Source organism: Nitrospirillum guanabarense (assembly GCF_034653355.1).
GTDB lineage: Bacteria > Pseudomonadota > Alphaproteobacteria > Azospirillales > Azospirillaceae > Nitrospirillum.
Window position 1 is genome coordinate 1833903 of the sequence record NZ_JAYEER010000004.1, and the last position, 56973, is coordinate 1890875.

48 protein-coding genes, 1 tRNA gene, 1 other RNA gene and 1 pseudogene (2 of these 51 running past the window's edge) are annotated in these 56973 nt (G+C 67.6%); 27 read left to right on the plus strand and 24 right to left on the minus strand.

Going from position 1 to position 56973, the window contains the following annotated elements:
• Window positions 1-311: pseudogene (gene hemF / locus UAA55_RS26520) on the plus strand (oxygen-dependent coproporphyrinogen oxidase) (it extends 624 nt beyond the left edge of the window).
• A 252-nt stretch (window positions 312-563) separates the two neighbouring features.
• On the opposite strand, the gene UAA55_RS26525 reads toward hemF, so the two are convergent.
• Window positions 564-1163 carry an EF-hand domain-containing protein gene (locus tag UAA55_RS26525; protein WP_322956539.1) on the minus strand — a complete coding sequence of 200 codons (600 nt, stop codon included), beginning with the start codon at window positions 1161-1163 and terminating at the stop codon, window positions 564-566.
• Between the two features lie 441 nt (window positions 1164-1604).
• On the opposite strand from UAA55_RS26525, the gene UAA55_RS26530 reads away from it, so the two are divergent.
• Together UAA55_RS26530 and UAA55_RS26535 are read left to right on the plus strand one after the other, a co-directional pair.
• Window positions 1605-3176 (plus strand): NAD(P)/FAD-dependent oxidoreductase, encoded by a 1572-nt coding sequence (locus tag UAA55_RS26530; protein ID WP_322956541.1) that lies wholly within the window; start codon window positions 1605-1607, stop codon window positions 3174-3176.
• Window positions 3177-3201: 25 nt separating this feature from the next.
• The gene (locus UAA55_RS26535) at window positions 3202-3642 is read left to right on the plus strand and encodes a c-type cytochrome (protein ID WP_322956543.1); all 441 of its coding nucleotides are present in this window, start codon (window positions 3202-3204) and stop codon (window positions 3640-3642) included.
• A 59-nt stretch (window positions 3643-3701) separates the two neighbouring features.
• On the opposite strand, the gene UAA55_RS26540 is transcribed toward UAA55_RS26535, so the two are convergent.
• The 3 genes from UAA55_RS26540 to UAA55_RS26550 all read right to left on the minus strand — a co-directional run bounded on the left by UAA55_RS26540 (window position 3702) and on the right by UAA55_RS26550 (window position 6329).
• Window positions 3702-4958: a CCA tRNA nucleotidyltransferase gene (locus UAA55_RS26540; RefSeq protein WP_322956545.1), complete on the minus strand. Its 1257-nt coding sequence runs from the start codon at window positions 4956-4958 to the stop codon at window positions 3702-3704.
• 85 nt (window positions 4959-5043) lie between these two features.
• Entirely contained in the window at window positions 5044-5700 is a 657-nt protein-coding gene (locus UAA55_RS26545) for a CoA pyrophosphatase (RefSeq protein ID WP_322956546.1), read from the minus strand.
• On the minus strand, window positions 5697-6329 hold the full coding sequence (locus UAA55_RS26550; protein ID WP_322956548.1) for a DUF1285 domain-containing protein: 633 nt from the start codon (window positions 6327-6329) through the stop codon (window positions 5697-5699). Before UAA55_RS26550 ends, UAA55_RS26545 begins: the two co-directional genes overlap by 4 nt.
• Window positions 6330-6505: 176 nt before the next feature.
• Between UAA55_RS26550 and UAA55_RS26555 the strand changes: the two genes are divergently transcribed.
• From UAA55_RS26555 to UAA55_RS26575, 5 genes are read left to right on the plus strand one after another with little or no spacing between them, the layout of a single operon-like run.
• Window positions 6506-7522, plus strand: coding sequence for an AAA family ATPase (locus UAA55_RS26555; RefSeq protein WP_416235228.1), 1017 nt, complete (start codon window positions 6506-6508; stop codon window positions 7520-7522).
• Window positions 7522-8496, plus strand: coding sequence for a DUF58 domain-containing protein (locus UAA55_RS26560; protein ID WP_322956550.1), 975 nt, complete (start codon window positions 7522-7524; stop codon window positions 8494-8496). Before UAA55_RS26555 ends, UAA55_RS26560 begins: the two co-directional genes overlap by 1 nt.
• Window positions 8496-8930, plus strand: a complete 435-nt coding sequence (locus tag UAA55_RS26565) for a BatA domain-containing protein (protein ID WP_322956552.1) — start codon at window positions 8496-8498, stop codon at window positions 8928-8930. Before UAA55_RS26560 ends, UAA55_RS26565 begins: the two co-directional genes overlap by 1 nt.
• Window positions 8927-11266 carry a DUF4159 domain-containing protein gene (locus UAA55_RS26570; RefSeq protein ID WP_322956554.1) on the plus strand — a complete coding sequence of 780 codons (2340 nt, stop codon included), beginning with the start codon at window positions 8927-8929 and terminating at the stop codon, window positions 11264-11266. The genes UAA55_RS26565 and UAA55_RS26570 overlap by 4 nt, the downstream gene beginning before the upstream one ends.
• A complete protein-coding gene (locus tag UAA55_RS26575; RefSeq protein WP_322956556.1) occupies window positions 11263-13389 on the plus strand; it encodes a hypothetical protein in 2127 nt (708 codons plus the stop codon). The genes UAA55_RS26570 and UAA55_RS26575 overlap by 4 nt, the downstream gene beginning before the upstream one ends.
• A 56-nt stretch (window positions 13390-13445) precedes the next feature.
• On the opposite strand, the gene UAA55_RS26580 is transcribed toward UAA55_RS26575, so the two are convergent.
• The 3 genes from UAA55_RS26580 to UAA55_RS26590 all read right to left on the minus strand — a co-directional run bounded on the left by UAA55_RS26580 (window position 13446) and on the right by UAA55_RS26590 (window position 16594).
• Window positions 13446-13841, minus strand: a complete 396-nt coding sequence (locus tag UAA55_RS26580; protein ID WP_322956558.1) for a hypothetical protein — start codon at window positions 13839-13841, stop codon at window positions 13446-13448.
• Between the two features lie 918 nt (window positions 13842-14759).
• Window positions 14760-15980, minus strand: a complete 1221-nt coding sequence (locus UAA55_RS26585; protein ID WP_322956560.1) for a hypothetical protein — start codon at window positions 15978-15980, stop codon at window positions 14760-14762.
• A 539-nt stretch (window positions 15981-16519) separates the two neighbouring features.
• Window positions 16520-16594 (minus strand) — tRNA-Gln (locus UAA55_RS26590).
• Window positions 16595-16760: 166 nt separating this feature from the next.
• Between UAA55_RS26590 and UAA55_RS26595 the strand changes: the two genes are divergently transcribed.
• The gene (locus UAA55_RS26595) at window positions 16761-17702 is read left to right on the plus strand and encodes an SEL1-like repeat protein (RefSeq protein WP_322956562.1); all 942 of its coding nucleotides are present in this window, start codon (window positions 16761-16763) and stop codon (window positions 17700-17702) included.
• A gap of 3 nt (window positions 17703-17705) precedes the next feature.
• Here the strand turns inward: UAA55_RS26595 and UAA55_RS26600 are convergent, their stop codons facing one another.
• The 4 genes from UAA55_RS26600 to UAA55_RS26615 all read right to left on the minus strand — a co-directional run bounded on the left by UAA55_RS26600 (window position 17706) and on the right by UAA55_RS26615 (window position 22172).
• Complete coding sequence (locus tag UAA55_RS26600; protein ID WP_322956564.1) at window positions 17706-18605, minus strand: 4-(cytidine 5'-diphospho)-2-C-methyl-D-erythritol kinase; 900 nt, start codon at window positions 18603-18605, stop codon at window positions 17706-17708.
• A 38-nt stretch (window positions 18606-18643) separates the two neighbouring features.
• Window positions 18644-19216 carry a tetratricopeptide repeat protein gene (locus tag UAA55_RS26605; protein ID WP_322956566.1) on the minus strand — a complete coding sequence of 191 codons (573 nt, stop codon included), beginning with the start codon at window positions 19214-19216 and terminating at the stop codon, window positions 18644-18646.
• On the minus strand, window positions 19182-20348 hold the full coding sequence (locus UAA55_RS26610; RefSeq protein ID WP_322956568.1) for a tetratricopeptide repeat protein: 1167 nt from the start codon (window positions 20346-20348) through the stop codon (window positions 19182-19184). Before UAA55_RS26610 ends, UAA55_RS26605 begins: the two co-directional genes overlap by 35 nt.
• A 162-nt stretch (window positions 20349-20510) precedes the next feature.
• Window positions 20511-22172 carry an electron transfer flavoprotein-ubiquinone oxidoreductase gene (locus tag UAA55_RS26615; RefSeq protein ID WP_322956570.1) on the minus strand — a complete coding sequence of 554 codons (1662 nt, stop codon included), beginning with the start codon at window positions 22170-22172 and terminating at the stop codon, window positions 20511-20513.
• 147 nt (window positions 22173-22319) lie between these two features.
• Between UAA55_RS26615 and UAA55_RS26620 the strand changes: the two genes are divergently transcribed.
• Window positions 22320-23222, plus strand: coding sequence for a uracil-DNA glycosylase (locus UAA55_RS26620; protein WP_322956572.1), 903 nt, complete (start codon window positions 22320-22322; stop codon window positions 23220-23222).
• Between the two features lie 121 nt (window positions 23223-23343).
• Window positions 23344-24030 carry an MT-A70 family methyltransferase gene (locus UAA55_RS26625; RefSeq protein ID WP_322956574.1) on the plus strand — a complete coding sequence of 229 codons (687 nt, stop codon included), beginning with the start codon at window positions 23344-23346 and terminating at the stop codon, window positions 24028-24030.
• A 143-nt stretch (window positions 24031-24173) separates the two neighbouring features.
• Here UAA55_RS26625 and UAA55_RS26630 read toward each other — a convergent pair whose 3' ends face one another.
• From UAA55_RS26630 to thyA, 8 genes are all read right to left on the minus strand, one after another.
• Window positions 24174-24380: a hypothetical protein gene (locus tag UAA55_RS26630; RefSeq protein WP_322956576.1), complete on the minus strand. Its 207-nt coding sequence runs from the start codon at window positions 24378-24380 to the stop codon at window positions 24174-24176.
• A gap of 125 nt (window positions 24381-24505) precedes the next feature.
• On the minus strand, window positions 24506-25699 hold the full coding sequence (locus UAA55_RS26635) for a cystathionine gamma-synthase (RefSeq protein ID WP_322956578.1): 1194 nt from the start codon (window positions 25697-25699) through the stop codon (window positions 24506-24508).
• Between the two features lie 48 nt (window positions 25700-25747).
• Window positions 25748-27181: a pyridoxal-phosphate dependent enzyme gene (locus tag UAA55_RS26640; protein ID WP_322956580.1), complete on the minus strand. Its 1434-nt coding sequence runs from the start codon at window positions 27179-27181 to the stop codon at window positions 25748-25750.
• Between the two features lie 146 nt (window positions 27182-27327).
• Complete coding sequence (locus UAA55_RS26645; RefSeq protein ID WP_322956582.1) at window positions 27328-27975, minus strand: hypothetical protein; 648 nt, start codon at window positions 27973-27975, stop codon at window positions 27328-27330.
• Window positions 27972-28505, minus strand: coding sequence for a dihydrofolate reductase (locus UAA55_RS26650; protein WP_322956584.1), 534 nt, complete (start codon window positions 28503-28505; stop codon window positions 27972-27974). The genes UAA55_RS26645 and UAA55_RS26650 overlap by 4 nt, the downstream gene beginning before the upstream one ends.
• A gap of 147 nt (window positions 28506-28652) precedes the next feature.
• Window positions 28653-29726: a hypothetical protein gene (locus UAA55_RS26655; RefSeq protein ID WP_322956586.1), complete on the minus strand. Its 1074-nt coding sequence runs from the start codon at window positions 29724-29726 to the stop codon at window positions 28653-28655.
• A gap of 165 nt (window positions 29727-29891) precedes the next feature.
• Complete coding sequence (locus UAA55_RS26660) at window positions 29892-31394, minus strand: serine hydrolase (RefSeq protein WP_322956588.1); 1503 nt, start codon at window positions 31392-31394, stop codon at window positions 29892-29894.
• Window positions 31395-31493: 99 nt separating this feature from the next.
• Window positions 31494-32384 (minus strand): thymidylate synthase, encoded by an 891-nt coding sequence (gene thyA, locus UAA55_RS26665; protein ID WP_322956589.1) that lies wholly within the window; start codon window positions 32382-32384, stop codon window positions 31494-31496.
• Between the two features lie 182 nt (window positions 32385-32566).
• Here thyA and ssrA point away from each other — a divergent pair.
• The 3 genes from ssrA (at window position 32567) to UAA55_RS26680 (ending at window position 33952) form a co-directional block, all read left to right on the plus strand.
• Window positions 32567-32890, plus strand: a transfer-messenger RNA (tmRNA) gene (gene ssrA / locus UAA55_RS26670).
• A 150-nt stretch (window positions 32891-33040) separates the two neighbouring features.
• Complete coding sequence (locus UAA55_RS26675) at window positions 33041-33526, plus strand: SspB family protein (protein ID WP_088871921.1); 486 nt, start codon at window positions 33041-33043, stop codon at window positions 33524-33526.
• A 27-nt stretch (window positions 33527-33553) separates the two neighbouring features.
• Window positions 33554-33952: a TfoX/Sxy family protein gene (locus UAA55_RS26680; RefSeq protein WP_322956592.1), complete on the plus strand. Its 399-nt coding sequence runs from the start codon at window positions 33554-33556 to the stop codon at window positions 33950-33952.
• A 94-nt stretch (window positions 33953-34046) separates the two neighbouring features.
• Here UAA55_RS26680 and rpoD read toward each other — a convergent pair whose 3' ends face one another.
• From rpoD to UAA55_RS26695, 3 genes are all read right to left on the minus strand, one after another.
• On the minus strand, window positions 34047-36038 hold the full coding sequence (rpoD, locus tag UAA55_RS26685; protein WP_322956594.1) for an RNA polymerase sigma factor RpoD: 1992 nt from the start codon (window positions 36036-36038) through the stop codon (window positions 34047-34049).
• A 453-nt stretch (window positions 36039-36491) separates the two neighbouring features.
• On the minus strand, window positions 36492-38369 hold the full coding sequence (gene dnaG / locus UAA55_RS26690) for a DNA primase (protein WP_322956596.1): 1878 nt from the start codon (window positions 38367-38369) through the stop codon (window positions 36492-36494).
• 80 nt (window positions 38370-38449) lie between these two features.
• Window positions 38450-38908, minus strand: coding sequence for a GatB/YqeY domain-containing protein (locus UAA55_RS26695; RefSeq protein ID WP_145611377.1), 459 nt, complete (start codon window positions 38906-38908; stop codon window positions 38450-38452).
• A gap of 376 nt (window positions 38909-39284) precedes the next feature.
• Between UAA55_RS26695 and carA the strand changes: the two genes are divergently transcribed.
• The 5 genes from carA (at window position 39285) to greA (ending at window position 45841) form a co-directional block, all read left to right on the plus strand.
• On the plus strand, window positions 39285-40454 hold the full coding sequence (carA, locus tag UAA55_RS26700) for a glutamine-hydrolyzing carbamoyl-phosphate synthase small subunit (protein ID WP_322956600.1): 1170 nt from the start codon (window positions 39285-39287) through the stop codon (window positions 40452-40454).
• Between the two features lie 155 nt (window positions 40455-40609).
• On the plus strand, window positions 40610-40942 hold the full coding sequence (locus UAA55_RS26705; protein WP_040849171.1) for a hypothetical protein: 333 nt from the start codon (window positions 40610-40612) through the stop codon (window positions 40940-40942).
• 116 nt (window positions 40943-41058) lie between these two features.
• Window positions 41059-41715 carry a hypothetical protein gene (locus tag UAA55_RS26710; RefSeq protein WP_322956602.1) on the plus strand — a complete coding sequence of 219 codons (657 nt, stop codon included), beginning with the start codon at window positions 41059-41061 and terminating at the stop codon, window positions 41713-41715.
• Window positions 41716-41927: 212 nt separating this feature from the next.
• Window positions 41928-45209, plus strand: coding sequence for a carbamoyl-phosphate synthase large subunit (gene carB / locus UAA55_RS26715; protein WP_322956604.1), 3282 nt, complete (start codon window positions 41928-41930; stop codon window positions 45207-45209).
• 158 nt (window positions 45210-45367) lie between these two features.
• A complete protein-coding gene (greA, locus tag UAA55_RS26720; protein WP_322915986.1) occupies window positions 45368-45841 on the plus strand; it encodes a transcription elongation factor GreA in 474 nt (157 codons plus the stop codon).
• Window positions 45842-45935: 94 nt separating this feature from the next.
• On the opposite strand, the gene UAA55_RS26725 is transcribed toward greA, so the two are convergent.
• Window positions 45936-46451 carry an Lrp/AsnC family transcriptional regulator gene (locus tag UAA55_RS26725; RefSeq protein WP_145617111.1) on the minus strand — a complete coding sequence of 172 codons (516 nt, stop codon included), beginning with the start codon at window positions 46449-46451 and terminating at the stop codon, window positions 45936-45938.
• 230 nt (window positions 46452-46681) lie between these two features.
• Between UAA55_RS26725 and UAA55_RS26730 the strand changes: the two genes are divergently transcribed.
• From UAA55_RS26730 to UAA55_RS26750, 5 genes are all read left to right on the plus strand, one after another.
• Complete coding sequence (locus UAA55_RS26730; protein ID WP_322956607.1) at window positions 46682-47623, plus strand: mitochondrial fission ELM1 family protein; 942 nt, start codon at window positions 46682-46684, stop codon at window positions 47621-47623.
• A gap of 214 nt (window positions 47624-47837) precedes the next feature.
• The gene (locus UAA55_RS26735) at window positions 47838-48518 is read left to right on the plus strand and encodes a 2OG-Fe(II) oxygenase family protein (protein WP_322956609.1); all 681 of its coding nucleotides are present in this window, start codon (window positions 47838-47840) and stop codon (window positions 48516-48518) included.
• Window positions 48519-48610: 92 nt separating this feature from the next.
• Entirely contained in the window at window positions 48611-50542 is a 1932-nt protein-coding gene (locus tag UAA55_RS26740) for a hypothetical protein (RefSeq protein WP_322956611.1), read from the plus strand.
• Window positions 50543-50632: 90 nt separating this feature from the next.
• Window positions 50633-50908 carry a type II toxin-antitoxin system TacA family antitoxin gene (locus tag UAA55_RS26745; protein WP_145617103.1) on the plus strand — a complete coding sequence of 92 codons (276 nt, stop codon included), beginning with the start codon at window positions 50633-50635 and terminating at the stop codon, window positions 50906-50908.
• Window positions 50905-51444, plus strand: a complete 540-nt coding sequence (locus UAA55_RS26750; RefSeq protein WP_322956614.1) for a GNAT family N-acetyltransferase — start codon at window positions 50905-50907, stop codon at window positions 51442-51444. The genes UAA55_RS26745 and UAA55_RS26750 overlap by 4 nt, the downstream gene beginning before the upstream one ends.
• 46 nt (window positions 51445-51490) lie before the next feature.
• Here the strand turns inward: UAA55_RS26750 and UAA55_RS26755 are convergent, their stop codons facing one another.
• On the minus strand, window positions 51491-53653 hold the full coding sequence (locus UAA55_RS26755) for a protein-disulfide reductase DsbD family protein (protein WP_322956616.1): 2163 nt from the start codon (window positions 53651-53653) through the stop codon (window positions 51491-51493).
• A gap of 274 nt (window positions 53654-53927) precedes the next feature.
• On the opposite strand from UAA55_RS26755, the gene trxB reads away from it, so the two are divergent.
• The 3 genes from trxB to UAA55_RS26770 all read left to right on the plus strand — a co-directional run.
• Window positions 53928-54896: a thioredoxin-disulfide reductase gene (trxB, locus tag UAA55_RS26760; protein WP_322956619.1), complete on the plus strand. Its 969-nt coding sequence runs from the start codon at window positions 53928-53930 to the stop codon at window positions 54894-54896.
• A 297-nt stretch (window positions 54897-55193) separates the two neighbouring features.
• Window positions 55194-56108 carry a LysR family transcriptional regulator gene (locus tag UAA55_RS26765; protein ID WP_088871934.1) on the plus strand — a complete coding sequence of 305 codons (915 nt, stop codon included), beginning with the start codon at window positions 55194-55196 and terminating at the stop codon, window positions 56106-56108.
• Between the two features lie 731 nt (window positions 56109-56839).
• A protein-coding gene (locus UAA55_RS26770) for a hypothetical protein (RefSeq protein WP_322956621.1) crosses the window boundary here: on the plus strand, window positions 56840-56973 show its 5' portion. It continues 52 nt past the right edge of the window; only the first 134 of its 186 coding nucleotides appear in the window; the start codon lies at window positions 56840-56842; its stop codon lies off the right edge, out of view.

Sequence of the window (56973 nt, forward strand, 5' to 3'; positions counted from 1 at the left end):
TGCCCCATCGCAACGAGCCGCGCGGCGTGGGCGGCATCTTCTACGACCGGCACGACACGGGCGACTGGGAGGCCGACTTCGCCTTCACCCGCGCCGTGGGCCAGGCCTTCCTGGAGGTCTATCCCCTGATCGTGCGCCGGCGTCTGGGCCTGCCCTGGACGGATGAACAGCGCCATCACCAGCTGGTGCGCCGGGGCCGCTACGTCGAGTTCAACCTGCTGCACGACCGCGGCACCCTGTTCGGCCTGAAGACCGGCGGCAACATCGAAGCCATCCTGATGAGCCTGCCACCGGAAGTTAAATGGCCTTGATGCGGGCCCCCAGGCGCCGGGGGCCGTGGTCGCGGCCTAGGAACTCACTTTCGACAAAAACAAGGGGCCCCGGGAGAAGGTATCCCGGGGCCCGATAAAAAGAGCCGGTCGACGGAAGGGGAAAGGAGGCCGCCATTCCGCCCGTCGCGCCACACGACTAGCACGCCGCCGACCGGCTGTACGGTGCCCTTTTCTGACGGGGACGAGGGCTCCGCATCGCCCAGGCCCCAGGCACCGATAGGAACTCGAAACTCAGGGCGCCCTGCCGGCCTCGGCCGTCTTGTCGGACTGGGCCTTGTTCGGCAGGGGCTTGAAGGCCGCGGCCAGGGCCACGTCGGCCTGGTCCACCTTCTGGTCGCCGTTCTTGTCGTGGAAGCCGAACATGCGCCAGCCGGACGCCATGAACTCTTCCCGCGACATCTTCTGATCGCCGTCCAGGTCGATGGCGACGAAGCGGATGTGGGTCTGCTTCAGTTGCTGGGCCTTGCGCTCCGGTGCCACATTCTCCTTGTTCAGCCGCGCCTCGAACTCGGCGATGTATTCCGCCTCGCTCACCCAGCCGTCGCCGTTGGTGTCCAGCGTCTTGAACTGCTGGTCGCGCACCGCCTGGTATTCCTGGGCGGTGACCACGCCGTCGCCGTTCTGGTCATGCCCCTTGATGAAGCTGGCGATGTCATGCGACGCGGCCCGAGCGACACCCGTGGCCAGGAGGGCCGCGCCAACCAGGGCGGTCGCGGCGAAACGAACCGGACTACGGGTTAAAGCGCTCCGGGGGTGGGCCTGCGCCCCCTGCCCCGCCAGCATCCCCACCACCGACGCCAGGCCAGCGGCATCTTTCCGTCCCGATCCCATCACCACTTGATCCCCAAGCCGCGTTCGTCAGCGTGTGAATTCATTAGTAATGATAGTCATTCGCATTTGCAAGCGGAAAATGGCTTGAACATCCGGGGAGCGGCCCGCTGTCGTTATGCCGCCACCCTGGCCGGGTGACGGAATCCGCCATCGGATTGACAGCCCCGCCGGCCCATGCAACGCTGATTTTCGCCGTTGGAACGCGTTTCACCGGGCCGGCGGCGCCATAGAGAAGCAATGCGCAGAACAGTTGGAATCGGACAATTTCTTAAACAAGTCAACGGATTGATCCGGCACTTTCCCTTGGGCCCGCGCGCGCGGCCGCGCAGGGTGGCCCGGATTTCGCGCACCGGCGCCATGACGCCGCCGGAACGATAAGATGGGGAGACTCGCCGCCCTTCAAAAAATAATGGAGGCGGAACGGGCATGGGTTTTAGGGACATGAAAAGGCGCGACCTGCTGACCCTGATCGGCACGGTGGCGGGCAGCGCCGTGATGTATCAGGCGGCCACCAGCCTGGGGCTGGCGGCGGAGACCACCTACAAGGGCCCCATCAAGCTGGACGGCGACGCCAAGGGCGCGTCCATCCTGATCCTGGGCGCCGGCGTCGCCGGACTGGTGGCGGCCATCGAGCTGCGCAAGGCGGGCTACAAGGTCCAGGTGCTGGAGTATCGGGAGAAAGCCGGCGGCCGCAGCTGGTCCCTGCGCGGCGGCGATACCTACACCGAGCTGGGCGGCTTCAAGCAGACGGTCGGCTTCGACCCGGGGCTGTACATCAACCCCGGCCCCTGGCGCATCCCTTACCACCACCGCGCCGTGCTGGATTACTGCCACCGCTACGGCGTGGCGCTGGAGCCGTTCAACCAGGTCAACTACAACGCCTACCTGCATTCCGCCAAAGCCTACGGCGGCAAGCCGCAGCGCTTCCGCGAGATCCAGGCCGACTATCACGGCCATGTGGCGGAGTTGCTGGCCAAGCTGACCCAGCGGAAGGCGCTGGACGGCACGGTCACCAAGGAGGACCAGGAAAAGCTGCTGGAGTCGCTGCGCGCCTGGGGCGGCCTGGACAAGAATTACGCCTATACCGCCAGCCTGGAATTGTCCAACGTGCGCGGGTACGAGAAGGCGCCCGGCGGCGGCGTGAACGGCGCGCCGGTGCCCTCCACCCCCGCCGGCCTCAGCGACGTCATGCAGGGCGGCCTGTGGCGCTTCCTGGGCATGGGCCTGCGGGATGAGTTCCAGTCCACCATCTTTCAGCCCGTGGGCGGCATGGACCAGTTCCCCACCGCCCTGGCGCGGGAGGTGAAGGACCTGATCCGCTTCAACACCAAGGTGACGGAGATCCACCAGGACGACCGCGGCGTCACCGTCACCTATACCGACACCGTGAAGGGCGGGGCGCCGCAGACGGCCAAGGCCGATTGGTGCCTGTGCACCATTCCCCTGTCGGTGCTGAGCCAGATCAAGCTGAACGTGGGGCCGAAGATGGCCAACGCCATCAGCGCCGTGCCTTATGAGGCGGCGGCCAAGGTGGGCCTGCAGTTCAAGCGCCGCTTCTGGGAGCAGGACGAGGCCATCTACGGCGGCATCAGCTTCACCGACCTGCCCATCGCCATGATCGGCTACCCCAACAGCGGCTATGGCAGCCCGGGCAAGGGCGTCCTGCTGGGCACCTACGTCTTCGGCGCCTACGCCATGGAATACACCGCCATGCCGCCGGAGGAGCGGATCAAGCGCGCCCTGGCCTATGGCGCCCAGATCCATCCGCAATACACCAAGGAATTCGATACCGGCGTGGCCGTGGGCTGGCACCGCGTGCCCTGGACCCTGGGCTGCCACGCCGCGTGGACCGAGGAGACGCGGGCCGCGCACTATCAGGATTTGTGCGCGGTGGACGGGCGCATCGCCCTGGCGGGCGAGCATGCCAGCTACATCACCGGCTGGCAGGAGGGGGCCATCCTGTCCTCCCTCGACGCCATCAGCCGCCTGCACCAGCGGGTCGTGACGGCCTGACGCCCCTTATCCCGAGAGACACGCCATGACGATCTTCAAGTCTTTCACGGTGAAGGCGGCCGGCCTGACGGCGCTGCTGACCGGCCTTTATGTGGCGGCGGGCAGCCTGCCCCACACCGCCCATGCCCAGGCGTCGGACGCCAGTTCCGCCGCCTTCGCCAGCCCCCATCATTTCGGCCAGAAGGACGGGGCCGCCCTGTACCAGGCCATCTGCCAGGGCTGCCACATGCCGGACGCCAAGGGCGCCACCGGCGCCGGCACCTACCCCGCCCTGGCCGGCAACCCCAACCTGGAGGCGGCGGGCTATCCCGTCGCCATGGTGGTGCACGGCCAAAGGGCCATGCCCCCCATCGGGGAGTTTCTGGACGATGACCAGGTGGCGGCGGTGGTGAACTATGTCCGCACCCACTTCGGCAACCACTACACCGACGCGGTCACGGCGGCCGATGTGAAGGCCGCCCGGTGAGGTTATGGGGACGGGATCAGGCCGTTGGTTCGATCCCGCCTCCTATTGTTCCCCGGCCCCTACTGTTCCCCGGTGGAGGCGGACGCCAACCGCCGCTCCAGCTCCGCCAGGCAGGCGTCGCGGTCGGGCTGGAAGTCATGAGCGATCCACCAGCGTTCCAGCTCACCCATCAGGCGGCCGACCTCCGGCCCCGGGGCCAACCCCCGGTCCAGGATGTCCTGGCCGCGCAGGGGGAAGGGGATTTCCTGCCAGGCCGACGCCTCGGCCAGGGGCTCGAACAGCTCGAAGGCCGGCGTGCCCATGGCCGCCGCCGACAGCAGCAGCACGGCCCGGTAGATCTCCGGCCCCAGGCGGTGCAGGGCGATGCGCCGCGACTTGAAGGGCAGCTCGGGGTGCACGTCCACCACCGGGGCGGCGATGGCCGACAGCCGGTCGCGCTGGAAGTTGGAGAAGCGCAGCCGGTCGGCCACCGCCTCGGCGGCGCTGTGGGCCAGGGGGCCGGCGGGCAGCAGGGCCGCCAGCCGGGCCAGCGGCTCCGTCTCCCCCACCATCCATTCCAGCCGGTCCAGCGCCGCCAGGCGGTCCACCGCCACGGCCTGGGGCAGCACATGCTCCATGATCCCCCGGTCGACCATGATACGCCAGACGTCGGCGGCGCGGTCGGTGGCCAGCAGCTTCAGCACCTCTTCCCGCACGCGCTCGCCCGACAGGCCGCTGACCAGGGGCGCCAGGCGGGTGCAGGCGTCCAGCGCCGCCGCGTCCGGCGGGCCCTTGCCCAAGCGGGCGTAGAAGCGGAAGAAGCGCAGCAGACGCAGCACGTCCTCGCGGATGCGGGCCTCGGCATCGCCGATGAAGCGCACGCGCCCCGCCGTCAGATCGGTCACGCCGCCGAAGGGGTCATAAAGTTCCCCATCCACGGTCAGCGACATGGCGTTGAAGGTGAAGTCGCGCCGGGCGGCGTCGGCCAGCCAATCGTCGGTGAAGGCCACCCGGGCGCTGCGGCCGAAAGTCTCCACATCCTGGCGAAGGGTGGTGATCTCGAACGTCTCGTTGCCGATGATGGCGGTGACGGTGCCATGTTTCAGGCCGGTGGGCACGACGCGGATGCCGTCGGCCTTCAGCCGGCGCATCACCTCCTCCGGCGGCAGGGGGGTGGCGATGTCGATGTCGGCCGCCTGGATCTCCAGCAGGCAATCGCGCACGCAGCCGCCGACGAATCGCGCCTCCTGCCCCGTGCGCATGAGGGATTGCAGGACGCGACGGCTGGCCACGGAGGCCAACGGGCCCGTGGGCACCAGGGAACGGACGGAGGTCATGACGCCTTAAGGTTGTATTTTATAGCAATTTTATCAAGGACCCACGCCTGGAGCAACGACCGCCCCTTGTCCCGTTTGGCGCGCGTCAACCGGGCAATCCCAGCACGTCGCACAGGTTCACCAGCATCCCGGCCGTGGCGCCCCAGATGTAGCGATCGTCATAGGGGAAGACCCAGAAGTGCCTGAGGGCGCCCTTGTACTCGCGGGACTGCCGCTGGCGGCTGCCGGGGTCCAGGATGAAGCTCAGCGGCACCTCGAACACCTCCTGCACCTCGAACGGGTCGGGCTGCAGGAAGAAGGGCGGGTTGACCAAGCCCACCACCGGCACCACGCGGAAGCCGGTGCGGGTGTAGTAAGTGTCCAGCCGCCCCACCACCTCGACCTGGGTGGGGGCTAGGCCCACCTCCTCCTCCGTCTCGCGCAGGGCGGTGGCCACGGCGTCGGTGTCCTCCGGCTCGACCCGCCCGCCGGGGAAGCTGATCTGGCCGCCGTGGGCCGCCAGGTGGGCGCTGCGCTGGGTCAGCAGCACGGTCATGCCCTCGGGCCTATCGACCAGGGGCACCAGCACGGCGGCGTCGCGCACGGTCGCGGGCGGGTCGAACACGCCGCCCAAATCCACCTCGTTGCCGTCGCGATCGCCCCGGGCGTTGATGCCCGGCCCCTCGAACGCGAAGGCCCCGTCATGCCGGCCCCCTGGGCGCCCATTGGCAAACGCGCGGCGGATCGCCGCCGCCGCCGTCACGCCGCCTCCAGTCGGAAGAACATGCCCTGGCTCCACACCCCGGCCGGGCCGTCGCCGTCCTCGGCCAGGGCGATATCCGCCAGCTCATAGAACACCGGGCGGTTCAGCCGTGCCTCCAGCCCACGGCCGATGTCACCGCGCACATGGATATAGGGGCTGGGTTCCCCGGTCGCCGGGTCGACCGCCACGCGAATCGGATGCTCGGCCCCGGCCGTGACCCAGTGGTCCAGGTTGGTGCGGAAGGACAGGGCCTGGCCCCTTCCCTCACCCTCGCGCCTCATCTCCACCGCCACGAAGGGCGCGTCGTCCACGCGGATGCGGCCCCGTTCCGCCGGGGTGATCAGCCAGAAATCGCCCACTTCGTCCCGCCGCAGGACGGTGGAGAACAGCTTGACCAGCGGCAGCCGGCTGATGGGGCTGCCATGGTAAAACCAAGTGCCGTCACGGGCGATGCGGATGTCGTAGCCCTCGTCGGGCCGGGTGTCGTGCATGTCACCACCCCTTGCACCTTGCGGGGCGCGCGCCGCCCGCAGACCGGCCAGATCGGCGGGACCTTCCGGGGCGGTGGCGGGTTTGTCCGCGGCGGGCCTGCCGGTTCCAGAACCGGCATCGGGCTTGCTTTCCGTCATGACGCAATTAACCATCAAGCCAAAAGGTCCGTCCTATCAGCCTATCGGCCGATGCGGGGGGACCGGAAATTTTTCCGATTTCGGCCACAAAGCTAGCATAAAGGGGGCTGGCATAAAGGCCCGGAGCCGGCGTTTTTGGCATTGCTGGTGAACCATTGCACCTGGGAGACCCCGCGTTGAGCATCACCGACCTGCCCCGTGACCAGGTTTACCCGGACGCGAGCCTGGCCTTGGACATCGAGAACACCGGCCTGAAGCTGGCCGGCGTGCGCGCCATGATCGGCCAGGCCATCTTCGGTCAGGAAGAGGTGATCGACCTCAGCCTCGTCACCCTGCTGGCCGGCGGCCACCTGCTGCTGGTGGGCGTGCCGGGCCTGGCCAAGACCCGCCTGGTGGAAACGCTGGGCATCGTGCTGGGGCTGGACGAACGCCGGGTGCAGTGCACCCCCGACCTGATGCCGGCCGACATCCTGGGCTCGGAAGTGCTGGAAGAGGGGGAGCACGGCCGCCGCGCCTTCCGCTTCATTCCCGGTCCCGTCTTCGCCCAGCTGCTGATGGCGGATGAGATCAACCGCGCCAGCCCGCGCACCCAGTCGGCCCTGCTGCAGGCCATGCAGGAAGGCCGGGTTTCCGTTGCCGGACAATACCATCCCCTGCCCCGCCCCTTCCACGTGCTGGCGACCCAGAATCCGCTGGAGCAGGAAGGGACCTACCCCTTGCCGGAGGCGCAGCTGGACCGCTTCCTGCTGCAGGTCGACGTGACCTATCCCGAACGTGACGCCGAGCGGCTGATGATGATCGCCACCACCGGCGCCACGTCCGCCGCCGTGCGCCCCGTGCTGACGGCGGCGGAATTGCAGGCGGCGCAGGAGCTGGTGCGCCGGGTGCCGGTGGGCGACAGCGTGGTCGACGGCATCCTGGACCTGGTGCGCAGCGGCCGCCCCGAGACCAGCGACGTGGCGGAGGTGCGCCGTCACGTCGCCTGGGGTCCCGGTCCCCGCGCCGCCCAGGCGCTGATGCTGGCCAGCCGCGCCCGGGCCTTGATGGACGGGCGCTACACCCCGTCGCTGGACGACGTGGTGGCCCTGGCCAAGCCGGTGCTGCGCCACCGCATGGCGTTGAACTTCAGCGCGCGGGCCGAAGGTGTCACGCTGGACACCGTCATCGACCGCCTGTGCGCGCCGCTGGCCTGATGTCCGCCACCACCCCAAAGGCCCCCCAGAATCCCGCGGCGGCGGCCAGCCGCCTGCGCGACCGCGCCGACGCCCTGGCCCAGCGCCTGCCGCCCCTGCTGGTGGCGGCGGAACGGGTGGCCGCCGCGGTGACGCCCGGCCTGCACGGCCGCCGCCGCGTGGGGACCGGCGAAGCCTTCTGGCAGTTCCGCCGTTATCAGCAGGGTGACGACACCGACCAGATCGACTGGCGCCAATCGGCCAAGGGCGACCATGTCTACGTGCGCGAGAACGAGTGGGAGGCGGCGCAGACCGTCTGGCTGTGGCGCGACGCCGGCCCATCCATGGACTGGCGGTCGGACCGTGAGCTGCCGCTGAAGCGGGAGCGCGCCGACCTCTTGGCCCTGGCGCTGGCGTGCCTGCTGGTGCGGGGCGGCGAGCGTGTGGGCCTGATGGGCGGCCCCCGCCCCCTGCCCGGCCGCCCCGCGCTGGAGCCGCTGGCCTTGGCGCTGACCCAGGCCCCCTCCGCGCCACCCCCGGCGGTGCCGCCGGCGCAACCCCTGGCCCGCCACGCGCGACTGGCGATGATGGGCGATCTGCTGGCACCCCTGGACGACATCCAGGCCGCCGTCGCCTTCCACGCCGGCCATGGCGTGCGCGGCCATCTGCTGCAGATCCTGGACCCGGCGGAAGAGACTCTGCCCTATGAAGGGCGCGTCGAATTCCGGGCTGTGGACGGGGCGACGGGGGGTGAACAGCGCCTGCTGGTGCCGCGGGTGGACGGCCTGCGCGACGCCTATCAGGAGCGTTTGGCCGCCCACCGCGCCGGCCTGGCCCAGATCGCGCGGGCTAGCGGCTGGTCCTTCTCCCTGCACCACACCGACAAGCCGCCGCAGGCGGCCCTGCTGGGCCTGTGGGGCGCCCTGTCGCAGGAAAGCGTGAGGAGCGCGGCCGCCCATGCCGGCGTGGCCCACATGAACAAGGGGGGCGCCTGATGGCCTTCGCCAGCCCGCTGGTGCTGTGGGCCCTGGTCCTGCTGCCGGGCCTGTGGTGGCTGTTGCGCCTGACGCCGCCCGCGCCCAAGCGCGTCACCTTTCCCGCCCTGCGCCTGCTGCTGGGCCTGACCGCGAAGGAGGAGACGCCGGCGCGCACGCCCTGGTGGCTGCTGGTGCTGCGTCTGGCCCTCTGTGCGTTGCTGATCGTCGGCCTGGCCCGGCCGCTGCTGCACCCGGACGCGGCGCCGGCTCCCGGCAGCGCCCCCATGCTGCTGGTGGTCGACACCGGCTGGGCGGCTGGCCGCGACTGGCCGGAGCGGCAGCAGGCGCTGGACCGGCTGGTGACCCAGGCCGAACGTCAGGACCGCCCCGTGCTGCTGCTGGCCACCGCATCCAGCGCCGGGGGGAGGCGCCGCAGGTGCAGGGGCCGATGAGCGCCACGGCCGCCCGACGCCTGGTGCAGGCCCTCGCGCCGCAACCCTGGGCCAGTGATCGCGCGGCGGCCCTGGCCGCGCTGGACGCGGCGCAGAAGACCGGCCCCTTGGCGGGCGTCGCCGCCGACAGCTACTGGCTGGCCGATGGCCTGAACGACGGCAGCGTCGGGCAACTGGCCGACCGGCTGCGCGCCCTGGGCCGCGTCACGGTGATGACGGCCGGCGCCGACCACGGCCCCCTGCTGCTGCGGGCCCCCAACAGCGATGCCGGTGCCCTGATGGTCCCCGTGGAGCGGGCGGAGGGCGCCCAGGCGCAACCCATCGCCGTGGAGGCGCTGGGCGAGGACGGCCGCGCCCTGGGTCGAGCGGAGGGCATCTTCGCCCCCGGCCAGCGCCAGTTGGCCCTGCCCCTAACCCTGCCCGGAGAGCTGCGCAACGCCGCCGTCCGCCTGCATCTGGAGGAACGCACGGGCGTGGGCGCCAGCCTGCTGCTGGACGACCGCTGGCGCCGCCGCCCCGTGGGTCTGGCCACCGCCGGCCCCGGCGGCGACAACCAGCCCCTGCTGTCCAGCCTGTATTACCTGGACCGCGCCCTGGCGCCCTACGCCGAGGTGCGGCGCGGCACCATTTCCGCCCTGCTGGACGGCGGCGTGTCCATCCTGGTGCTGCCCGACAGCGGCGCCCTGACCGACAGCGACACCGCCCGCCTGGCCCGCTGGATCGACCAGGGTGGCGTGCTGGTGCGTTTCGGCGGCGCCCGCCTGGCCCGTGAGGCGGAGCCCGTCGGCGCCGAGACCCTGTTGCCCGTGCGCCTGCGCGGCGGCGATCGCTCCCTGGGCGGCGCCCTGTCCTGGACCACGCCCGCGCATCTGGCGCCCTTCGATGACAAGAGCCCCTTCGCCGGATTGGCGGTCCCGCCCGACGTGACCGTCAGCCGCCAGGTGCTGGCGGAACCGGGCCCGGACATGGGCGACAAGGTTTGGGCGCGGCTGGAGGATGGCACGCCCCTGGTGACGGGGGAGCGGCGGGGCAAGGGCTGGCTGGCGCTGGTGCACACCAGCGCCGACCCCGCCTGGTCCAACCTGGCTCTGTCGGGCCTGTACGTCGATATGCTGCGCCGCCTGGTGGGCCTCAGCGACGGACTGCCCGGCGGCATCGGCGGCAACGCCGGCGGCGCCCTGCCCCCCTTGTCACTGCTGGACGGCCAGGGCCGGCTGGCCGCCCCTTCCGCCGTGGCCCAGCCGCTGGAACCCGAGGGCAAGGATGGCGTGGAGGCCACCCAGGTGGGGCCGCTGCACCCGCCGGGCTATTACGGCGTGGGCGACCGGCGCCGTGCCTTGAACCTGGCCGGCTCCGTGGCGCCACTGGTGCCCATGGAACCGCTGGCCGGGGTCGCCTATCAGGGCTTCGGTGGCACGCGGGAGACGGATTTGCGCCCCTGGTTCCTAGGCCTGGCGGCGGCCCTGTGGGTGGCCGACCTGTTCCTGTCCCTGCTGGTGCGCGGCCTGCTGCCCACGTCGCCATGGCCTAAGTCAGGAAACCCAGGGGGGCGCTGGCGCCGGGGTACCGCCGCCGCGGCGCTGGCCCTGGCGGCGATCCTGGCCGCCCCGCGCGGCCATGCCGCCACGCCGGACAATGAGATCGTGAAGGCCACCACCGCCAACTGGCTGGCCTATGTCGAGACGGGCGACCGCGCCACCGACGCCACCACCAAGGCCGGCCTGCTGGGCCTGGGCGAGCAGTTGAACCGCCGCACGGCGGTGGAGGTGGCGGGCGCCATGAGCGTCAACCTGGAGAAGGACGACCTGGCCCTATTCCCCCTGCTCTATTGGGTGGTGACGCCGGGCCAGGCCGCCCCCTCCGACGCGGCGGTGGCCAAGCTGAACCAGTACCTGCGCGCCGGGGGCATGATCCTGTTCGACACCCGTGACCAGGGCGCCCCCGATGCCGGCGTCCAGGCCCGCCTGCGGGAGCTGACCCACGGCCTGGACATCCCGCCCCTGGCCCCGGTCGGCCCGGAACATGTGCTGGGCCGCACCTTCTTCCTGATGCAGGACTTCCCCGGGCGCCAGGCGGGCGGGCAGGTGTGGGCGGAGGCGTCGGAGGGCCGGGTGAACGACGGCGTGTCGCCCGTGCTGGTGGGCGGTAACGACTGGGCCGGCGCCTGGGCCATCGACGGGCAGGGGCGGCCGCTGAACGCCGTGGTGCCGGGCGGGGAGCGCCAGCGCGAAATGGCCTACCGCTTCGGCATCAACCTGGTGATGTACGCCCTGACCGGCAACTACAAGGCCGACCAGGTGCATGTGCCGGCCATCCTGGAGCGGCTGGGCCAATGATGAACCTGTTCGCCGGCCTCAGCATCAGTTTCGAACCGCTGCTGCCCCCCTGGCTGCTGATCCTGCTGGGCGCGCTGTCGCTGCTGGGCCTGGCGCTCATGGCCTGGCGCCGGGCGCGCGGCCTGACCTGGCGCTTGGCCACCCTGGCGGCGCTGGCCCTGATGCTGCTGGACCCGGCCCTGGTGCGGGAGGACCGCCACCCGCTGAAGGACGTTGCCGTGGTGGTCGTCGACACCTCCGCCAGCCAGAACGTGGGCCACCGCAAGGAGCGCACGGACGCCGCCCTGGCCGCCCTGAAGGCCAAGTTGTCCCAGGTGCCCGACCTGGACCTGCGGGTGGTGGAGACCGGCACCTCCACCGCCGGCGGCAAGGGGGAGGAGACGCGGGCCATCGACGCCCTGACCCAGGCCGTGGCCGACGTGCCCCGCCGCCGTCTGGCCGGCGCCATCCTGCTGACCGACGGCCAGGTGCACGACGTGCCGGAAAAGCCGGAGAGCCTGGCCGACCTGGGGCCCGTGCATACCCTGCTGACCGGCGAGCATGGCGAGGGCGACCGCCGCCTGGTGCTGGTGCGCGGTCCCAGCTATGGCATCGTCGGCAAGACCGTGACGGCCATGGTGCGGGTGGAGGATTTGCCAGCCGGGAAGACGCCCGCCGACGGCGCCCTGCTGACCATCCGCCAGGACGGGCAGCCGGAACGCCAGGTGCCGGTGCCGGTGGGGGAGGACGTGCCCCTGACCATCACCGTGGGCCATGGCGGGCCCAACCTTCTGGAGTTGTCGGTCAACGCCGGCCCGGCCGAGCTGTCCATGGCCAACAACCGCACCGCCTTCATCGTCAACGGCGTGCGTGATCGCCTGCGCGTGCTGCTGGTGTCGGGCGAGCCGCATGCGGGTGAACGCACGTGGCGCGACCTTTTGAAGGCCGACCCGGCGGTGGATTTGGTGCACTTCACCATCCTGCGCTCGCAGGAGAAGTCCGACAGCACGCCCATCCGCGAGCTGTCGCTGATCCAGTTCCCCATCCGCGAGCTGTTCGAGGTGAAGCTGAACGACTTCGACCTCGTCATCTTCGACCGCTATCGCCAGCGCAACGTCCTACCCATGGGCTATCTCGCCAACATCGCGGAATATGTGCGCAACGGCGGCGCCTTCCTGGAGGCCAGCGGCCCCGCCTACGCCACGCCCTTGTCGCTGTACCGCACGCCGCTGGGCGACATCCTGCCGGGCGAACCCACGGGCACGGTGACGGAACAACCCTACACCCCCACCCTGACCGAGGCCGGCCGGCGCCATCCCGTCACGGCCGGCCTGGACGGTTATGGCGAGGTGGCGCCGGCTCAGGGGAACCCGCCGAAGGCCCCCTGGGGACGTTGGTTCCGCCAGATCGACATCGTGCCGCGCCAGGGCACGGTGGTCATGAATGGCGCCAACAACCAGCCGCTGGTCGTGCTGGACCGCGTGGGCAAGGGCCGCGTGGCCCAGATCGCATCCGACCATATGTGGCTGTGGTCGCGCGGCTTCGAGGGCGGCGGCCCGGCGGCGGAACTGCTGCGCCGGCTGGCCCACTGGCTGATGAAGGAGCCGGCGCTGGAGGAGGACGACCTCAAGGCGCGCGTCGACGGCGACCACCTGGTGGTGGAACGCCGCTCGTTGAAGCCGGACGCCGACCCTGTGGAGGTACGGTCCCCCAGCGATGCCGTCACCAGCCTGCCCCTGGTGGATAGCCCCGACGGCGTGGCGCGCGGCAGCCTGGAGGCGACGGAGCCCGGCCTGTGGCGGGTGAAGGACGGCGACCGCACGGCCCTGGCCGTGGTGGGCGCCCTGAACCCGCCCGAACTGGCCGACATGCGCACCACCCCCGACCGCCTGGCCCCGCTGGCCAAGGCCACGGGCGGCGGCGTCTTCTGGCTGGTGGATGGGTCCGGCGGCAACGGCGGTCTGCCCGATCTGCGCCGCGTGCGCCCCGGCCAGAGCGCCGCCGGCGGCGGCTGGCTGGGCCTGCGCGCCAACGGCGACTACACCGTCACCGGCGTGGCCCGCGTGCCCCTGTTCCCGGCCTGGCTGGCCCTGCTGGTCCTGGCCGTCCTGCTGGTCCTGGGCTGGCGCCGCGAGGGTCGCTGAAGCGGTTTATCAGCGCGTTGACCGACATAACGCAACGGGCACATTGTTCCCGTCGCTCACGCCCCCCGCTGCCAAACCTTGGTCACCAGGAAGTGCTGGGCCAGGAACTGGTAGGTCTTCTTCAAGCGGGCCTCCAGTTCGGGCCCGCGCTCCATGGGCTCGCCGTCCCAGGCGTAGATGAGGTCGTCCCACAGCATGAGGCGGGTGTGCAGTTCGTCGCGCATGCGGCGGATGAAGGCCACCTGGCTGTCGTAGGACTTCAGCACCGCCATGATCTCGCTGGTCTGGGCATCCAGCTGGCCGAAAATGTCCTCGAAATCCAGGATGGGCTGCTTGACCAAGGCCATCATGCGCGTCAAGTCGGCCTGCAGCTGGCGGTCGGTCTTGTAGATGCGGCCGGCCTGGGACAGGCCCGCGATGATCTGCTGCACCTGGCCGTAGCGGTCGCGCAACGCCTCGATATAGGACAGTTCGCGGGCGATCGAAATCGACCTTGTCCACGATCTCCTGCTTGCGGTCGTCGGGCAGGCCGAAGCGGCGGGCCAGTTCGCTGAAAGCCTGCTGGGCGCGCTGCTTGGTCTGCGGATCCTCCACCACTTGTTCCAGTTGGCCGCGATCAGTGATCAAGGTTTCCTTGCCCGTGATCCACGACACCAGCTGCACGGTGATTCGGCCGCGCGCGATCTGCAGGTGGCTGTCCTCCACCCGCCAGGACGCGCTGCCGTCCAGCAATTCGCGTGGAATGCTGTCGCCGGGACGGATGGTCTTCACATATTTCAGGCCGCGATCGACCACGCCCAGCAGGGTGGCGTCGGCGCTGTTGTCGTCGATGCCGAAAGCCTCCCGCAGAGTGCGGAAGGGGATCTTGCCCCACACGTCGCCCAACTGCACATTGTAGACGGCCTCATTGGTGTCGCGCGTGAAGGAGAAGAAGGCCCCGGGAACCGCGAACACCTTGTTCTCGAAGATGAAATGCGTGCTGCGACTGGCCTCCGCCTCATCGGAGGCGGCGCGGGAGGCCTCGGCGGCGGCGGCCATGGCGGCACCGTCGCCAGCGCCTTCCTCGGCCCCGGCCGCCTGCACCGGATAGTCACGTCCCAATATCGTCTCCGGTCAGTTCCGCCCCACATGCCATCCTGGCACCCGCTTTCAAGGGAACGACCACGCGTTCCCCCGGCCGCGACCGGATGGTCCCCTGGCAGAAGGTGACACAGATTTGCCGGCCCGGCGATAACCTCATTTTAATGAGGCAAGCTTACCCGTTGGTTAAGCCGGCGGCGTTACACGGTCGGCATCTGATCGTGACCGCTCAAATGCCCTCGCTGGCTTGGCTTCCTGGCCATTGGCCCTGGCCGGTCGGGATCCGGCCATCAGTCGTCGTTCATCACCTGCGCCGTCTTCAGCGCGTCCCGCACCAGGACGCTCTTGCGCAGGATGTTGTCGATGACGCGGCCCTGCACCAGGCCGATGCCCATCTTTTCCGCCCAGATGAGGCCGGAGACGGTGCCGCAGCGGGCCAGGATGTAGCGGCAGTTTTCCTGCTGCCGCACCTTTTCCTGCAGCGCCTCGATCTCCTCCTCCGTCATGCTTTCCATGTCGGGGGACCAGATGATCTTGGCGTAGTCACAGGCCATGTATTCCAGGTCCATGTGCGTGACCCAGAAGTCGTTCAGCCCGTCGATGCAGATCTTGTAGCCGCGGGTGGCGGCGAAATCGACGACCTCCTTGTACATCGAGACGTTCTCGATCAGGTCGGTCTTGTTGATTTCCAGCACGACGTTGCCGCGCAGGTCGGTCGTCAGCCGCTCGTCGAACTTCACGAAGCTGGCCGACAGGATGGTGGCCAGGTTCAGGTTCAGGCCCAGACGCTTGCCGCGCAGGAAGTCGACGCCGTAGTTCAGCGCGCGCAGGACCGACAGGTCCAACTGCGAGGTGAAATAGCTGAACAGCCAGCGGTTGGCGGTGATGTCATACTCGGGCGACAACCGCTCTTCCAGCGCCTTGATGGCGATGTACAGCTCGAAATACTCGTACTCGTTCTCGGTGGGGTTCTGGATGTTCACCACCGGCTGGTTCAGCATGAAGGGCGACAGGTCGAACATCTGCACGGCGCGTTCGATCTTGCCCAGCTCCTCCAGCGTGATGGGGGGCTTGGTCTGCTCCACCGGGGCGTCGCCGCCCTCGCCCTTCTGCAGGCCCTCGATGAAGCGGATGACGTTCACGAAGTTGAGCGACAGCTCCATGATCGAATAGAGGCTGTCTTCCCGATAGGGATTCTGCTTCGTCATCGTCGTGCGCGACAGCAGCAGCTTTTCGATCTTGGAGCAGACGTCGCTGATCAGGGAGAACTTGATGCCCTTGTACAGGACGATGACGTCGTCGTTGGACAGGTTGAAGACCTGCAGGTACGACGAATTGTCCGCCGTTTCCTGCATCGCGCGCTTGATGGAGATCAGGTCGAGGTTGCTCTTGTCCTTCAGCAGGGACAGATGCAGGTGGATGAGACGCAGGCCCTGCAGTTCCCGCTTGGCGGACTGCAGCAGGGTCAACAGCTTCTGATCGTCGTATTCCGGTTTTTCAGGCAACGCCACCGGACGTTCGCCGGGCTTTACCCGGACCCAATCCCGTTTCGGCGCATTCGGACAATTCATCTCATCTCCGCAACCGGATGCTCCCAAGGCCCCGGGCAACAACTAGGACGCGCGTCTCTTCCACTGTGGACCGGGCCCACGCCCCGGAGCCCGAAACAACCCGAAACCTTGCCTGTCCGCTGGCGCCGCCAGGGGCCGGGCCGCACCGCCGCCCATCCCCCCCGTCGTTCGCGCACAACCTTCACTACCAGGATATCATGGCCGATACTTTGGCCAATTCAATATCCCGCTATCCCTCAGGATGGCGCTCCCGATAGGCAAACCTATCCTTGCGGGAATAATACTTTGGAAGAGGCGCAGGCGATACCTAAAATTTGACAAATCCTGACATCGTGCGCCGCGCGCACCGCTTCGCCCAAGAAACACGTAGTAATGGCATCCCCCGCGCCAGACACGCGGTGCGCCTGGCCAGTAATGCCACCCAAGGTGGGCCGACGTCTCTAGGCTCGGCCCGGAATTGCGAGAGTATCAGGGAGAGATGGCTGGGGCGGGAGGGATCGAACCTCCGCATGGCGGAATCAAAATCCGCTGCCTTACCGCTTGGCGACGCCCCATCACCGGGCCTCCCGTCGGGGAGGGCGGCACCATAATCAGAAAGCCCGGCGGACGCAACGCCCCAAATCGCACGGACCTTTCCCGCGAAACACTGGTTCCGCGAAACACTGGCGCCGTCCCCCAGCCATGGCACTATGGCGGCACGATCTCCCGCCCGGCCGTTCCATGCCCCACCTGCCGTATATCTGCGCCCTGGCCATCCTGTTCCTCGCCGGCGCCGCCCTGGCCGCCCCCGGCACCATGCCGGAGCGCCCGCCCGCCGGAGCCGACGCCGCCCTGCTGGCGCTGGACGCCCAGGCGCGCGCCGGTGATGCCCAGGCGCGGCTGGATCTGGCCGACGCCTATGGCGACATCCCCTTCGACCGCCCCGCCGACGTGGCGCGGGCCAGCGCCTGGTACCGGCTGGCGGCCGCCACGCCGGACCCCGCCATCCGCCGGCAGGCTTGCGCCGCCCTGGGCGCGCTGGAGGCCGGCGGCATGGGCTGGCCGGAAAACGTCCCGGCCGCCCTGCCCTGGTACCGCTGCGCCGCCGATTTGGGCGACATTCAATCCCAGTTCAACCTGGGCCTGCTGTATGACGAGGGCGTGGACGTGCCGGCGGACGCGGCCCGGGCGAAGGCCTGGTACCGCCGCGCCGCCGAGGGCGGCCTCGTGCTGGCGCTGGAGAGGCTGGGGGCGCTGGCCGAACGCGCTCATGACCGGGACGTCGCCGCGCGCCTGTACGGTGAAGCGGCGGCCAAAGGCGACCTGGCGGCGGCCCAGGCCTTGGCCCGTCTCGAGCGCGGCGGGCCATCGCCGCAGGTGGTGGGCATCGGCTTGGCGGCGCAGTCGCAGGACCCGGCCACGGTCAAGCCGCCGCCCAAGCCCGTCCCCGGCCAGCCGCGCACGCCGCCGGCCGCCGTCGGCGCGGATGGACTGCGCCTGATCCAGCAGCGCCTGCGCGACCTGGGATACCTGCTGGGGCCGGCGGACGGCCGCCTGGGGGCCCGCACGGCCAACGCCATCCTGGCCTATGAGGCGGCGCACCCGGTAATCTGGGATGAGACGGCGCCACCGCCGGACGGCTGGCCGAGCCGCGACCTGCTGGCGCGCCTCTCCCGGCCCTGAGTCTCAGGCGTCCGCGACCACCTCGGCCGCCGGCACCTCGGGCAGCAGGGCGGTGGCCTTGACCCACCAGGTGGGACGCACGCGGTTGATCAGGGCGGCCGCCGAGGCCGCCGCCGCGACGTCGGCATAGAGGCCGATGCAGGTGGCCCCGCTGCCCGACATGCGGGCCAGCAGGCAGCCCGGCGTCGCATCCAGGGCGGCCAGCACGTCGGTGATGGCGGGCGACAGGCGTTCGGCCGCGGCTCCCAAGTCATTGCCCCGCGCCCGCAGCAGCTGGGCGAAGTCGGCCACGTCCACGGGGTCGCGCTCCAACCGGCCGGCGGCGGACCAGGCTCCGGTACGGGCGGCGAAGACGTCCTTGGTCGGCATGTGCACGCCGGGGTTCACCAGCAGCAGGGCGGCCGGCGGCAGGGTGGGGCCCGCCACCACCCGCTCCCCAGCACCACCGAAATAGGCGGTACGGCCGAACAGGCACACGGGCACGTCGGCACCCAGCGCGGGCGCAAGCTCCACCAGGCGAGGGTCGTCCTGCGCGACGCCCCACAGCTCGGCCAGCGCCTTCAGCGTGGCGGCGGCATCAGCCGAACCGCCGCCGATGCCGGACGCCACCGGCAGGTTCTTGGTCAGGCGGATGGCGACATGCGGATCGCGACCCAGCACATCGGCCAGGGCGTGGGCGGCGCGCGACACCAGGTTGCGGCCGGTGCCCTCGGCCACCAGGGTGCTGCCGAAGGGCCCGTCGATGGCCAGGCTGAAGCCCGGCGCCTCGGTCACGGTGATCAGGTCGTGGGCGGTGGCGAACACCACCAGGCTGTCCAGCTCATGATAGCCGTCGGGCCGCTTGCCCAGCACATGCAGGTACAGGTTCAGCTTGGCGGCGGCGGCGGCGCTTACCGTGGTCACGGGAATAGGTCCTTCAACAAATCTCAGGTGTCAGAAGTTCACTGCGCGGCGGCGGGGTCGCGCTTCAGCTTTTCATCCAGCGCGGCCTTCAGGCTGTCCTCCGGGTTCTCGCGCGCGGCGCGCTGCCACTGGTAATGCGCCTCCAGCCGGCGGCCGGTGGCCCAGTAGGCGTCGCCCAGATGGTCGTTGATGGCCGGGTCGCGGGACTTCAGCTCCGCCGCGCGCTCCAGCAGGTCCACGGCGCCGGGGATGTCGCCGGCGCGGTACTTGGCCCAGCCCAGGCTGTCGATGATGGCGCCATCGTTGGGGCGCAGCTTCACCGCTTGTTCCAACAGCTGGCGGGCCTGGTCCAGCTTCACGCCGCGTTCCGACCAGGCGTAGCCCAGATAGTTCAGCACACCCGGCTGGTTGGGTTGCAGCTGAAGGGCGCGCAGCAGGTCGGACTCCGCCTCCGGCCAATGGCCCATCTGGTCCTGCACGGCGGCGCGGGCATAGTAGAGGAACCAGTCGCCGCCATTCGGGCGGCCGCCCAGGCGTTCGATGGCTTGGTTATAGGCGGTCAGGGCCTCGGGGAGCTTATGGTCGGCGCGTAGCAGATCGCCCAGGCGCACCAGGGCGTCGCTGCGGTCCCGGCCTCTCGGACGCCATGGCCCGCAGGATGCCGGCCGCCTCCTGTGTCTTGTTCAGGCGGGCCAGGGCGTCCGCCTGGCGCAGGCGCGCCGCCCACAGCAGGCCCACGTCCGCCTTCTCCCCCATCTTCATGCCCAGGTCGGCGACCACGGCGGCGTATTCGGCCGCCGCCTCCTGGTCCCGGTTCATTTCCGTCAGCGTTTCGCCCGCCAGCATGCGGGCGGGGGCCAGCGACGGGTCCAGGTGCAGGGCCAGGCGGGTGTAGAGCAGCGCCACCTCCGCCACCTTTTCCTGGTTGATGGCGGCGGCCACGTCGAACAGCGCTTCCGCCAGGCCCTCGTTCGCGTTGGCCACCATGCGGGCGGGATGGGGGCGGGACAGCAGGGCGCGGGCGGCGTCGCCCATGGGGCCCTTGGGATCAGCCTGCAGGATGGCCGCCACCGCCGCCTGCGCCAAGTCGGCGTGGCCCATGCGCATTTCGAAATTGGCGCGCAGCATGGCGACGCGCAGCACCTGGCCACTGTCCGAGGCCTGGGCGTACCAGCCGCGGGCGGCATCCTCGTGGCCCGCCAGATCCTCGATCAGCGCGGCATGCAGGGCCGCCATGGCGCGGAAGGACTGCTGCGCCTCCAGCGGTTCCAGCGCCGTCTTGGCGGCGGCCCAATCGCCCTTGCGCGCCTTGACCCAGGCGGTCACCAGCGGCCGCATGAAGGTGCCCAGGCCGTCCTGGGGCAGGGCGTCGATGGCGTGCAGCGCGCCCGGCTCATCCCCCGCCGCCACGGCGTCGGCCGCCAGCAGGGTCAGCGCCACGGGGTTGCCGTCCTTGGCCGCCACCAGGCGCTTGGCCAGGGGCAGCGCCACCTTGGTGCGGCCCAGGCCGACATTGATCAGCAGCGCACGGCGCAGCAGGGTCAAGTCGTCGGGATCGGACTTGAGGCTGAGGGCCAGGAAGTCGGCCGCAGCCGTCCAGTCGCCGGCGCCCTGCGCCACCTTGCCGGCGACGAAGGCCGCCAGCGGGTCGGGGCCGCCCGCCTGATCCGTCGCCTTGGCCGCCCAGGCGGAATGCCCCCAAGCCCCTGTCAGGCCCGCCGTCAGCAGGCCCGTCATGACCACCGTTGATGTCCGCCGCAAAAACCGCACGAGATCGCCGCCGTCTATTCTTAAGGTCCAAGCCCTCAAGCTAATCGGGAAACGCGGCCGGAACAACCGCGCCGGTCGGACCCGGGCGGAAACAAAAAAGGCGCCCGGTGCGGGGCGCCTTTTCCTGAAGCGGGCTTACATGTTGGGATAATTGGGGCCCCCGCCGCCCTCCGGCACCGTCCAGTTGATGTTCTGGGTCGGGTCCTTGATGTCGCAGGTCTTACAGTGCACGCAGTTCTGCGCGTTGATGACGAAGCGCGGGTTCTGGCCGTTGTCGTCGCGCGTCACCTCGTACACCCCGGCGGGGCAGTAGCGCTGCGCCGGCTCGTCATACGTGGGCAGGTTGAAGGCGATGGGGACGGTCGGGTCCTTCAGCTTCAGGTGCGACGGCTGGTCTTCCTCATGGTTGGTGTTGGAGATGAACACCGAGGACAGGCGGTCGAAGCTGATGACGCCGTCGGCCTTGGGATAGGCGATCTTCTTGGCGTTGGCCGCCGGCACCAGGCTCTCGTGGTCCGGCTTGCCGTGATGCTGGGTCCAGCCCACCAGGAAGCCCAGCTTCAGGTCGTTCAGCCACATGTGCAGGCCGCCCAGGGCCGTGCCCAGCCACATGCCGTGCTTCAGGCTGGGCTTCACGTTGCGCACCTTGTACAGGTCCTGGAAGACCCAGCTCTGGCGCCACTTGGCTTCAAGCGCCGTCAGCTCGTCATGGCCTTCGCTGCCCGCCGCCAGGCGCTCGAACGCCGCCTCGGCCGCCAGCATGCCGGTCTTCATGGCGTTGTGGCTGCCCTTGATGCGGGGCAAGTTGACGAAGCCGGCGGCGCAGCCGATGAGCGCCCCGCCGGGGAAGGTCAGCTTCGGCACGGACTGCAGACCGCCCTCGTTGATGGCGCGGGCGCCGTAGGACAGGCGCTTGCCGCCCTCCAGATAGGGGCGGATCAGCGGGTGCTGCTTGAAGCGCTGGAATTCCTCGAACGGCGACAGGTAGGGGTTGGTGTAGTTCAGGTGGACGACGAAGCCGATGGCCACCTGGTTGTCCTCCAGGTGGTACATGAAGGACCCGCCGCCGGTCTTGCTGTCCAGAGGCCAGCCCTGGCTGTGCAACACCAGGCCCTGTTTATGCTTGGCGGGGTCGATCTGCCACAGCTCCTTGACGCCGATGCCGTACTTCTGCGGGTCCACGCCGTCGCGCAGGTTGAAGCGGGCCATCAGCTCCTTCGACAGGTTGCCGCGCACGCCCTCGGCGAACAGCGTGTACTTGCCGTGCAGCTCCATGCCGGGGGTGTAGCGATCCGTCGGCTCCCCATCCTTGCCGATGCCCATGTCGCCGGTGGCGATGCCCTTGACCGAGCCGTCGTCGTGGTACAGCACCTCGGCCGCGGCGAAGCCGGGGTAGATTTCCACGCCCAGCTCTTCCGCCTGCTGCGCCAGCCAGCGGCAGACGTTGCCCAGGCTGACGATGTAATTGCCGTGGTTGTTCATCAGCGGCGGCAGCAGCGCATTGGGAATGCGCATGGAGCCGACCTCGGTCAGGACGTAGAAGCGGTCGTCGGTGACCGGGGTGTTGAGCGGCGCGCCCTTCTCTTTCCAGTCGGGGATCAGCTCGTTCAGGGCGATGGGATCGATGACGGCGCCCGACAGGATGTGGGCCCCGACCTCGGACCCCTTTTCGATGACGCAGACGCTGATCTCCTTGTCCGCGGCAGCGGCCAGCTGCTTCAGCCGTATCGCGGCCGACAACCCCGAGGGGCCGGCGCCAACGACGACGACGTCATACTCCATCGACTCCCGTTCCATGTCCTGTCGCCTTCTTCTTCCTGGTTGCCGGTTCGGTGGCTTGATGCGGGCCCTTGCGGACGAACCCTAAAGGGAGCGCGTCATTTTCGCGCGCGCTCGCCCCATGCGGTTGATGAAGAAACACACCAGCGATGGTAGGGTCAAATCATGATTGACACGGCAAAAGCCGTCACGGATCTGGCCTGGCTGGTCGAGATCGGTGCCGATGAAGCGATCAACGACCAGCCGACGGACTGGACCCAGGTGGCCAGCCGCAGGACGCCTACTGCGCGTGACGCCGGCCCTGGCCGCCCGCCGGCCGGCGCCCCGTCTGCCGCCGCCCCTGGCCGTTCGGCCACACCGCCGGAAAAAAGTTTCGGTGGCCCGCCGCCCCCCGCCACCCTGGCCGGGAGCGATGGCCCCCTAGGTAGCAACGAGGCCCGGGCCAGCGCCCGCGGCGCCGCCACGGCCGCCACGACGCTGGAGGATTTGCACAAGGCGCTGCTGGCTTTCGACGGCTGCCCCCTGAAGCAAACCGCCAGTTCCACCGTCTTCGCCGACGGCAACCCCAAGGCGCGCGTCATGCTGGTGGGCGAGGCGCCGGGCGAGCAGGAGGACAGGCAGGGCAAGCCCTTCGTCGGGCCGGCCGGCGCGCTGCTGGACAAGATGCTGGCCGCCATCGGCCTGGACCGCCATGCCGAAGCGCCGGACAAGGCGGTCTACATCAGCAACATCCTGCCCTGGCGCCCACCCGGCAACCGCAACCCCACGGACAGCGAGATCGCCGCCTGCCTGCCCTTCATCCAGCGGCATGTGGAAATCGCCGACCCTGACATCCTGGTCTTCCTGGGCGGCATCTCGGCCAAGACCCTGCTGGCCAAGACGGAGGGCATCACCCGCCTGCGCGGCCGCTGGTTCGATTATGGCAGCCCCGGCCTGACCCGCCCCCTGCCCGCCCTGGCCCTGCTGCACCCGGCCTATCTGCTGCGCAACCCCGGCGCCAAGCGCGAGACCTGGCGGGACCTTCTGTCGCTGCGCCAACGTCTTCAGGCCTTGCCGCCCCGGCCGTAAGGCCGCATAACGATGATCATCCCTTGCGCCGCCCGGGCGCTCGTGTTCTACATATGTTCCATAGTCTTCTTCACTTTATTTCCCGGCCAGTGATGAACGGACGGATGGACGGCAAGCCGGCATGACCCTCCCTGTGACCTCCGCCCCCTCCCCCGCCACGCCTGATCTGGACCCGGCGCGCGACCTGTTGGCCGTGGCCGGCAAGAAGCGTTTCGCCACCGTGCTGGCGGACCCGCCCTGGCAATTCGTGAACCGCACCGGCAAGATGGCGCCGGAGCATCACCGCCTATCGCGCTATGGCACCATGTCGGTGGAAGAGATTTGCGCCCTGCCGGTGTCCAAGGTGCTGGCCGCCACGGCGCATCTGTACCTGTGGGTACCCAACGCCCTGCTGCCGGAGGGGCTGCAGGTCATGCAGGCCTGGGGCTTCCAGTACAAGACCAACCTGGTGTGGCACAAGCTGCGCAAGGACGGCGGGTCCGACGGGCGCGGCGTGGGCTTCTACTTCCGCAACGTCACCGAGCTGATCCTGTTCGGCGTGCGCGGCAAGAACGCCCGCACCCTGGACCCCGGCCGCACCCAGGTGAATTACCTGGGCACGCGCAAGCGCGAGCATTCGCGCAAGCCGGATGAGCAGTATGAGCTGATTGAGGCGTGCAGCCCCGGCCCCTATCTGGAGATGTTCGCCCGCGGCGCCCGTCCCAAATGGACCGTGTGGGGCAACCAGGCCGACGACAGCTACGAGCCCACCTGGGACACCTACGCCCACAACTCCGCCACCCAGCGCCGCGTGGCGGCGGCCGAGTAAGGCACATTCATTCCTGAGTGATGGCTGCTTATAGGCCGTGCTTGGCCCAGATCGCCCGGACTTCCCCACCGGAGCGGCTTTCTGGGCGGACGGTTGCTGACGGACATGGATACGAACCCAGGCTTACAAGCCCGGAACGGACTTCACCGCCCGCGCCGGCCCCAGAAGGTGCGGCCTTTGCGGCTGGTCTGCTCTTCCAGGAAGGATTCCTCCAGCGCCGCCATCTGGTCGGCGGTCAGGCCCAGGGGCAGGTAATCGATGCCCGACAGTTGACGCAGGGCCTGTTCATCCATGGCCGACCGCTGCTGGGCCGCACCCCGCTTGCCATCCACACCCAACAGACGCCTCATCCCAGACACCCGTGAACTTGCCGCACTGCCACATACAACTTCGGAATGGCATGCATTGTTTCCGCGCCCGGGGCTAGGTGGCAAAAGGTTAGCCTGCGATTAATTCCCGGGCACGACGCAACCTTCTATACCAGGGTAGCGCTGAGCGCGGCGTCCAGGTCGGCGATCAGGTCGTCCACGTCCTCGATGCCCACCGACAGGCGCACCAGGCCGTCGTCGATGCCGGCCGCGGCCCGCAGTTCCGCCGGAATCGAGGCGTGGGTCATGATGGCCGGATGCTCGATCAGGCTTTCCACCCCGCCCAGGCTTTCCGCCAGGGAGAACAGCTCCGTCCGTTCCAGCAGGCGCTTGGCGGCGTCCAGCCCACCCTTCAGGCTGACGGAGACCATGCCGCCGGCGCCGCGCATCTGGCGCCGGGCCAGCTCATGCTGCGGATGGCTGATCAGGCCGGGATAGCGCACCCCCGCCACGGCCGGGTGGCGTTCCAGCCACTGGGCGATGGCGGCGGCGTTGGCGCTGTGCCGCTCCATGCGCAGGGACAGGGTCTTCAGGCCGCGCAGGGCCAGGAAGCTGTCGAAGGGGCCGGCCACGGCGCCCACGGCGTTCTGCAGGAAGCCCAGGCGGTCAGCCAGTTCCCCCTCCTCCCGCACCACGGCGACGCCGCCCACCATGTCGCAATGGCCGTTCAGGTACTTGGTGGCCGAATGCACGACGATGTCGAAGCCCAGCTCCAGCGGCCGCTGGGCATAGGGCGTGGCGAAGGTGTTGTCGCACACGGAAATCAGCCCATGCCGCCGGGCGAAGGCGGCCACTGCCTCCAGATCCACCAGTTTCAGCAGCGGGTTGGTCGGCGTCTCCACCCACAGCAGGCGGGTATCGGGGGTCAGCGCCGCCTCCAGCTTGGCCGGGTCGGTCATGTCGACGAAGCGGGAGGTCAGGCCCATGGAGCGCTTGCGCACCCGTTCCAGCAGGCGGTAGCTGCCGCCGTACAGGTCGTCCATGGCGATGATGTGGCTGCCGGCGTCCAGCAGCTCCAGGATGGTGGCCTCCGCCGCCAGGCCGGAGGCGAAGGCATAGCCCCGCGCCCCGCCCTCCAGATCCGCCACGCAGCGCTCATAGGCCATGCGGGTGGGGTTCTGGCTGCGGCTGTACTCATAGCCTTTATGGACGCCGGGGCTTTCCTGCACATAGGTGGAGGTGGCGTAGATGGGCACGGTGATGGCACCGGTGCTGGGGTCCGGCTCCTGCCCCGCATGCACGGTGCGGGTGGCGAAGGCCCGTTGGTTGGACAGGGGACGGTTGTGGCTGCGGTCGGCCATGGGGATTCCTTGGGGATGAAAGCAGGGGCGCGGGACAGAGGGCGGGCGTCAGCCCAGCTGCCGGCGCAAATGGTTCAGCAGGTCGACGCGGGTCAGCAATCCTAGGAAGGCGTCGCCCTCCGTGACCAGGGCCACCATGTTGCGGCTGAAGATGGGGTCCAGCGCGCTGATGGGTGCGGTCACCGGCACGGTTTCCAGGCGCGAGGTCATGGCCTCCCGCACCGCCTCGCGGAAGCGCGACGGGTCGGGCTCGACATGCAGCAGCAGGTCGGACTCGTCCAGCAGGCCCACCACCCGGCCGCCCTGCATCACCGGCAGCTGCGAGACGTCGGAGATGCGCATGCGCTTGTACGCCGTCAGCAGGGTGTCGTCGGGCGAAACGGTCACCACTTGGCCCTTGTCCACCCGCCGGGTGATAAGGTCGCGCAGATCGCCGGTGCGGGCGCTGGGCAGGAAGCCTTGGTCGGCCATCCAGCCGTCGTTGAACATCTTGGACAGGTACTTGTTGCCCGTGTCGCACACCAGCGTGACCACGCGCTTCGGAAGCGTCTGCGCCCGGCAATAGCGCAGGGCGGCGGCGAACAGCGTGCCGCTGGAGGAACCACCCAGGATGCCCTCCCGGCGCAGCAGCTCTCGCGCCGCGTTCAGGCTCTCGGCATCGGGAATGGTGTAGGCGTCCTCCACATACTGCAGGTCGCAGTTGGGCGGCACGAAGTCCTCGCCGATGCCCTCCACCACCCAGCTGCCCGGCTCGTCATGCCGGCCGGTCTTCACCAGGTCGCGCAGGATGGAGCCCTGGGGGTCAGCCAGCACCATGCGGGTGCGCGGACTGGCCGCGCGGAAATAGCGGCCCAGGCCGGTCAGCGTGCCGCCGGAGCCCACACCCACCACCACGGCGTCCAGCCGCCCATCCATCTGGCGCAGCAGCTCCGGCCCCGTCCAGCGCTCATGCGCCGCCGGGTTGTCGGGGTTGGCGAACTGGTTCATGTAAACCGCACCGGGGGTCTCGGCCGCCAGCCGCTCCGCGATATCCTGGTAATAGTCGGGATGGCCCTTGCCCACGTCGCTGCGCGTCACATGGATTTCGGCACCCAGGGCGCGCAGATGGTTGATCTTCTCCGCCGCCATCTTGTCAGGGATCACCAGCACCAGGCGATAGCCCTTGGCGGCGCAAACCAGGGCCAGGCCCAAGCCGGTGTTGCCGGCTGTGGCCTCCACCACCGTGCCGCCGGGCTTCAGGCGGCCGGCCTTCTCCGCCCCCTCCACCATGGCCAGGCCGATGCGGTCCTTGATGGAGCCGCCGGGGTTCTGGTTTTCCAGCTTCAGGTACAGCTCACAGGGGCCGGTATCGATCTTGGTGACGCGGACCAGCGGCGCGTTGCCGATCAGGGACAGGATGGCGGGACCATCGTGGCCCTGGCCGCCGGATGGGCTGTTATCGGTGGACTGAATGGGGGCGGACGACGCGTGCGCGATCGACATGGGAACCCTCTCGGTCTGTTCGTTAAGCAAAACAGTGACCGATGGGCGGGGCACTTACAATCCCCCGTCAGTATAGACCCTGGCGACGCTTCCTGTTGGCCGCCGCCCGGCGGAAAGTCTTATTGCCTTTGCCGCAACGCACAATATTACAAGCTTGCGACACGCCGCTTTACTTCGAAATGTTCTGGCGGAATTGGGCGGTAATTCGCATCAATCAATCCGCGCCGGCGCAAATTGGCCAGATTGTCGGCCAGGTTGTCGATGCAGGCGGCGCGGTCCCAGCCTTCCAGCCAATTCTGCTCCAGGAAGGCCATGATGGCGGGCTGGCCTAGTTCCACCTCCCACAGGATGCCGATGAGGGAGGACAGGGCCTCCTCCTCGATCTGGGTTTCCTGGTCGACGCAGATGGCGGCGTTGGCCTCATTCACCCGGCCCGTCTCCGGCCCGGCGCCTAGGCCGAAATCGACCAGCCCCCGCCGCTCCGGCGGCGCCACCAGCCAGTGGCCGATCTCATGGATCAGCACATAGGACTCGCTCTGGGTACGGATGGCGCGGCCGTCCCAGCTGTAGGCCGCCATGGGCAGCTCATCGATGGTCTCGATGCCGAAGCGGTGGGCCAGCGCGATGCCGCCCGCCCGATGCTGGGGCGTATCCACGCCCAGGGGCACCAGGTCCAGGGTGCCGGCGATGCGCTCGAACACCTCCGCGACCAGCGGATCGGCGCCGGTCAGGCGGCCGCGCAGGTCGGCCAGGATGGCCGGCAACTCCTCCAGGGGAATGGGGGTGAGGATCATGCCCGCTCCAGCACCACGAAGCTGTGCGCCGGGGCGGGATCGACCTCCGCCTCCAGCGCCGGCACATCGCGCCGCGACACCTCGCGCCACTCGGCCCGGTCGAAGGTGGGGAAGAAGGCGTCGCCCTCCGGGCTGGCGTGCACCTCTGTCAGGTACAGGCGGTGCGCGGTCTTCAGCGCAGTGGCGAACAGCAGCTCCCCGCCGATCACCATGACCTCCGGCGCGCCGTCGGCCGCCGCGATCAGGCGGGCCTGCTCGATGGCGGCGTCCAGGCTGTGGCAGACCACGCCGCCGTGGGCGCGGTAATCCTTCTTGTGCGTCACGACGATGTTGGTGCGGCCCGGCAGTGGCTTGGCCCCGATGCTCTCCCACGTCCGCCGGCCCATGACTACCGGCTTGCCCAGGGTCATCTCCTTGAAATACTTCAGATCTCCCTTCAACCGCCACGGCAGGCGGTTCTCCACGCCGATGACGTTGTTGGTGGAGACGGCGGCGATGAGGGCCAAGGGAATGGGCGCGGACTCGGGCATGGGATCAAAGGGCCTGGCTGATGAACGCTCAAGGCCTGCGGTTTTACGGCAAACGGGGGATGGTGAGAATGCGGAAGATCAAAGGGCGGGGGTGCGCAAATCAGCCACCACCGCATTACATTTGGATTTGTACGGGCTGTTGCCAAATTATCCTTTAGCTTTATGTTGCCGATATAATCCGGCCAAGCTTTCTGGCACAGATTTTATGAAATTAACCAACACGGCATCGCCATCTCGCTCAGCTATGTCCCGCAATTGAGAAAGCGAAACATCACCACGCCTCATTATCACATTACGTTCTGATACTATCAATTCTTTCGTTATCTGCTTAAACGACACGTCCTCCCCTGAGGAGAAAGCCATTTCCACCGCAATTAACTTTAAATATATATTAGATATTTCATTTTGAAAATATTTTATTTCAAATACACTATACCTATACATTCTTAGGAAGAACAAGGCAAAAACCTCTATCGCTACTATAAGACTGACCCTCAATAAAATATAGCCAAATAATCTTATATTATAATATTGCTCATCAGCCAAAGTAGCGGATTTACTAGATATCCATTCATAGCTATAAACAAAATAGCCAAGTACCAAAAACCCGATTATTGATATAATTACACCAGCTGCAATCTGTATGTTTGATCTTGAGTTCAGTGAACTTATTTCCTCTTCTAAAGAAGATATTGCGCTTCTACATATCAGTCTTATCTGTGCGATATGCCTATCAAACATATTAGACTTCCCAATTTTTTCCGCTAGCTCTATAGACATTCCTTCGGAAGATATTTTCTTGACTTCGGCAACCAGAGAATCAACGATCTCTTTTGGTATTCCATCTTCTAGATTCTTCGCCGCCTTTTCAAAAGCATTAAATCTATCTATGAACTTTCCCATGTTATTTTCAATATCCGCCAACCTTACTTCTTGATTTATGTATTTAGAGTTTTCTTCATAAGAAAGCGTATTCTCTGCAAAATATATTGGCCTATTTCTAACAGAATAATTCCTAGATCTCTGCATGTAGGAATAAAGTTCAGCGAAAGATGAAATTGAAATCAACGCCATGCCAATATATGCTAAAATTAAATTTATGTAGTTATTATTATTTACAAACCTTTCCGATATAATTACAATAATTATGCCAAGACATGCCGGAACCAGAGCTGCATTATTCCTCAAAATCTTCTCAATAAATCTATAGGTCTGGTTCATTTTTGAATCTACGCCATATTAGAGGAAAATTTCTTAGGGCCGGCGTACCCGACAGGAATAAATGATGGTTTAGTTAATATAGGATGCGCACTAGAAATTTATCAACTAAAAATATACATTTCCACTGGTGCCGGGCCAGACATCTAAAATTGGCGCCTGATCTAGTCACCCGCCCGCCTTCAGCGTCCCCAGCCGCCGCTCAGCGTTCTGGTTCTTCGAGTCCAGCTCCAGGGCGCGCTGGTAGGCCAGGATGGCGGCGGGCTTGTCGCCGGTGGCCGCCAGCGCCTCGGCCAGGCTGTCCTGGGCGTTGCCGCTGTCGGGGTAGAGGTCGGCGGTGAGTTTCAGGATGGCCAGCGCGTTCCGGGGCTGGCCGTTGCTGAGCAGGCGATAGCCCCAGTCGTTCAGCTCCGCCTCCTGCAGCGTCACGCCCGGCTCGCGGGCCTTCAGGTCGGCGTAGAGGGCCGGCACCTGGTCGAAGCCGTGGCGCTGGATGTCCACGCGCAGGGCGGCCAGGCCGGCCAGCTTAGCGCCGTAGAAGGCGGCGACCTGATCGATCATGTCCTCAGGAGACGCGCCGGACAGGTTGGTCAGGATGACCACGCCGACATCGTCCTCGGGATAGAGGAAGAAGGCGGAGCGGCCGCCGCCGGTCATGCCCACGGCACGATGGCCGCCACGGTCCAGCACCTCCCAGCCTAAGCCCCACTGGCCCGGGCGGCCGTCGTTGAAGGCGGCCGGTGTCCACAGCAGGCGCAGGCTGTCGGCGTCCAGCAGCTGGCCCTGGGACAGGGCGATCATCCAGCGCGCCATATCCTCCGCCGTGCTGTCCAGGCCGGAGGAGGCGCGGTGCATGGGGCGGAACAGCTCATAGACCGGGTGGGGTGTGGCCACCGGCGCACCATCAGGGCCGCCAGCGGGGTTGGGGGCGAAACTGTTGCGGTAGCCGGCGGCCTTGCCGGGCGTGACCATGCTGCTGTCACCATAGGCGGTGTGGGTCATGCCCGCCGCCTCGATCTCCCAGCCGCTGATGGGCGTGTCGGGCGGCTGGCCGGTCAGCCTGTCCACCACCCGCTGCACCAGGGTGTAGTTGGTCTGGCAGTAGTCGAAGCGCTCGCCGGGCGTGAACTTCATGGGCTGGGCCTGCACCCAGGCCCAGATGGCGTCGCCCCCCACCCGCTCATCCCGGTCGCCCGGCGCGCGGTTGATGTCGGGCAGGCCGGACATGTGGGTCAGCAGCTGGCGGATGGTGATGGGGCGCCAGGCGGCGGGCAGGTCGTCCAGGTACTGGCCCACGGGCGCGTCCAGGTCCAGCCGCCCGGCCTGGACCTGTCGCATCGCGGCCACGCCGGTGAAGGCCTTGGTGATGGAATTGACGGCGAAGATGGTCTCGTTCGTCACCGGCACCGGCGTCTGCAGGTTGGCCACGCCATAGCCGCGCGACAGCACCAGGCGCCCGTGCTGGATGACGGCCACCTGCAGGCCGGGGATGCCCAACGCCCGCATCTGCTCCTGCAGGAAGGCGTCCACCTGGGCCGCCGCGGGATCGGTGGCGGTGGGCGCCGCCCGGTTGGCGGCCACCACCGCCTTGCCCGTGGCGGCGTTCGCCGTCATGGGTGCCACCGTCAGCATCAACACCGCCGCCAGTCCCGTCATTCCGCGCATGGTCATCCCCGCATCAACGCCTGAGGGGCCGCATGCTAGCAGGGGCGCGGCGTCGCGCTGAGGGCCAGTCCGGTGGCCCCAAGCCCCGGTGGCGTCACCGCCGGGTCACACCGCCACGTCGGCCTTGATGTGGGGGTGGGGGTCGTAGCCGGTGATCTCGAAATCCTCGAAGCGATAGTCGAACAGGCTGTCCGGCTTGCGCTTGATCACCAGTCGGGGGAAGGGCCGCGGCGCGCGCGTCAACTGCTCTTCCGCCTGGGGGATGTGGTTGAGGTAGAGGTGGACGTCGCCGCCCTGCCACACCAGATCGCCCACGCCCAGGTCGCACTGGTGGGCCAGCATGTGGATCAGCAGCGCGCCCTCGCACAGGTTCCAGGGGAGGCCCAGCAGGGTGTCGGCGCTGCGCTGGAAGATCAGGCCGGACAGCTTCCCGTCCGCCACGAAGAACTGATAGGTCATGTGGCAGGGCGGCAGCGCCATGTCAGGCAGATCGGCCACGTTCCAGCCGGTGAACAGCAGGCGCCGGCTGGTGGGGTTGGTGCGGATGCCGTCCACCAGTTCCTGGATCTGGTCGATGGTGCGGCCGTCCGGCCCCTGCCACCGCCGCCACTGCTTGCCATAGACGGGGCCCAGGTCGCCCCACTGGGCGGCGAAGGCGTCGTCGGCCAGCACGCGGGCCTCGAAATCCTCCTGGCTGATGTCCTCGCCCGCCTTCCGGCGGTAATTGGCCAGTGGCCAGTCCGTCCAGATGCGCACCTTGTTGGCCAGCAACGGGCGGATGCTGGTATCGCCCGACAGGAACCACAGCATCTCGTGGATGGCCTGGCGGTGGAAAATCTTCTTGGTGGTCAGCAGGGGGAAACCGGCCGACAGGTCGAAGCGCATCTGCTCGCCGAACAGCGCCTTGGTGCCCACGCCCGTGCGATCCACCCGGGCGGCCCCGTGGTCGATCAGGCGGCGCAGCAGCGATAGGTACTGGTATTCCGGATGCGCCATGGCGGCCCTCAACAAACGATCGCCGGGCGGCCCGACGCGGAAACGGTATCACTACATAATGTAGCGCCCGGGCCTGCGGAACCCCATATCTCAAGAAGCGATATGCACCGGCGGAGCCCAAGCCACGGTCGGTGCCGACCAACCGGTTCCCCGAAAAGGTCGCGGGCCTGCTATTCCCCGAAGGGCTTTCACTTTCGGGCCCGCATCCCTATATTGGAAATGTCGGGCTTGCCCGACTATGGCGATAAACGCCTTGCGGAATAAGCGTTGCGGACCCGGGGGCGGTACCCGGCGCCTCCACCATCATGGGGGCGAATCAGGATCGACGTGCGTGGTAAAGGCATGGTTTTCGCTCGGCATGGTTCCGCCGTTATCGGGCCGTTTCATAGGTGCCAACGATAATTCGGCGCCTGCTCTTCGCATGGCCGCCTAATACCCTCAACGGGGTATTAGCGGAAAGCTAAGAACGGGGTTCGGGGGGCACCCGGCAACAGAAGCCCCCCACTGAACGGCCCCGATCGGCGGACGTCCAAGCCGCCGGTCGGCCCGTCCTTTGGCCCACCCGCTGGCGTTTTCGCGCGCCCAAGCTTGCAAATCGCGCGCCGGGCGGGTCTATTGGTGACGTTGTACCCCGCTACCGGAGCGTTTTGCCTGCCATGTCCACCGATCTCCTTCGCTACGACCGTATGGTCGAGGCCGCCCTGCGCCGCGTCGTGCGCGATGCGCTGAAGGAAGTGCAGGAGCATGGCCTGCCCGGCGAGCATCATTTCTTCATCAGCTTCCGCACCCAGTATCCGGGCGTGCGCATGCCGGAATTCCTGCGCGCCAAGTACCCGGATGAGATCACCATCGTCCTGCAGTACCAGTTCTATGGCCTGGACGTGAATGACGAGCGGGTGGAGGTGACGCTGAGCTTCAACGGCAGTCATGAGCGCCTGGTGGTGCCCATGGCCGCCATCACCACCTTCGCCGACCCCTCGGTCAACTTCGCCCTGCAGTTCCAGCCCCCCGACGAGGAAGAGGGCGAGGACGTGGTGGACGAAGCCGCCGAGGAAGAAGAGGCCGCCCCCGAGGGCGAGGACGACGACACGCCCAAGCAGGGCGGCACCGTCGTGGCGTTGGACGCGTTTCGTAAGAAATAGCCAAGCCCGCGCGGGGGAGCAGCGACCATGCCCGTCTCCCCCGATTTCCTGGACTATATCCTGGACCTGCTGTCACCGTTAGGACCGGTTGAGGCCCCGCGCCTGTTCGGCGGCCGGGGCCTGACCCTGCACGGCCGCAACTTCGGCCTCATCACCCGCGACGACACGCTGTACCTGAAGGCCGACGCCATCAGCCAACCGCAGTTCGAGGCCGCCAGCTGCATCCGCTTCGCCCCCTGGGCTGACAAGCCGCACCGCTCGCTCGGTTACTACACCCCGCCCGAGGGCGCCATGGACGACCCCGACGAATTGCTGCACTGGGCTCGCCTGGCCGTGGACGCGGCCCTGCGCGCGCCGGCCAAGACGCCGAAGAAGGCCAAGGTGCCGGCGCAAAAGAAGAACTTGGCGGACATGCTGCTGGAGTAGGTGGCGGAGCGGTCCCCCAGCAAGATGACCAAGCAAAAAGGGCGGCCCCGGTGGGAGCCGCCCTTTTCGCATCAATGCCCAACCCCGATAGGGATCAGGTGTCCAGGAAGCTGCGCAGCTTGCGCGAGCGGGACGGGTGCTTCAGCTTGCGCAGCGCCTTCGCCTCGATCTGGCGGATACGCTCGCGGGTCACGCTGAACTGCTGGCCCACCTCTTCCAGGGTGTGGTCGGTGTTCATGCCGATGCCGAAGCGCATGCGCAGCACACGCTCCTCACGCGGGGTCAGCGAGGCCAGGACGCGGGTGGTCGTCTCGCGCAGGTTCGCCTGGATGGCGGCGTCCAGCGGCAGGACGGCGTTCTTGTCCTCGATGAAATCGCCCAAGTGGCTGTCTTCCTCGTCGCCGATCGGCGTCTCGAGGCTGATCGGCTCCTTGGCGATCTTCAGGACCTTGCGGACCTTCTCCAGCGGCATCATCAGCCGCTCGGCCAATTCCTCCGGCGTCGGCTCGCGGCCGATCTCGTGCAGCATCTGGCGCGAGGTGCGCACCAGCTTGTTGATCGTCTCGATCATGTGCACGGGGATGCGGATGGTGCGGGCCTGGTCGGCGATGGACCGGGTGATGGCCTGGCGAATCCACCAGGTGGCGTAGGTCGAGAACTTGTAGCCGCGGCGGTATTCGAACTTATCAACGGCCTTCATCAGGCCGATGTTGCCTTCCTGGATGAGGTCCAGGAACTGCAGACCGCGGTTGGTGTACTTCTTGGCGATGGAGATGACGAGGCGCAGGTTGGCCTCCACCATTTCCTTCTTGGCGCGGCTGGCTTCCTTCTCGCCCTTCTGCACCGTGGAGACGATGCGGCGGAATTCGCTGATGGGCAGGCGCACGCCCTCCGCGATCTCGTTGATGCCCTCGCGGACCTTCACGATCTCGGTGGCGCTGCGCTCGGCGAACTTGGCCCAGGCCTTGGAGTTGCCCTTCACCCGGTCCAGCCAGTTGGGGTCCAGCTCGCTGCCGTAGTAGTGGTGCAGGAAGTCCTCGCGCTTGACCTTGCAGTCCGTGGCCAGGCGCAGCAGCTTGCCCTCGAAGCCCATGAGGCGGCGGTTCATGCCGTACAGCTGCTCGACCAGGGCCTCGATGCGGCTGTTGTTCAGCCGCACGGAGTTGACCAGCTCGGTCAGCTCGGCCTTCAGCTTGTCGTACTTCTTGTCCTGGGCCTTGCCCAGATCCTCGCCGCGCTGGATGGCCGCCAGCCGCAGTTCCTGCATCTTGTGCAGCTTGTCGTAGGTGTCCTCGATGGTCTGGAAGGTTTCCAGCACCATGGGCTTCAGCTCGGCTTCCATGGCGGCCAGGGAGATGCCGCCCTCCTCCTCGCCGCCTTCGCCGGGCTCACCGCCCTCGGCGCCCTCGGGACGCTCACCGCCCTCACCGTCGCCGGCACCCTCGCCGCCCTCGGCCGCACCTTCCTCGCGCGGGGCCTCTTCGGCGCCCAGCACGGCCTCGGTCAGCTCACCCGACTCCGGATCGACGCCATAGGTCGCGTCCAGGTCGATGATGTCGCGCAGCAGCATCTTCCCTTCGTTCAGGGCCTCATGCCACTGGATGATGGCGCGGATGGTCAGAGGCGATTCGCAGATCGCGCCGATCATCATCTCGCGGCCGGCCTCGATGCGCTTGGCGATGGCGATTTCGCCCTCGCGCGACAGCAGCTCCACCGAGCCCATCTCGCGCAGGTACATGCGCACGGGGTCGTCGGTGCGGCCGATGTCGTCGTCGTCCAGGTTGCCGGAGACGCGGCCCTCGCCGTCGCCGCCGCCTTCGCCGCTGGCCTCGGAATCCTGCTCTTCCAATTCGATGACGTTGATGCCCATCTCATTGAGCATGGCCATCGTGTCCTCGATCTGCTCGGAGGAGGACTGGTCGGGGGGCAGGGCCGCGTTCAGTTCGTCATAGGTGACGAACCCCCGCTCCTTGCCGCGCTGGATCATCTTCTTGACGGCCAGGCCCATGCCATCCATCAGCGGGCCGTCCACCTGTTCCTCACGCGCCTCGGAAACGTCCGCACTCTGCGCTGCTTTCGTGGCCATTCGCTCAATGTCCCCGACTAACTGAAATGCAAACCAACTGAACGCCGGTTCAACCCTGACGGCCGGCCTTCATGGGCGCCGGCCCATACCCTTCACTCACAGACACGCAATCCGGGGCCCGATCCGTCTGCACAGGGGGCCGTCGACACCGGGTGCCGGACTAAACTGGTGCTTCCGATACCCAAAGAAAGCGGCGGTTCCCACCAAAAACAGGGGCTGGGACGAAAAAAGGCGCCGCACCGGATGAAAACCCCGGTAACGCCACCCCTCATCATCCCTACCCGTCCGTCCTGGCCAGACCCGCGTCGCCTTTTCGCGTAATCGTCGCTCCCCAGCGCAACATCACTTCCAACCTCCTCCGGCCGGGCCGCCCGTGGGGCGTGCCGCATGGGGCGCGCCGACTGGACGAACCATCCGCCCCGTCCGGTGCGGGGGTCCCTTGGGGTGGCGGCGTCAGACGCCCTCACCCTCCGGATCCAGGGCATGGCCCCGGCGTATCAACTCTTCCCGTTTAAGGGCCATCAGCCGGGCCAGGGTCTCCTCACTGGGATCCTCGGCCAAGCGTCTTTCCGCCTCGCGCAGCTCGGTCTGGAACACCAGTTCCTGGGAATTGAGCCAAACCTCCTGCCAGCCCGCGCGGGCGGACTCGGGCGTCGCCTCCGGACGGGCGTAAGAGGGCAGGTCCGCCCCCAGCGTCTCATCCAGTTCCTCGGCGAAGCCGCAAGCTGACAAGTGGCGTCGTAAACCCTCGGCGTCAAGTCCCGAATTGTGGAACAGGCGTTCGACCAGCGCCTGGCGCAGCCGTTCCAGCCCCTCGGTGGCGAAGCTGATCATGGCCAGCGTCTCGCCCAGGGTCTCGAACAGCACGGGGTGGTTCAGCACCACGGCCAGCAGCAGGCGTTCGCGCCAGCGCGCCGACCCGGTCTCCACGCCGGCGCGGAACCGCTTGTCCCACTGCCGCGCCACAGGAAAGGGCAAGGCGCCGGGCCGCTGGCCACGGTTGAAGCCACTCCCCTGGCCGCCCCCTTGGCCGCCCTGGAAGGCGGGGCGCGCGGCGCGGCCCAACTGGTACAGCCGATCCTTGAAGGCGCGGTGATAGGCGTTGCGCACCCGGGCATCCGGAATGCGTTCCAACTGCGCCTCCAAGGCCGCCTGCATGCCGGCCTGGGCATCGGGCTGGGTAAGGTCGCGGTCCGCCGCCTCCATGTCCCACAGCACGTCCGTCAGCGGCCGGGCGCGGTCCAGCACCGCCTGGAAGGCGGCGGCACCGCCGGCGCGGATCAGGCTGTCGGGATCCTCCTTCTCCGGCATGAAGGCGACGCGCACGGAATGGTCGGGCATCAGCAGGGGCAGAACCCGCTCCACCGCGCGGAAGGCGGCGCGCCGGCCGGCGTTGTCACCATCGAAGCACAGGATGGGCATGCGCTGCCCCTCGGGCGCCAGCTTCCACAGGGCCTGGATCTGCGTCTCCGTCAGCGCGGTGCCCAGCGGGGCCACCGCCCCCTCGAACCCGGCCATGACGCTGGCGATGACGTCCATATAGCCTTCGGTGACGATCACCGGCTTGCCATCCGCCGCCGCCTGGCGCGCCCGGCTCATGCCGTAGAGGATGTCGCCCTTGTGGAACAGGGGATTCTCGGCCGAATTGATATACTTCGGCCCCTCCCCCTCCAGGATGCGGCCGCCGAAGGCCACCACCCGGCCGCGCCGGTCGGTGACGGGAAACAGCACCCGGTTGCGGAAGAAGGGGAAGGGCGCGCGGCCGTCGTCCGGCCGCTTGAACAGCCCGGCCTCCACCATGTCGGCCTCGGTGTAGCCGGCGGTCACCAGCTCCCCACGCAGGCCCGTGCCGTCGCTGGGCGCGTAGCCCAGGCGGAAGCGGGCCATGGCCTCGTCATCCAGTCCGCGGCCGCGCAGATAGGCCAGGCCGTGGCGTCCCACCGGCGCGCGCAGTTGCGCCTCGAACCAGCGGGTGGCGCGCTCCACCAGGTCATACAGCGACTTCTCGCGCTCGAACCGTTCCCGCTCTTGCGGGCTGGCCTTGGGCACGGTCAAACCGGCCTCGGGCGCCAGCGCCTCCACCGCCTCCATGAACGACAGATTGTCGTTGCGCATGATGAAGCCGATGACGTCGCCGTGGGCGCCGCAGCCGAAGCAGTGGAAGAAGCCCTTCTGGTCGTTGACGTAGAAGCTGGGCGTCTTTTCGTTGTGGAAGGGACAGGGCGCACGGAATTCCCGCCCAGCCCGCTGCAGGCGCACGCGCCGCATCACCACGTCCGACAGGGTCAGCCGGTTCCGCAGCTCTTCCAGGAATTGGGGCGGCAGGGCCATGGGCGGTGAACGGGTCCGGAAAGAAACGATGCGTCGGGATTCGGGGCCAGGCGGCGCGCCCGGCCCCGGAAAGGCGGGCCTCAGCCGTTCAGCGCCGCCTTGACCAGCGGACCGACGGTGGAGAAATCCATCTGGCCGGTGTACTTGTCCTTCAGCACGGCCATGACCTTGCCCATGTCCTTGATGCTGGCGGCGCCGGTGTCGGTCACGGCCTGGGCGATGGCGGCCTTGGTCTCCTCCTCGGTCAGCTGCTTGGGCAGGAAGGACATGATGACGGCGATCTCCGCCTCTTCCTGGGCAGCCAGCTCCTCACGGCCGCCCTGCCGGTAGAGGGCCACGGATTCGCGGCGCTGCTTCACCATGGTCTGCAGCATGCTGCCGATCTCGGCCTCGGGGATTCCGTCCATCTGGCCCTTGGGGCGCGCGTCGATATCCCGCTTCTTCAGTTCCGCCATGATCATCCGGACGGCGGACAGCGTCTGCGTGTCCTTCGCCTTCATGGCGTCCTTCATGGCCTGGGTGAAACGCTCGCGCAGCATGGGTCGGCTTCCTCAAGAGGCTTCATGGCAACCGGCAAGCCATCCGCCTGCCCCAGGTTTTGGGGGCGCACGCGGGATGGTAGCCAATCAATGGGGAAGGACGAACCTTACCCGCCCAACCCCTCGAGCGCCAGCGCCCAGATGACAGAGGCGCCCCCGCGCCCCGAGCATGGGGGCCATCGCTTGACCCGGCCGCCCGTGTTCTCTATGTGACAGAAGAATTTCCGACGACATTGGGCGGCCCGCGCGGCATGCCCGCGCCAAAGGGGGCGGTTCCCGCCCCGTGCTCAGGCGCGCGCCCAGGGTTCGGCCGGTTGGATTGAGAGGACGCCCGTCGCCGCCCGGCGGCGCGTCCCGCAGAAGATGGAATGAAGCGATGACCGCAACCGCCCCGACCCGTCCCCCGCAGCCTGAGGGCGCCACCGGCGTGCTGGTCCTGGCGGACGGCAGCGTCCATTGGGGCAAGGGCATCGGCGCCGCCGGCCAATCGGTGGGCGAGGTCTGCTTCAACACCTCCATGACCGGCTACCAGGAAATCCTGACCGATCCGTCCTACGCCGGCCAGATCATCACCTTCACCTTCCCGCACATCGGCAACGTCGGCACCAACGACGAGGACATCGAGACGGTGACCCCGGCGGCGCGCGGCCTGATCCTGCGCGCCGACATCACCGAGCCGTCGAACTGGCGCGCCACGCGCGGCCTGGACGCCTGGCTGAAAAGCCACGGCCTGGTGGGCCTGGGCGGCCTGGACACCCGCGCCCTGACCCGTCGCATCCGCGACGGCGGCGCCCCCAACGGCGTCATCGCCCATGCCCCCGACGGCAAGTTCGACCTGGACGCGCTGGTGGCCCAGGCCAAGGCCTGGCCCGGCCTGGAAGGCATGGACCTGGCCAAGGACGTGACCTGCGGCCAGACCTTCACCTGGGATGAGGGCGCCTGGACCATCGCCGGCGGCTATGGCCGCCAGACCGACCCCAAGCACCATGTCGTGGCCGTCGACTTCGGCGCCAAGCGCAACATCCTGCGCTGCCTGGCCAACGCCGGCTGCCGCGTGACGGTGGTGCCCGCCACCGCCACGGCCGAGGAGATCCTGGCGCACAAGCCCGACGGCGTCTTCCTGTCCAACGGCCCCGGCGACCCGGCCGCCACCGGCACCTATGCCGTGCCCATGATCCAGCAGATCGTGGCCAGCGGCCTGCCCCTGTTCGGCATCTGCCTGGGCCACCAGCTGCTGGCCCTGGCCCTGGGCGGCCAGACCACCAAGATGGACAAGGGCCACCGCGGCGCCAACCACCCGGTGAAGGACCTGGCCACCGGCCGGGTGGAGATCACCAGCCAGAACCACGGCTTCGTCGTGCTGCCGGAAAGCCTGCCGGAGACGGTGGAGGTGACCCATGTGTCCCTGTTCGACGGCACCAACGAGGGCATCCGCCTGAAGGACAAGCCGGTGTTCTCCGTGCAGTATCACCCGGAGGCGAGCCCCGGTCCGGAGGACAGCCACTACCTGTTCGACCGGTTCATCGAGAACATCGCCGCCCGCTGAAAGTCGGCATTACTCGTCGAAATACTGGATGAATACGGGCCGGGGGCCGGTGAGGTACGCTTCACCGGCCCTCACCTTTCGAGTGCCCGACACCCCCTCGAAAAAATCTTACGCCGCTGCTATAAAAATCATTCACGGGTGGCATGAGGCCAATAATGGGCGTGTTCGACTTCCTGAAAAAGGACGTGGTGGAAAAGGTCAAGGTGCCAGCGCTGGCCGCCAGCGTGGTCATCAATTCGAAGACCTACCCCATCAACAACATGGCGGCCAACAGCTTTACCGCCACGGGGGCCGCCGGCCTGGGCCAGGGCACGAGCTTCAAGATGAAGGTCGCGTTCAAGGACAGCAAAGAGAACGTCGCCTTCATCTGCGATGGCCAGGTGGCCGCCATTATTGGCAAGGACGCCAAGATCAACTTCGTCAACCTGGACGAGGCCCGGCGCCTGAAGGTCGCGGGCTTCCTGACACGCTACCTGCGCTCCCGCTGACGCGGCGGCGCGGCTCCAATTAATGTCAGTAAAATTTTAAATAATTCCCATCAATAGCTTTTCATCACTTGCGGTGCCGACTCCCAGCCAGGGTTGATCGGTGGTATTCTCAAGTGATGCGCGTCTATTCTCTCCTGCTTCCGTCAATCCTGGCGTCGGCCGTCCTGGTCGCGGCGCCGGCGCGTGCGCAGACGACGCCCGCCACGCCGACACAGTGGATGGTACGCCCCAATCCGCCCCACGACGGTCTGAAGCTGACGCAGCCCCAGCCGGGCCACATGGGAGCCGGCCCCTATGATCCCAGCCCGCCGCCGGCCGTGGCCCTGCCCCTGCCGCCCCGCCATACCCAGCCGCGCATCGTCTATGCCTTCGCCGGGCCGGCGGTGCGCATGATGGCGGTGTCGCGCGACTTGTCGGACGCCTGCCGGCGCGGCCGCTTCATCCAGCGCGTCGACATGCTGTACCGCGCCTTCGGCCCCAAGGAGAGCCCGCTGGGCGTGGCCTACGGCACCTGGGCCATCAACCTGGTGGACCCCGACCGCAAGCGCGAGGCGGGCACGGTCTATTTCTTCGACAAGCAGGATACGGCCCGCTGCACCGTCTACACCGCCCGGCAAGACGTGCTGCTGCCCTGGTACTACGGACCCGGCGGCGGCTACGGCAAGGACCCAGCCGCGCCGAATCCTGACCGCCAACGGCGTCACCCCGGTCTCGGCCCCCGCGCCCCAGGCCCCCTAAGCCCCTGGTTTCCCTGGGATCAAGCCCTGGTTTGACCCCGCGGGTTGCGGTAGGCGCACCCCCCCACCCCATATGCAGCGCTTCCCCCCGGGGCGGGGGCCCTTTATATAAGCGGCTCAGCCGAACAATCCCCCGCGCCACCATTCCAGGGCGGGGGATTGTTTTGTGTGGCCGGAGTTCTGGAGCCCCCTTCGGGTTGGGCCGGACTGACCGGACGGTAGAATTCAAAAAATGGCGGCTGACCCTTATGCCTAAACGCACAGACATCAAGTCCATCTGCATCATCGGCGCCGGCCCGATCATCATCGGCCAGGCTTGCGAATTCGACTATTCCGGTGTGCAGGCGTGCAAGGCGCTGAAGGAAGAGGGGTACCGGGTCATCCTGGTCAACTCCAACCCCGCCACCATCATGACCGACCCGGGCCTGGCCGACGCCACCTACGTCGAGCCCATCACCCCGGCCGTCGTCGCCAAGATCCTGGAGAAGGAGCGCCCCGACGCCCTGCTGCCCACCATGGGCGGCCAGACGGCGCTGAACACGGCGCTGAAGCTGTTCCACGACGGCACGCTGGATCGGCTGGGGGTCAAGCTGATCGGCGCCAAGGCCGACGTCATCGAGAAGGCGGAGGACCGCCTGCTGTTCCGTGACGCCATGGACAAGATCGGCCTGGAAAGCCCGAAGTCGCGCATGGTGAAGTCGGAGGCCGAGGCCGCCGACGCCCTGGCCTATGTCGGACTGCCCGCCATCATCCGCCCCAGCTTCACCCTGGCCGGCACCGGCGGCGGCATCGCCTACAACAAGGCGGAGTATGTCGACATCGTCCGCGGTGGCCTGCGCGCCAGCCCGGTGGGCGAGGTCCTGGTCGAGGAATTGGTCCTGGGCTGGAAAGAGTATGAGATGGAGGTTGTGCGCGACTGCCGCGACAACTGCATCATCATCTGCTCCATCGAGAACATCGACCCCATGGGCATCCACACCGGTGACAGCGTCACCGTGGCGCCCGCGCTGACGCTGACCGATAAGGAATACCAGCTGATGCGCAACGCCTCGATCGCCGTCCTGCGCGAGATCGGGGTGGACACCGGCGGTTCCAACGTCCAGTTCGCCGTGAACCCGGAGAACGGGCGCGTCGTTGTCATCGAGATGAACCCGCGCGTCAGCCGCTCCTCCGCCCTGGCCTCCAAGGCCACCGGCTTCCCCATCGCCAAGATCGCCGCCAAGCTGGCCGTGGGCTACACCCTGGACGAACTGGACAACGACATCACCGGCAGCACGCCCGCCAGCTTCGAGCCGACGATCGACTACGTCGTCACCAAGATGCCGCGCTTCGCGTTCGAGAAGTTCCCCGGCGCCGACGCCCTGCTGACCACCTCCATGAAGTCGGTGGGCGAGGCCATGTCCATTGGCCGCAGCTTCGCCGAATTGGTGCAGAAGGCCCTGCGTTCCATGGAAACCGGCCTGACCGGCTTCGACGAGGTGGACCTGACCGGCGGCACCGGCGTGGTCGATCCGCTGAAGATCCGCGCCGCCTTGTCCAAGCCGACGCATGACCGCATCCTGGTCATCGCCCAGGCCTTCCGCCACGGCCTGACCGTGGAGGAGATCCACGCCGCCTGCCGCGTCGACCCGTGGTTCCTGCGCCAGATCGAGGAGATCGTCCAGGCCGAGGTGGGCGTGAAGGCCAAGGGTCTCGGCGCCCTGACCCAGCGCGACTTCGCCAAGCTGAAGGCCCAGGGCTTCTCCGACGCCCGTCTGGCCACCCTGACCGGCGCCACCGAGGCCGCCGTGGCCGCAGCCCGCCGGGGCTTCAACATCCGCCCGGTGTTCAAGCGCATCGACACCTGCGCCGCCGAATTCGCCAGCAAGACGCCCTACATGTACTCCACGTACGAGGGTGACGGCAGCGTGGCCGGCGAGTGCGAGTCCGAGCCGACGGACAAGAAGAAGGTCGTCATCCTGGGCGGCGGCCCCAACCGCATCGGCCAGGGCATCGAGTTCGACTATTGCTGCGTCCATGCCGTCTACGCCCTGCGCGAGGCCGGCATCGAGACCATCATGGTCAACTGTAATCCCGAGACCGTCTCCACCGACTACGATACCGCCGACCGCCTGTACTTCGAGCCGCTGACGGCCGAGGACGTGATCGAGCTGGTGCGGACGGAGCAGGCCAACGGCGAGGTGCTGGGCGTCATCGTGCAGCTGGGCGGCCAGACGCCGCTGAAGCTGGCCCGCGACCTGGAAGAGGCCGGCATCCCCATCCTGGGCACCAGCCCCGACGCCATCGACCTGGCCGAGGACCGGGAACGCTTCCAGCAGCTGCTGCACAAGCTGAACCTGCGCCAGCCGGCCAACGGCCTGGCCCGCTCGCTGGAAGAGGCGGAGAAGGTGGCCGAGCAGATCGGTTTCCCCGTCGTCATCCGCCCGTCCTACGTGCTGGGCGGCCGCGCCATGGAGATCGTCCATGACCAGGCCGGCCTGAAGCGCTACATGGGCAACGCCGTGAAGGTGTCGGGCAAGAACCCGGTGCTGATCGACAGCTACCTTCAGGACGCCATCGAGGTGGACGTGGACGCCGTCTGCGACGGCACCCAGGTCTATGTCGCCGGCGTGATGGAGCACATCGAGGAAGCCGGCATCCATTCCGGCGACAGCGCCTGCGCCCTGCCCCCCTACACCTTGCCCAAGCCGGTGGTGGACGAGCTGTCCCGCCAGGCCGAGGCCCTGGCCCACGGCCTGAACGTCGTCGGCCTGATGAACATCCAGTTCGCCATCAAGGCGAATCCGGAGGGCAACGGCCCGGCCGGCCAGGACATCTACATCCTGGAAGTGAACCCGCGCGCCTCGCGCACCGTGCCCTTCGTGGCCAAGGCCACCGGCACCGCCATCGCCAAGATCGCCGCGCGCGTCATGGCCGGCGAAAAGCTGGCGGACTTCAAGCTGGGCGGCGCCTTCCCGCCGCACACGGCGGTGAAGGAGGCGGTGTTCCCCTTCAACCGTTTCCCCGGCGTCGACATCCTGCTGGGGCCGGAGATGCGCTCCACCGGCGAGGTCATGGGCCTGGATCCCAACTTCGCCATGGCCTTCGCCAAGGCCCAGCTGGGCGCCGGCGTGACCCTGCCCACCACCGGCACGGTATTCATTTCGGTTCGCGAACGAGACAAGCCGGCCCTGGTTCCTGTGGCCCGTCGCCTGGTCGACATGGGCTTCAAGATCGTCGCCACCTGCGGCACCGCCAAGGTACTGTCGGCAGCCGGCATCCCGGTCAGCCAGATCAACAAGGTGCTGGAGGGCCAGCCCCACATCGTCGACGCCATGATAGACGGTGAGGTGCAGCTGGTGTTCAACACCACCGAGGGCGCCCAAGCGGTGTCCGACAGCTTCAGCTTGCGCCGCACCGCACTCGTCAATAACATTCCCTATTACACGACGGTCGCGGGCGCCCGCGCCGCCGTGGACGCCATCTCGGCGCTGCGTACCGGCAGCCTTGAGGTTGCGCCGCTTCAGTCCTATCTGAGCGGGACTTACTAACCTGCGGGTGATCGATCGACCTGGGGATGACGGCCGACCGGCCGCCGTCCCGGGATCAAGATCACCCTCGGGAGGGTTTCTCGTTGTCGCGATGCGGCCCCTTGGGGCTCGCCCCAGGGTAAGATCCCTGGGTTCTGAGTAACGGAATATCGAAGGCTATGGAAAAAATCCCGATGACGGCTGCGGGTTACACCCGCCTCCAGGAAGAACTGAAGCATCTGAAGGTCATCGAGCGGCCAGCCGTGATCAAGGCCATCGCCGAGGCGCGCGAGCACGGCGATCTGTCGGAAAACGCGGAATACCACGCCGCCCGTGAACGTCAGAGCTTCATCGAAGGCCGCGTCATGGAGCTTGAGGACAAGATCAGCCGGGCCGAGGTGATCGACGTCAGCAAGCTGACCGGCAACGCCGTGAAGTTCGGGGCCACCATCCGCCTGGCGGATGAGGACACGGACGAGGAGTCCACCTACCAGATCGTCGGCGCGGACGAGAGCGACATCAAGAACGGCTTCCTGTCGATCACCAGCCCGCTGGCGCGCGCGCTGATCGGCAAGCATGTCGGCGACAATGTCGAAGTGACCACGCCTGGCGGCTCCAAAAGCTACGAGATCGTGGAGATCGCCTTCCGCTGAAGCGGCGGCCCTCGCGCTCATAAGAAAAGCCCCCGCTGGACATCCGGCGGGGGCTTTTCTTATGGCGATCCGTGATGGAAGGAAGGATGAGGGCCTATTCCTCGTCTTCCTCGTCGTCCAGCACCTCGGGGCCGACATCGACGTCGATGGGAACGCCAGGGGTGTACTTGGACTGGCGGATGGCCAGGGCTGATTTCACATGGCTAACGTTGGGGGCCGCCGTCAGCTTGGTGGTCAGGAAGCGCTGGTAGCTGTCCCAATCGGCGGCCACGATCTTCAAAAGGAAGTCGGTCTCGCCGGCCAGCATGCTGCATTCCCGAACCTCGGGCCAGCTGTTGACCATGCCTTCGAACTTCTTCAGATCCGCTTCCGCCTGGGAAGACAGGCCCACCTGCGCGAACACGGTGACGCCGAAGCCCAAGGCCTCGGGATTGATGTCCGCGTGGTAGCCCCGGATGAAGCCCGCCTCTTCCAGCGCGCGGACGCGCCGCAGGCAGGGGGGCGCAGAAATGCCGGCCCGCCGGGCGAGTTCCACGTTGGTCATTCGGCCGTCCGCCTGCAAGTCGCGCAGGATACGCCGATCAATTCGGTCGAGTTTGACCCGCCGCATGGTATTGTCTTGTGCTCCCGGGAGGGGTGAGTTGGAAAGGATATTACATAGATTGCCAGCCGCCCCCAGGCAAGAAAGATTGTTGCGCGCGAAACGGTCCCATCCTTTGGTGTTGCGCGCTACACTGCGGCCATGAACGCCCAGAGCCCCCTGGCGACCCCCGCCGTCCCCCCGCCCCACGACCCGCAACCCCGCCCACCTGCTGGGTTTTGTCCGACGGCAAGGCCGGCATGGAAAACCAGTGCCTGGGGCTGGCGGAGGCCGTGGGCGCCACCCCGGTGGTCAAGCGCATCCGCCTTCAGACGCCCTGGCGCCAGCTCAGCCCCTACCTACCGCTGAGCCTCAACCACGGCCTCACCCCCGACTCCGACACCCTGGCGCCACCCTGGCCGGACCTGCTGATCACTTCGGGCCGGCAGGCCGTGGGCGCCGCCCTAGCCATTCGTCGGCAAAGCGCCAGTCGGCGGAACGGGGGCCACACCTTCTGCGTCCACATCCAGAACCCGGGTGTGCCCTTCGACTGGCTGGACCTGGTGGTCATGCCGGCCCATGACCGCAAAATCGGGCCCAACGTGATGGAGAGCCTGGGCGCCCTGCACCGGGTGACGGCGGCGCGCCTGGCGGCGGAGGCCGCGCGCTTCGCGCCGGCGCTGGATCACCTGCCCCACCCGCGCGTGGCCGTGCTGGTGGGCGGGTCCAACGGAGTCTACCAGCTGACCCCGGCCGTGACGGAGCAATTGGCGGAGCGGCTGGCCGCGCTGGCCCGGCAGGGCATGGGACTGATGGTCACACCGTCGCGCCGCACGGGACCGGAGAACGAGGCGGTGCTGCGCCAGCGCCTGGCCGGCCCGGACCTGCCCAAAAACTCCGCCGTGGTCTGGGACGGTGCCGGCGCCAATCCCTATTTCGGCTATCTGGGCCTGGCCGACGCCGTGCTGTGCACGGGCGACAGCGTGTCCATGGTGTCGGAAGCGGCCAGCACCGGCAAACCGGTCTATGTCATCGGCCTGGAGGGCAAGTCGGCCAAGTTCGACCGCTTCCACCAGCTGATGGTGGATCGCGGCGTGGCCCGCCCCTTCACCGGCGCGGTGGAAAACTGGACGCCCACGCCCCTGGACGACACGCCACGCGTGGCGGCCGAGGTGCTGCGGCGCATGGCCGCCAGACGCTGACGCCCCGACAGGGCGCGATGGTGCGGCCTGTGCTATGGTGGGCCCATCCATTGCTGAAGTGGGCCAATCATGGCGCGATGGCATTGACGCGCCTGCGCCCGCGCCCCATCTGGGGCGAGGTATTTGCGAGCCAATCTCAGCAAGAACGATTCTAAAGTACGGTCAAACCCAGGCGCCCTGCCCATACGGGCGCCAGCCTAGAAGAAGCAGGACCATGATCGGCACCTCCGCCTCCTCCTCCCCCTCTGGCGCCCCGCTGGCGACGGAACCGGGCCGTAACATCGACCTGGACGCCTTTCGCGCCACCCCCCTGTCCCATGATCCCTTCGCCCATGTCATCATCCCCGGTTTCGTGCGGGCGGAGGTGCGTGAGGCCATCCACCGCGATTTTCCCGAGATCGAACAGGCCGGCAGCTTCCCCTCGCGGGAACTGAGCTTCGGCCCGGCCTTCGCCTCGCTGCTCGAGGAGATCCAGGGGCCGGCCATGACGGCGGCGTTCGAGGAGAAGTTCGGCATCGACCTGACCGACCATCCCACCATGGTGACGGTGCGCGGCCGGGCCAAGGCCCAGGACGGCCAGATCCACGTCGACAGCAAGAGCAAGATCATCACCGTCCTGCTCTATATGAACCCATCCTGGGAAACGTCGGATGGGCGCCTGCGCCTGCTGCGCGGGCCGGAGAGCCTGGACGACGCGGTGACCGAGATCCCGCCGGCCGAGGGCACTTTGCTGGCCTTCCTGAACGGCCCCACCGCCTGGCACGGCCATACGAGCTTCGTCGGCCCGCGCCGCGTCATCCAGCTGAACTGGGTGCAGGACGACGGCGTGGTGAAGCGGGAGCAGTTCCGCCACGCCCTATCGGCCAAGATGAAGCGCCTGAATCCCTTCCGCTGAATCTGTGAAAACGGCGCGTCTGCCCGTATAACGCCCTGATGCGTCACCGCCCGCCCCTCTGGCCGGCGGTCTTCCATTCTTTGGACCGGTCCATGCCCCTCAAGATCGAAACCTTCAGCAACGTCACCGGCGGCAGCAGCTACTTCAAGGCCATCGGCCACCCGCTGGCGGCCGAACCGGCGAAAGCGCTGTTGGCCGATCTGCGGGCCGCCGGCCGGGTCGCCGTTTACGACCCGCTGAACATGCTGGAGCCATTCGACGAGATCCATCACCTCACTGGTGTCGACGTGGCGGCGGTCTACGCCCAGAACGTGGACAAGATCGGCCAGCCGCTGCTGGGCCGGCCGGCCCAGCCGGTGACGGCGCTGGCCGGCACGGCCGTGGACGCCGTGTTCGTGGCGGCCTTCGATGCCGAGCGGCTGATGGCGCATATCCGGCACCTGGTCCCCGCCGGCGCCAAGGTCTACTCCCTGGACCCGCTGAAGCTGCCGGAGGAGTTGCTGACCGACCGCCGCACCTATCTGGCGCCGCTGAACTTCGCCACCAACTACGCCTTCTTCCGCGACGGTGCCGGGCACCACACCCGGGTGGTCACGGCCAACTACTGGTCCAGCTACGGCGCCGCCGAGCCCTATCTCTGGCTTTGCCTGTTCGGCGAGGATGGCCAGGTGCTGGCGCGCTGGACACAGGACCTGCCGGGCGCCGACGGCACCGTGGTCATCGACAGCGCCGCCGTGCGCCGGAAATTCGACCTGCCTGAATTCACCGGCCAGCTGTTCATCCACGTGGTGGGCGCCGCCGGCCACGACGTGGTGAAGTACGCGCTGGACACCTATGGCGACGCCGCCGACACCCTGTCCTGCACCCATGACGCCAACGCCTGGCCGTCGGACTTCTACGCTGGCCTGCCCGCCCCGCGGGACGATGAGCGCGTGATCCTGTGGGTGCAGAACAGCCACCCCTGCCCCATCCCCGCCGGGGCCGTGGCCCTGAACCTGATGGGGCATGACACGGCGGTGGAACTGGACCGCGAGGTCCCGCCTTACGCTACCTTCGCCCTGGACGTGGCGAGCCTGCTGCCCGACGCCCGCTGGCCGCAGCAGGTGGAAATCCGCGCCGGCAAGCACTTCGTCCGCCCCCGCTACGAGGTCATCCGCACCGACGCCGCCGGCGCCACCCGCCACCGCATCGCCCACCCCAACGTGGAGCGCGTGGACCTGAAGCCGGACCCCAAGCTGGCCACCCTGACCAACCTGATGGGCAAGGGCTTCATCCTGCCCGCCCCCATCTTCCCGGCCAGCCGCTTCCGCACCATCGCCCTGCCCACGCCCATGGGCACCACACAAAACCACCTGCCGCTGACCGCCATCGTCTATGACGCCGATGGCACGGAAGTCGCGCGCCGCGACCTGGGCCGTCTACCGCGCAACCACGAGACGGTGTTCGAGGCCGCCGACATCCTGGACGGCAGGAACCTGCCCTCCGGCTATGGCCATCTGGAATTGATCTACGATTTCGCCGACGGCGAGAACGACGCCGACGGCTGGCTGCACGCCCTGTTCCGCTATGAGGATGGCGTCAGCGGCCACACGGCGGAGACCAGCTTCGGCGCCCACATGTTCAACACGGTGCTGACCTACAAGAACGAGCCGCAGTCCTATTCCGGCCGGGCGCCGGGCCTGTCCACCCGCCTGTTCCTGCGCACCGGCATGGCGGCCGACGTGGACACGCTGTGCCACCTGATCTACCCGGCCAGCACGCCGTGGAACGCGCGCTCCAACACCGCCCTGATCCTGATGACCAAGGATGGGGAGGAGGTCGCCCGCCGCACGGTGAGCATCGCCTGCTCCGGCAGCTTCCATTTCCGCGTTGGCCAGACCTTCACCAGCAGTGAGGTCAAGGAAGCGGGCCGCGACGCCTACCTCCTGATCCGCGACACCACCTGCCGCCTGTTCGGCTATCACGGCCTGATCCGCGACGGCGCCCAGGGGGCCTTCGCGCTGGATCACATGTTCGGGTTCTAAAACCACGATACGCTTTGAAAGCGCATCGGATTGCCGTTTACCCTCTCTTCGTGATACAAACGATGATCACGAAGAGAGGGACTGACCGCCATGCCTCGGGCAAGCGTTGACGACAACGGCCGGTTCTCGATGGATATTCCACCGCTGGAGAAGGCGCGCCTTGTCCGGGCAGCCGCGCTAGAACACACGACCCTCAAGGATTTCCTGCTCCGCAATTCACTGCGTGCGGCGGACTTGGTGATCGAACGTGCGGAACGGATTGCGCTATCGGAGCGTGATACCCGGAAGGTACTTGACCTTCTGGACAATCCACGTGAGCCCAATCCGCATATGGTCGCCATCTTGAAGGACCGGCAGGCCAAGTGACCGGGCTTCCAGCTTGGCGCGAAGAGGCCATCGATAAAAAGCACGACCGCAAGGGCTTTGACTGCGGACAGGCGGACCTCAATCTCTTCATCGCTCAATACGCCCGCCAATCGCACGAGAATGGCGCGGCGAAGACCTATTGCGCGATCGAGGCAACCGACGGAAAGACCATTCTCGGCTTCTATACCATCAGCCCGGGCCAAGTGGACTTGCACCAAGTACCCGTCGCCGCCCGGCCGAGCGGCGGGGGTCGTTATGCGCTGGGCGGGTTTCGCCTCGCGCGCTTGGCCGTGGCCAAGGCCCATCAGGGCCAGAGCCTGGGCGGCCACCTGCTGGCATGTGCGATGGAACGCTGCATGCGTGTTTCGGCCCAGGTGGGCGGCACCGCCCTGCTGATTGACGCCAAGGACGCAGCGGCGGCGGCGTGGTACGCCCGTTATGGCGCCCTGCCGCTGGACGACCGGCCGCTTTCCCTTGTCATGTCCTACGCGGAATACAACAAGGCTCGTGTCGCCGCCGGACTGCCACCGTTGTAGGCAGCGCGGGGCCCTGCAAGCCCCCTGAGCCGGGAAGCCCCCGCCCTTACTGCGCGCTGGCGCTCTGCTTCGGCAGGTTGCCCACGGCCTCCAGCACCTGGGCCTCGGTCAGGATCTGCGGCCAGACGTCCGGCTCGGCCTGGCCGGGGCGGTAGAACAGGTACAGGGGCACGCCGCTGCGGCCGTGGGCCTGCAGCACGCGGGTGATTTCGGCGTCGCGGTTGGTCCAATCGCCCTTCAGCAGGGCTACGTTGTGGCCCTTCAGCGCCTGGTGCACCGTGTCGCTGGATAGGGCCACGCGCTCGTTCACCAGGCAGGTGATGCACCAGGCGGCGGTGAAGTCCACCAGCACCGGCCGGCCGTCGGCGCGCAGCTTGTCCAGGGTGGCCGGGGAGAAGGCCTCGAACCCGTCGGTCATCGCCACAGCCTTGCCGCCCGCCGCCGGCGCAGCGTTGCCCCCCGCCTGCGGCACCACGGCCGCCACCGCCAGCACCAGGGCCACCAGGGCCGCCAGGGCGCCGCCGCGCCGGCCCCAGCCCTCGGCATAATGCGTGACGCCATAGAGCCAGGCGGCGAAGCCCACCAGCACCAGGCCGACCAGGATGCCGGTCATGCCGGGCGCCCCCACCTGCACCGCGAACACCCAGACCAGCCAGGCGGCGGAGCCGTACAGGGGGAAGGCCAGCACCTGCTTCAGCCGCTCCATCCACGCGCCCGGCTTGGGCAGGTGGCGCAGCAGCCAGGGGCTGCAGGCCAGCGCCAGGAAGGGCAAGGCCATGCCGAAGCCCAGCGCCAGGAAGACGGCCAGCGCCACATACCAGGGCTGGACCAGGGCGTAGCCCACGGCCGCCCCCATGAAGGGCGCCGTGCACGGCGTGGCGACGACGGAGGCCAGCACACCGGTGAAGAAGGAGCCGGCATAGCCGTCCCCCTGGGTCAGCCCCTGCCCCACCCCCATGAACTGGTCGCCCACGGTGAAGACGCCCGACATGCTGAGCCCCAGCAGCAACATGACGTAGGCCAGCACGGCCACCACCAGGGGGGACTGCAGCTGGAAGCCCCAGCCGATCTCCTGCCCGCCGGCGCGCAAGGCCATCAGTACGATGGCGATGGCGGCGAAGCAGGCCAGCACGCCGGCGGTGTAGACCAGGCCGTGCAGGCGGGCGTGGGCGCCCTGGTGCCGCACCAGGGCCATGGCCTTCATCGACAGCACGGGGAAGACGCATGGCATCAGGTTCAGGACCATGCCGCCCAGGCAGGCGAACAGCACCGCCTGCCACAGGGGCAGGACGGGCGCGCCGGCGTCCCCGGCCGCCGCGCCGCCGCCAGCCGGCGCGGCTGTCCCGCCATCGGCGGGAATGGCGATGGCCAGCGCCTGGGTGGTGGGCTGACCGTTCACCAGCTCGGTCACCTCCAGGATGCCGTTCACCGGGCCGGGCGTGGCGCGGCCGGTGGGCTTCAGCGTCAGGACCAGGCCATCCTTGGTGACGGCCAGCTTCTGCGGGGCGCCGGCCTCCACCAGGTCGGGGTTCTCGGCGAAGAAATAGGCGTCCTTGACCTGGTCGGCGGTCAGGCCGGGGGCGGCCAGGCGCAAGATGACGGCCGTCTTGCCGCTGCTGACGCTGGCGGCATAGGGGCTGGGCACGGGCAGGGCCGCCCGCGCCTCCGCGAACAGGGACGCCACGGCCGGGTCGGCCCCACCGCCGGCCGCGACCGGCACATCCAGGGTCAGGGTGGCGTCCTCGGGCACGCAGACGTCGGCGCAGATCAGCCAGTTCGCGGCGGCGGTCAGGGTGACGGTGGTGCCAGGCTTGGCATCGGCCGGCACATCCAGGCGCGCCAGGACGTGGGTGGCCTGATCATAGCCGTAATTGACCAGCGGACCGGTGGTGAAGCGATGCGGAGCGGGAAAGTTCAGCGGGCCGGCCTTCCAACCCGCGGGGAGGGTCCAATTGACCTCCGTCGGCAGGCCCGAGTCGCCGGGATTGACCCAATAGGTATGCCAGCCGTCCTGCAGCTTCTGGTCCAGCGCCACCCACAGCGGTTGCCCGGGAACGGCGGGACCCTCGGCCACCAGCTGGCTGACGGTGTGTTCGGTCTGTACCGGGGCGGCCGAGGCGGATGCGGCCGCCAAGCCGGCGAGCGCCACGAGACCCACCGCCCATTTCCTGAAACCGCCCATCACCGCCGCCGTCTTTCCATCGTTCATCCGCGAACCCGTCACCCTCATGTAGTGCATGAGGGCCGCTGCCGCTATGGGGGAATGGCCGCACCCTCCACGCCCATCAGCCCACGCCCATCAGCCCCCGCACTCCGGCAGGGCTGGACGGTCTTTTCTGTGACGTCTGACGTTGAGCCCGGGGCCGCTTGCCGGTATCGTCCCGCGTCTGAGTGAAACATCACGCCTGCCCCACCATATCTAGAGGGCGGCGAGGGCCCGGCCCCCAATCAAGGGGAGGCCCTCCCCTGCCAGGAACAGTTCCATGACCACCCATCGCACCAAGGTCCTGATCATCGGCGGCGGCCCCGCCGGCTACACCGCCGGCATCTATGCCGCCCGCGCCAACCTCCAGCCCATCCTGGTCCAGGGCATGCAACCAGGCGGCCAGCTGATGATCACCACGGAAGTGGAGAACTACCCGGGCTTCGCCCAGGCGGTGCAGGGTCCCGACCTGATGGAACAGATGCGCCAACAGGCGGAGCATGTGGGCACCACCCTGGTCTACGACGTGATCACCTCCGTCGACTTCAGCCAGCGCCCCTTCGTGTGCAAGGCCGACAGCGGCGATGAGTTCGTGGCCGACACCGTCATCATCGCCACCGGCGCCCAGGCGCGCTGGCTGGGCGTGGCCGGTGAGCAGGAATTCCAGGGCGCCGGCGTCTCCGCCTGCGCCACCTGCGACGGCTTCTTCTTCCGGGGCAAGGAGGTCGCGGTCATCGGCGGCGGCAACACCGCCCTGGAAGAGGCGCTGTACCTGACGCACCACGCGTCCAAGGTCACCCTGATCCATCGCCGCGACGCCTTCCGCGGCGAGAAGATCCTGCACGATCGCGTCTTCGCCAATCCGAAGATCGAGGTGCTGTGGAACCACAAGGTGGACCGGGTGCTGGGCAAGGGCGGGGCGGCCGACGGTGGTTTCGACCTCAACAACCCCAAGCAGGTCACCGGCCTGGCGTTGAGCAGCACCCTCACCGGCGAAGGCCGCGAACTGGCGTTGGACGGCGTGTTCGTCGCCATCGGCCACGACCCGGCCACCGCCATCTTCAGGGGCCATGTCGAGATGGACGACGAGGGCTACGTCATCACCGCCCCGGACAGCACCCGCACCAACGTGCCCGGCGTGTTCGCCGCCGGCGACGTGAAGGACAAGGTCTTCCGTCAGGCGGTCACCGCCGCCGGCATGGGCTGCATGGCGGCACTGGAGGCCGAACGTTTCCTGGGCGGCCACTGACGCCGAAGCGGCCCCGAGTTCATCGAAGCGAGCGCCGCCGCCTTGGTACGGCGGCGCCCTTCTTTGTACTAATTCGCGGTACCCGTTCGCGAATTTGGCGTCGGGGCGTTGCCAAAACGGCACGCTGCGGTGCTAAAATGCCTTATCAGTCTATGGGCTAACCGTGTGGACACCCACAATCGGTAGCGTCTTGGACAAGCTGGGTATATATTCTTTGCATGGCGGCCTGCTTGAGGCCGTCATTTCCGACGGTCCCACTACCGGGATCGCAACGTCTTTGACGCATAAGGACCGGGAATGGACTGGGACAAGCTTCGCGTTTTCCACGCGGTGGCGGAGGCCGGCAGCTTCACGCATGCCGGCGAGACCCTGAACCTCAGCCAATCGGCCGTCAGTCGGCAGATCAGCGCGCTGGAGGAAAGCCTCCATGTGCCGCTGTTTCATCGCCACGCCCGCGGCCTGATCCTCACCGAACAGGGCGAGCTGCTGTACCGCACCGCCCGCGAGGTGTTCGCCAAGCTGTCCATGACGGAGGCGATGCTCTCGGAAAGCAAGGAGCACCCGAAGGGCCCGCTCAAGGTGACGACCACCGTCGCCTTCGGCTCCACGTGGCTGACCCCGCGCATCCGGGAATTCCTGTCGATCTATCCGGACGTGCAGCTGACCCTGCTGCTGGACGACAACGAGCTGGATCTGTCCATGCGTGAGGCGGACATCGCCATCCGCATGGTGCCGCCGCGCCAGCCCGACCTGATCCAGCGCCACCTGATGACCGTGCGCACACACCTTTACGGTCACCGCACCTATCTGGAGAAGCGCGGGACCCCGGAAACGGTGGAGGATCTGCAGAAGCACGACCTCATCGCCTATCCGTCCGACGCCAAGGCGCCGGTCCCCAACATCAATTGGCTGCTGGCCCTCGGCGACCCGCCCGGCGGCGAGCGCGACACCATCTTCCGCGTCAACAGCCTGTATGCCCTGTACAAGGCGGTGGAGAGCGGCCTGGGCATCGCGGCCATCCCCGACTACATCATCTCCGAAAGCAACCCCGACTTGGTCCGCATCCTGCCGGACGTGACGGGTCCCCGCATCGACGCCTACTTCGTTTATGCCGAGGAATTGCGCCATTCCAAGCGCATCGCGGTCTTCCGCGACTTCCTGGTGAAGAAGGTCGCGGAAACTTTCCCTGCGACGCATGCGCCTACCGCATAGCTGAGACGGCTAATCACCCCTTTAAACGGGGCATCAAAAGATTAAATATTGGCCATCGGATGTTGCGACGCAGCATCCGATGTTTCCTCCAGGATGCCCGTCCTGGAGTGGGCCTTCGGGCCCAACGTCTCCCAGACGTGAAGCCTCCCTGTTCAACTCGCCGGTAAGTCTTCGACTTACCGGCAGTTTTTTTACTTGGTGGTTGCAAAGTACCCCATTGGGGTTACTCCCGGGATGACTGCGGCGCGCAGGCTCGGGGCTCTCTGGTTTTATCTGCCTGATCCATTCCAACCGTCGCGCATTCCATGCCGGGATGAGGACGGGTCATTGCCGTTTTGCGTCCCGTCCGGGCTCAAGTGTTAAAGCCCCATCGACTTGCGACGCTCCTGTAGAACGTACGGATGGGAGACGAGAATGACTGGACCTGCGGCCTGGGGGGCGACCACAGTCTCCCGATTCCCTTTACAAATTCAGAATTCCACCCTGCGTCTTCTGCATGACTATTGGGATATTCTGCGCGGCGACCGCGCCTTTCCCCAAAGTGCCGAAGTCGAGGTGGTGGATCTGCCAGTGTCACCCGGCGGCATCATGCTGGTGGACGTGGCCCCCAATCAGATGGCCTTCACCCTGCACTGGGTCGGCACCGATTATGTTTTGTGGCTGCGCCGCGAGTCCACCGGGCTGCAGCTGGAGGATCTCCCCCCTCCCCCAACACCGTGCCCTTCGCCCAGATGCTGCGCCGGTGCGCCGATAATGGCCTGCCCCAGACCCGCAGCCTGCCGGCCGTCCCCTCCATGACCATTCCCGCCGCCGAACTGGTGGTGATGCCCCTGGGTGGGCCGGACGGGAAGGTTTCCCGCCTGCT

Excerpts from the sequence above, each read along its gene's own strand:
- UAA55_RS26525 (WP_322956539.1), bottom strand. The coding sequence starts at position 1,163 with ATGGGATCGGGACGGAAAGATGCCGCTGGCCTGGCGTCGGTGGTGGGG.
- UAA55_RS26530 (WP_322956541.1), top strand. The coding sequence starts at position 1,605 with ATGAAAAGGCGCGACCTGCTGACCCTGATCGGCACGGTGGCGGGCAGC.
- UAA55_RS26535 (WP_322956543.1), top strand. The coding sequence starts at position 3,202 with ATGACGATCTTCAAGTCTTTCACGGTGAAGGCGGCCGGCCTGACGGCG.
- UAA55_RS26540 (WP_322956545.1), bottom strand. The coding sequence starts at position 4,958 with ATGACCTCCGTCCGTTCCCTGGTGCCCACGGGCCCGTTGGCCTCCGTG.
- UAA55_RS26550 (WP_322956548.1), bottom strand. The coding sequence starts at position 6,329 with ATGACGGAAAGCAAGCCCGATGCCGGTTCTGGAACCGGCAGGCCCGCC.
- UAA55_RS26560 (WP_322956550.1), top strand. The coding sequence starts at position 7,522 with ATGTCCGCCACCACCCCAAAGGCCCCCCAGAATCCCGCGGCGGCGGCC.
- UAA55_RS26565 (WP_322956552.1), top strand. The coding sequence starts at position 8,496 with ATGGCCTTCGCCAGCCCGCTGGTGCTGTGGGCCCTGGTCCTGCTGCCG.
- UAA55_RS26570 (WP_322956554.1), top strand. The coding sequence starts at position 8,927 with ATGAGCGCCACGGCCGCCCGACGCCTGGTGCAGGCCCTCGCGCCGCAA.
- UAA55_RS26575 (WP_322956556.1), top strand. The coding sequence starts at position 11,263 with ATGATGAACCTGTTCGCCGGCCTCAGCATCAGTTTCGAACCGCTGCTG.
- UAA55_RS26595 (WP_322956562.1), top strand. The coding sequence starts at position 16,761 with ATGCCCCACCTGCCGTATATCTGCGCCCTGGCCATCCTGTTCCTCGCC.
- UAA55_RS26615 (WP_322956570.1), bottom strand. The coding sequence starts at position 22,172 with ATGGAACGGGAGTCGATGGAGTATGACGTCGTCGTCGTTGGCGCCGGC.
- UAA55_RS26620 (WP_322956572.1), top strand. The coding sequence starts at position 22,320 with ATGATTGACACGGCAAAAGCCGTCACGGATCTGGCCTGGCTGGTCGAG.
- UAA55_RS26625 (WP_322956574.1), top strand. The coding sequence starts at position 23,344 with ATGACCCTCCCTGTGACCTCCGCCCCCTCCCCCGCCACGCCTGATCTG.
- UAA55_RS26630 (WP_322956576.1), bottom strand. The coding sequence starts at position 24,380 with ATGAGGCGTCTGTTGGGTGTGGATGGCAAGCGGGGTGCGGCCCAGCAG.
- UAA55_RS26635 (WP_322956578.1), bottom strand. The coding sequence starts at position 25,699 with ATGGCCGACCGCAGCCACAACCGTCCCCTGTCCAACCAACGGGCCTTC.
- UAA55_RS26640 (WP_322956580.1), bottom strand. The coding sequence starts at position 27,181 with ATGTCGATCGCGCACGCGTCGTCCGCCCCCATTCAGTCCACCGATAAC.
- UAA55_RS26645 (WP_322956582.1), bottom strand. The coding sequence starts at position 27,975 with ATGATCCTCACCCCCATTCCCCTGGAGGAGTTGCCGGCCATCCTGGCC.
- UAA55_RS26650 (WP_322956584.1), bottom strand. The coding sequence starts at position 28,505 with ATGCCCGAGTCCGCGCCCATTCCCTTGGCCCTCATCGCCGCCGTCTCC.
- UAA55_RS26655 (WP_322956586.1), bottom strand. The coding sequence starts at position 29,726 with ATGAACCAGACCTATAGATTTATTGAGAAGATTTTGAGGAATAATGCA.
- UAA55_RS26660 (WP_322956588.1), bottom strand. The coding sequence starts at position 31,394 with ATGACCATGCGCGGAATGACGGGACTGGCGGCGGTGTTGATGCTGACG.
- thyA (WP_322956589.1), bottom strand. The coding sequence starts at position 32,384 with ATGGCGCATCCGGAATACCAGTACCTATCGCTGCTGCGCCGCCTGATC.
- UAA55_RS26675 (WP_088871921.1), top strand. The coding sequence starts at position 33,041 with ATGTCCACCGATCTCCTTCGCTACGACCGTATGGTCGAGGCCGCCCTG.
- UAA55_RS26680 (WP_322956592.1), top strand. The coding sequence starts at position 33,554 with ATGCCCGTCTCCCCCGATTTCCTGGACTATATCCTGGACCTGCTGTCA.
- rpoD (WP_322956594.1), bottom strand. The coding sequence starts at position 36,038 with ATGGCCACGAAAGCAGCGCAGAGTGCGGACGTTTCCGAGGCGCGTGAG.
- dnaG (WP_322956596.1), bottom strand. The coding sequence starts at position 38,369 with ATGGCCCTGCCGCCCCAATTCCTGGAAGAGCTGCGGAACCGGCTGACC.
- UAA55_RS26695 (WP_145611377.1), bottom strand. The coding sequence starts at position 38,908 with ATGCTGCGCGAGCGTTTCACCCAGGCCATGAAGGACGCCATGAAGGCG.
- carA (WP_322956600.1), top strand. The coding sequence starts at position 39,285 with ATGACCGCAACCGCCCCGACCCGTCCCCCGCAGCCTGAGGGCGCCACC.
- UAA55_RS26705 (WP_040849171.1), top strand. The coding sequence starts at position 40,610 with ATGGGCGTGTTCGACTTCCTGAAAAAGGACGTGGTGGAAAAGGTCAAG.
- UAA55_RS26710 (WP_322956602.1), top strand. The coding sequence starts at position 41,059 with ATGCGCGTCTATTCTCTCCTGCTTCCGTCAATCCTGGCGTCGGCCGTC.
- carB (WP_322956604.1), top strand. The coding sequence starts at position 41,928 with ATGCCTAAACGCACAGACATCAAGTCCATCTGCATCATCGGCGCCGGC.
- greA (WP_322915986.1), top strand. The coding sequence starts at position 45,368 with ATGGAAAAAATCCCGATGACGGCTGCGGGTTACACCCGCCTCCAGGAA.
- UAA55_RS26725 (WP_145617111.1), bottom strand. The coding sequence starts at position 46,451 with ATGCGGCGGGTCAAACTCGACCGAATTGATCGGCGTATCCTGCGCGAC.
- UAA55_RS26730 (WP_322956607.1), top strand. The coding sequence starts at position 46,682 with ATGGAAAACCAGTGCCTGGGGCTGGCGGAGGCCGTGGGCGCCACCCCG.
- UAA55_RS26735 (WP_322956609.1), top strand. The coding sequence starts at position 47,838 with ATGATCGGCACCTCCGCCTCCTCCTCCCCCTCTGGCGCCCCGCTGGCG.
- UAA55_RS26740 (WP_322956611.1), top strand. The coding sequence starts at position 48,611 with ATGCCCCTCAAGATCGAAACCTTCAGCAACGTCACCGGCGGCAGCAGC.
- UAA55_RS26745 (WP_145617103.1), top strand. The coding sequence starts at position 50,633 with ATGCCTCGGGCAAGCGTTGACGACAACGGCCGGTTCTCGATGGATATT.
- UAA55_RS26755 (WP_322956616.1), bottom strand. The coding sequence starts at position 53,653 with ATGAACGATGGAAAGACGGCGGCGGTGATGGGCGGTTTCAGGAAATGG.
- trxB (WP_322956619.1), top strand. The coding sequence starts at position 53,928 with ATGACCACCCATCGCACCAAGGTCCTGATCATCGGCGGCGGCCCCGCC.
- UAA55_RS26765 (WP_088871934.1), top strand. The coding sequence starts at position 55,194 with ATGGACTGGGACAAGCTTCGCGTTTTCCACGCGGTGGCGGAGGCCGGC.